The organism is Paenibacillus sp. 102, from assembly GCF_039549175.1.
Classification (GTDB): Bacteria; Bacillota; Bacilli; order Bacillales; family Bacillaceae_G; genus Bacillus_A.
In genome coordinates this window covers 1-53,234 of sequence record NZ_JBCGHT010000024.1, presented here as the reverse complement: position 1 = coordinate 53,234, position 53,234 = coordinate 1, and the positions used below count along the sequence as shown (strand labels likewise).

Annotated in this window: 80 protein-coding genes, 1 tRNA gene and 1 pseudogene (1 of these 82 running past the window's edge); 22 read left to right on the top strand and 60 right to left on the bottom strand. The window is 35.5% G+C overall.

What is annotated here, in order from left to right:
• Positions 1-296, bottom strand: the 5' portion of a protein-coding gene (locus tag AAIE21_RS26610) for a YkvA family protein (RefSeq protein WP_343269470.1). The gene continues 121 nt to the left of window position 1, outside the view; 296 of the gene's 417 nt are visible here — the first part of the coding sequence; its start codon is at positions 294-296; the stop codon falls past the left edge of the window.
• A 1,678-nt stretch (positions 297-1,974) separates the two neighbouring features.
• Here AAIE21_RS26610 and AAIE21_RS26605 point away from each other — a divergent pair.
• Genes AAIE21_RS26605 through AAIE21_RS26595 form a run of 3 tightly spaced genes read left to right on the top strand, consistent with a single transcriptional unit; the run spans position 1,975 to position 3,511 of the window.
• Positions 1,975-2,805, top strand: coding sequence for a ParA family protein (locus tag AAIE21_RS26605; protein WP_000198083.1), 831 nt, complete (start codon positions 1,975-1,977; stop codon positions 2,803-2,805).
• Between the two features lie 14 nt (positions 2,806-2,819).
• Positions 2,820-3,221, top strand: a complete 402-nt coding sequence (locus AAIE21_RS26600) for a hypothetical protein (RefSeq protein WP_000030442.1) — start codon at positions 2,820-2,822, stop codon at positions 3,219-3,221.
• 32 nt (positions 3,222-3,253) lie between these two features.
• The gene (locus AAIE21_RS26595) at positions 3,254-3,511 is read left to right on the top strand and encodes a hypothetical protein (protein ID WP_343269469.1); all 258 of its coding nucleotides are present in this window, start codon (positions 3,254-3,256) and stop codon (positions 3,509-3,511) included.
• Between the two features lie 153 nt (positions 3,512-3,664).
• Here AAIE21_RS26595 and AAIE21_RS26590 read toward each other — a convergent pair whose 3' ends face one another.
• Positions 3,665-4,045, bottom strand: coding sequence for a hypothetical protein (locus AAIE21_RS26590; RefSeq protein ID WP_343269468.1), 381 nt, complete (start codon positions 4,043-4,045; stop codon positions 3,665-3,667).
• A gap of 212 nt (positions 4,046-4,257) precedes the next feature.
• Between AAIE21_RS26590 and AAIE21_RS26585 the strand changes: the two genes are divergently transcribed.
• Complete coding sequence (locus AAIE21_RS26585; protein WP_002172469.1) at positions 4,258-4,407, top strand: hypothetical protein; 150 nt, start codon at positions 4,258-4,260, stop codon at positions 4,405-4,407.
• Between the two features lie 143 nt (positions 4,408-4,550).
• On the opposite strand, the gene AAIE21_RS26580 is transcribed toward AAIE21_RS26585, so the two are convergent.
• On the bottom strand, positions 4,551-5,141 hold the full coding sequence (locus tag AAIE21_RS26580; RefSeq protein WP_343269467.1) for a DUF3967 domain-containing protein: 591 nt from the start codon (positions 5,139-5,141) through the stop codon (positions 4,551-4,553).
• A gap of 221 nt (positions 5,142-5,362) precedes the next feature.
• Here AAIE21_RS26580 and AAIE21_RS26575 point away from each other — a divergent pair, with 221 nt between their 5' ends.
• Positions 5,363-6,265: a hypothetical protein gene (locus tag AAIE21_RS26575; protein WP_343269466.1), complete on the top strand. Its 903-nt coding sequence runs from the start codon at positions 5,363-5,365 to the stop codon at positions 6,263-6,265.
• A 42-nt stretch (positions 6,266-6,307) separates the two neighbouring features.
• Here AAIE21_RS26575 and AAIE21_RS26570 read toward each other — a convergent pair whose 3' ends face one another.
• The 3 genes from AAIE21_RS26570 to AAIE21_RS26560 are packed head-to-tail and all read right to left on the bottom strand — an operon-like array spanning position 6,308 to position 8,628.
• A complete protein-coding gene (locus tag AAIE21_RS26570) occupies positions 6,308-6,796 on the bottom strand; it encodes a hypothetical protein (protein ID WP_343269465.1) in 489 nt (162 codons plus the stop codon).
• A gap of 19 nt (positions 6,797-6,815) precedes the next feature.
• Entirely contained in the window at positions 6,816-7,361 is a 546-nt protein-coding gene (locus tag AAIE21_RS26565; RefSeq protein ID WP_343269464.1) for a replication-relaxation family protein, read from the bottom strand.
• Entirely contained in the window at positions 7,330-8,628 is a 1,299-nt protein-coding gene (locus AAIE21_RS26560) for an FtsK/SpoIIIE domain-containing protein (protein WP_343269463.1), read from the bottom strand. Before AAIE21_RS26560 ends, AAIE21_RS26565 begins: the two co-directional genes overlap by 32 nt.
• A gap of 280 nt (positions 8,629-8,908) precedes the next feature.
• Between AAIE21_RS26560 and AAIE21_RS26555 the strand changes: the two genes are divergently transcribed.
• Positions 8,909-9,148, top strand: a complete 240-nt coding sequence (locus AAIE21_RS26555) for a helix-turn-helix domain-containing protein (protein WP_343269462.1) — start codon at positions 8,909-8,911, stop codon at positions 9,146-9,148.
• 64 nt (positions 9,149-9,212) lie between these two features.
• Here the strand turns inward: AAIE21_RS26555 and AAIE21_RS26550 are convergent, their stop codons facing one another.
• Positions 9,213-9,635: a hypothetical protein gene (locus AAIE21_RS26550; protein ID WP_343269461.1), complete on the bottom strand. Its 423-nt coding sequence runs from the start codon at positions 9,633-9,635 to the stop codon at positions 9,213-9,215.
• A gap of 248 nt (positions 9,636-9,883) precedes the next feature.
• Here AAIE21_RS26550 and AAIE21_RS26545 point away from each other — a divergent pair, with 248 nt between their 5' ends.
• From AAIE21_RS26545 to AAIE21_RS26535, 3 genes are all read left to right on the top strand, one after another.
• Positions 9,884-10,216 carry a hypothetical protein gene (locus AAIE21_RS26545; protein ID WP_343269460.1) on the top strand — a complete coding sequence of 111 codons (333 nt, stop codon included), beginning with the start codon at positions 9,884-9,886 and terminating at the stop codon, positions 10,214-10,216.
• Positions 10,217-10,333: 117 nt separating this feature from the next.
• Positions 10,334-10,684, top strand: a complete 351-nt coding sequence (locus AAIE21_RS26540) for a YolD-like family protein (protein WP_343269459.1) — start codon at positions 10,334-10,336, stop codon at positions 10,682-10,684.
• Between the two features lie 120 nt (positions 10,685-10,804).
• Positions 10,805-11,239: a hypothetical protein gene (locus AAIE21_RS26535; protein ID WP_343269458.1), complete on the top strand. Its 435-nt coding sequence runs from the start codon at positions 10,805-10,807 to the stop codon at positions 11,237-11,239.
• A 38-nt stretch (positions 11,240-11,277) separates the two neighbouring features.
• Here AAIE21_RS26535 and AAIE21_RS26530 read toward each other — a convergent pair whose 3' ends face one another.
• The 21 genes from AAIE21_RS26530 to AAIE21_RS26430 are packed head-to-tail and all read right to left on the bottom strand — an operon-like array spanning position 11,278 to position 30,599.
• Positions 11,278-12,342 (bottom strand): N-acetylmuramoyl-L-alanine amidase, encoded by a 1,065-nt coding sequence (locus AAIE21_RS26530; RefSeq protein ID WP_343269457.1) that lies wholly within the window; start codon positions 12,340-12,342, stop codon positions 11,278-11,280.
• Positions 12,342-12,548 carry a hypothetical protein gene (locus AAIE21_RS26525; protein ID WP_343269456.1) on the bottom strand — a complete coding sequence of 69 codons (207 nt, stop codon included), beginning with the start codon at positions 12,546-12,548 and terminating at the stop codon, positions 12,342-12,344. Before AAIE21_RS26525 ends, AAIE21_RS26530 begins: the two co-directional genes overlap by 1 nt.
• Positions 12,549-12,551: 3 nt before the next feature.
• A complete protein-coding gene (locus tag AAIE21_RS26520; protein WP_343269455.1) occupies positions 12,552-12,806 on the bottom strand; it encodes a hemolysin XhlA family protein in 255 nt (84 codons plus the stop codon).
• A gap of 32 nt (positions 12,807-12,838) precedes the next feature.
• The gene (locus tag AAIE21_RS26515; RefSeq protein ID WP_481858718.1) at positions 12,839-13,282 is read right to left on the bottom strand and encodes a hypothetical protein; all 444 of its coding nucleotides are present in this window, start codon (positions 13,280-13,282) and stop codon (positions 12,839-12,841) included.
• A gap of 15 nt (positions 13,283-13,297) precedes the next feature.
• On the bottom strand, positions 13,298-16,318 hold the full coding sequence (locus tag AAIE21_RS26510) for a phage tail spike protein (protein WP_343269453.1): 3,021 nt from the start codon (positions 16,316-16,318) through the stop codon (positions 13,298-13,300).
• Positions 16,315-17,784 carry a distal tail protein Dit gene (locus AAIE21_RS26505; RefSeq protein WP_343269475.1) on the bottom strand — a complete coding sequence of 490 codons (1,470 nt, stop codon included), beginning with the start codon at positions 17,782-17,784 and terminating at the stop codon, positions 16,315-16,317. Before AAIE21_RS26505 ends, AAIE21_RS26510 begins: the two co-directional genes overlap by 4 nt.
• 28 nt (positions 17,785-17,812) lie before the next feature.
• On the bottom strand, positions 17,813-20,848 hold the full coding sequence (locus tag AAIE21_RS26500; protein WP_343269452.1) for a phage tail protein: 3,036 nt from the start codon (positions 20,846-20,848) through the stop codon (positions 17,813-17,815).
• Positions 20,849-20,853: 5 nt separating this feature from the next.
• Positions 20,854-21,501 (bottom strand): Gp15 family bacteriophage protein, encoded by a 648-nt coding sequence (locus tag AAIE21_RS26495; RefSeq protein WP_343269451.1) that lies wholly within the window; start codon positions 21,499-21,501, stop codon positions 20,854-20,856.
• Entirely contained in the window at positions 21,501-21,902 is a 402-nt protein-coding gene (locus tag AAIE21_RS26490; protein WP_343269450.1) for a hypothetical protein, read from the bottom strand. Before AAIE21_RS26490 ends, AAIE21_RS26495 begins: the two co-directional genes overlap by 1 nt.
• Positions 21,903-21,955: 53 nt before the next feature.
• Positions 21,956-22,399, bottom strand: a complete 444-nt coding sequence (locus AAIE21_RS26485) for a phage tail tube protein (RefSeq protein ID WP_343269449.1) — start codon at positions 22,397-22,399, stop codon at positions 21,956-21,958.
• 4 nt (positions 22,400-22,403) lie between these two features.
• A complete protein-coding gene (locus AAIE21_RS26480; RefSeq protein WP_343269448.1) occupies positions 22,404-22,823 on the bottom strand; it encodes a phage tail terminator protein in 420 nt (139 codons plus the stop codon).
• Positions 22,824-22,833: 10 nt separating this feature from the next.
• Positions 22,834-23,184, bottom strand: a complete 351-nt coding sequence (locus AAIE21_RS26475) for a minor capsid protein (RefSeq protein ID WP_343269447.1) — start codon at positions 23,182-23,184, stop codon at positions 22,834-22,836.
• Positions 23,181-23,516, bottom strand: a complete 336-nt coding sequence (locus AAIE21_RS26470) for a putative minor capsid protein (protein ID WP_343269446.1) — start codon at positions 23,514-23,516, stop codon at positions 23,181-23,183. The genes AAIE21_RS26475 and AAIE21_RS26470 overlap by 4 nt, the downstream gene beginning before the upstream one ends.
• Positions 23,509-23,910 carry a head-tail connector protein gene (locus tag AAIE21_RS26465; protein WP_343269445.1) on the bottom strand — a complete coding sequence of 134 codons (402 nt, stop codon included), beginning with the start codon at positions 23,908-23,910 and terminating at the stop codon, positions 23,509-23,511. The genes AAIE21_RS26470 and AAIE21_RS26465 overlap by 8 nt, the downstream gene beginning before the upstream one ends.
• Before the next feature lie 8 nt (positions 23,911-23,918).
• Positions 23,919-24,173, bottom strand: a complete 255-nt coding sequence (locus AAIE21_RS26460; RefSeq protein ID WP_343269444.1) for a hypothetical protein — start codon at positions 24,171-24,173, stop codon at positions 23,919-23,921.
• Positions 24,174-24,219: 46 nt separating this feature from the next.
• Positions 24,220-25,116: a capsid protein gene (locus AAIE21_RS26455; RefSeq protein ID WP_343269443.1), complete on the bottom strand. Its 897-nt coding sequence runs from the start codon at positions 25,114-25,116 to the stop codon at positions 24,220-24,222.
• Positions 25,117-25,150: 34 nt separating this feature from the next.
• Complete coding sequence (locus tag AAIE21_RS26450; RefSeq protein WP_343269442.1) at positions 25,151-25,777, bottom strand: hypothetical protein; 627 nt, start codon at positions 25,775-25,777, stop codon at positions 25,151-25,153.
• A gap of 11 nt (positions 25,778-25,788) precedes the next feature.
• The gene (locus AAIE21_RS26445) at positions 25,789-26,910 is read right to left on the bottom strand and encodes a phage minor capsid protein (RefSeq protein WP_343269441.1); all 1,122 of its coding nucleotides are present in this window, start codon (positions 26,908-26,910) and stop codon (positions 25,789-25,791) included.
• Positions 26,910-28,412, bottom strand: coding sequence for a phage portal protein (locus tag AAIE21_RS26440; RefSeq protein ID WP_343269440.1), 1,503 nt, complete (start codon positions 28,410-28,412; stop codon positions 26,910-26,912). Before AAIE21_RS26440 ends, AAIE21_RS26445 begins: the two co-directional genes overlap by 1 nt.
• Before the next feature lie 11 nt (positions 28,413-28,423).
• Positions 28,424-29,722, bottom strand: coding sequence for a PBSX family phage terminase large subunit (locus AAIE21_RS26435; protein ID WP_343269439.1), 1,299 nt, complete (start codon positions 29,720-29,722; stop codon positions 28,424-28,426).
• Complete coding sequence (locus AAIE21_RS26430; protein WP_343269438.1) at positions 29,706-30,599, bottom strand: terminase small subunit; 894 nt, start codon at positions 30,597-30,599, stop codon at positions 29,706-29,708. The genes AAIE21_RS26435 and AAIE21_RS26430 overlap by 17 nt, the downstream gene beginning before the upstream one ends.
• A 104-nt stretch (positions 30,600-30,703) precedes the next feature.
• Between AAIE21_RS26430 and AAIE21_RS26425 the strand changes: the two genes are divergently transcribed.
• Positions 30,704-30,910 carry a hypothetical protein gene (locus AAIE21_RS26425; RefSeq protein ID WP_343269437.1) on the top strand — a complete coding sequence of 69 codons (207 nt, stop codon included), beginning with the start codon at positions 30,704-30,706 and terminating at the stop codon, positions 30,908-30,910.
• Between the two features lie 389 nt (positions 30,911-31,299).
• Positions 31,300-31,437, top strand: a complete 138-nt coding sequence (locus AAIE21_RS26420) for a DUF3956 family protein (RefSeq protein WP_343269436.1) — start codon at positions 31,300-31,302, stop codon at positions 31,435-31,437.
• 255 nt (positions 31,438-31,692) lie between these two features.
• Here AAIE21_RS26420 and AAIE21_RS26415 read toward each other — a convergent pair whose 3' ends face one another.
• From AAIE21_RS26415 to AAIE21_RS26390, 6 genes are all read right to left on the bottom strand, one after another.
• On the bottom strand, positions 31,693-31,908 hold the full coding sequence (locus AAIE21_RS26415; RefSeq protein WP_343269435.1) for a hypothetical protein: 216 nt from the start codon (positions 31,906-31,908) through the stop codon (positions 31,693-31,695).
• Between the two features lie 439 nt (positions 31,909-32,347).
• On the bottom strand, positions 32,348-32,599 hold the full coding sequence (locus AAIE21_RS26410; protein ID WP_343269434.1) for a hypothetical protein: 252 nt from the start codon (positions 32,597-32,599) through the stop codon (positions 32,348-32,350).
• Positions 32,600-33,545: 946 nt separating this feature from the next.
• Positions 33,546-33,695: a hypothetical protein gene (locus AAIE21_RS26405; RefSeq protein WP_343269433.1), complete on the bottom strand. Its 150-nt coding sequence runs from the start codon at positions 33,693-33,695 to the stop codon at positions 33,546-33,548.
• 14 nt (positions 33,696-33,709) lie between these two features.
• Positions 33,710-34,093 carry an ArpU family phage packaging/lysis transcriptional regulator gene (locus tag AAIE21_RS26400; RefSeq protein WP_343269432.1) on the bottom strand — a complete coding sequence of 128 codons (384 nt, stop codon included), beginning with the start codon at positions 34,091-34,093 and terminating at the stop codon, positions 33,710-33,712.
• A gap of 139 nt (positions 34,094-34,232) precedes the next feature.
• Positions 34,233-34,865, bottom strand: a complete 633-nt coding sequence (recU, locus tag AAIE21_RS26395; protein ID WP_343269431.1) for a Holliday junction resolvase RecU — start codon at positions 34,863-34,865, stop codon at positions 34,233-34,235.
• 2 nt (positions 34,866-34,867) lie between these two features.
• Positions 34,868-35,032, bottom strand: coding sequence for a hypothetical protein (locus AAIE21_RS26390; RefSeq protein WP_343269430.1), 165 nt, complete (start codon positions 35,030-35,032; stop codon positions 34,868-34,870).
• Positions 35,033-35,169: 137 nt separating this feature from the next.
• Here AAIE21_RS26390 and AAIE21_RS26385 point away from each other — a divergent pair, with 137 nt between their 5' ends.
• Positions 35,170-35,343, top strand: a complete 174-nt coding sequence (locus AAIE21_RS26385; protein WP_343269429.1) for a hypothetical protein — start codon at positions 35,170-35,172, stop codon at positions 35,341-35,343.
• A 75-nt stretch (positions 35,344-35,418) separates the two neighbouring features.
• Here AAIE21_RS26385 and AAIE21_RS26380 read toward each other — a convergent pair whose 3' ends face one another.
• The 5 genes from AAIE21_RS26380 to AAIE21_RS26360 form a co-directional block, all read right to left on the bottom strand.
• Complete coding sequence (locus AAIE21_RS26380; protein ID WP_343269428.1) at positions 35,419-35,808, bottom strand: hypothetical protein; 390 nt, start codon at positions 35,806-35,808, stop codon at positions 35,419-35,421.
• A gap of 100 nt (positions 35,809-35,908) precedes the next feature.
• A complete protein-coding gene (locus AAIE21_RS26375; protein ID WP_343269427.1) occupies positions 35,909-36,187 on the bottom strand; it encodes a hypothetical protein in 279 nt (92 codons plus the stop codon).
• A 41-nt stretch (positions 36,188-36,228) separates the two neighbouring features.
• Positions 36,229-36,432: a hypothetical protein gene (locus AAIE21_RS26370; RefSeq protein ID WP_343269426.1), complete on the bottom strand. Its 204-nt coding sequence runs from the start codon at positions 36,430-36,432 to the stop codon at positions 36,229-36,231.
• Between the two features lie 191 nt (positions 36,433-36,623).
• The gene (locus tag AAIE21_RS26365) at positions 36,624-36,776 is read right to left on the bottom strand and encodes a hypothetical protein (RefSeq protein WP_176520128.1); all 153 of its coding nucleotides are present in this window, start codon (positions 36,774-36,776) and stop codon (positions 36,624-36,626) included.
• A 143-nt stretch (positions 36,777-36,919) separates the two neighbouring features.
• Positions 36,920-37,150, bottom strand: coding sequence for a hypothetical protein (locus AAIE21_RS26360; protein ID WP_343269425.1), 231 nt, complete (start codon positions 37,148-37,150; stop codon positions 36,920-36,922).
• 202 nt (positions 37,151-37,352) lie between these two features.
• Here AAIE21_RS26360 and AAIE21_RS26355 point away from each other — a divergent pair, with 202 nt between their 5' ends.
• Positions 37,353-37,952, top strand: a complete 600-nt coding sequence (locus AAIE21_RS26355) for an undecaprenyl-diphosphatase (RefSeq protein WP_343269424.1) — start codon at positions 37,353-37,355, stop codon at positions 37,950-37,952.
• A gap of 235 nt (positions 37,953-38,187) precedes the next feature.
• On the opposite strand, the gene AAIE21_RS26350 is transcribed toward AAIE21_RS26355, so the two are convergent.
• The 11 genes from AAIE21_RS26350 to AAIE21_RS26300 all read right to left on the bottom strand — a co-directional run bounded on the left by AAIE21_RS26350 (position 38,188) and on the right by AAIE21_RS26300 (position 43,454).
• Positions 38,188-38,349: a hypothetical protein gene (locus tag AAIE21_RS26350; protein ID WP_343269423.1), complete on the bottom strand. Its 162-nt coding sequence runs from the start codon at positions 38,347-38,349 to the stop codon at positions 38,188-38,190.
• 27 nt (positions 38,350-38,376) lie between these two features.
• A complete protein-coding gene (locus AAIE21_RS26345) occupies positions 38,377-38,550 on the bottom strand; it encodes a hypothetical protein (RefSeq protein ID WP_343269477.1) in 174 nt (57 codons plus the stop codon).
• The gene (locus AAIE21_RS26340) at positions 38,547-38,834 is read right to left on the bottom strand and encodes a helix-turn-helix domain-containing protein (RefSeq protein ID WP_343269422.1); all 288 of its coding nucleotides are present in this window, start codon (positions 38,832-38,834) and stop codon (positions 38,547-38,549) included. The genes AAIE21_RS26345 and AAIE21_RS26340 overlap by 4 nt, the downstream gene beginning before the upstream one ends.
• A complete protein-coding gene (locus tag AAIE21_RS26335) occupies positions 38,749-39,012 on the bottom strand; it encodes a hypothetical protein (protein WP_343269421.1) in 264 nt (87 codons plus the stop codon). The genes AAIE21_RS26340 and AAIE21_RS26335 overlap by 86 nt, the downstream gene beginning before the upstream one ends.
• A 34-nt stretch (positions 39,013-39,046) precedes the next feature.
• Entirely contained in the window at positions 39,047-39,430 is a 384-nt protein-coding gene (locus tag AAIE21_RS26330; protein ID WP_343269420.1) for a hypothetical protein, read from the bottom strand.
• Between the two features lie 12 nt (positions 39,431-39,442).
• Positions 39,443-40,201 carry an ATP-binding protein gene (locus tag AAIE21_RS26325; RefSeq protein ID WP_343269474.1) on the bottom strand — a complete coding sequence of 253 codons (759 nt, stop codon included), beginning with the start codon at positions 40,199-40,201 and terminating at the stop codon, positions 39,443-39,445.
• Positions 40,185-41,312 (bottom strand): phage replisome organizer N-terminal domain-containing protein, encoded by a 1,128-nt coding sequence (locus tag AAIE21_RS26320; RefSeq protein ID WP_343269419.1) that lies wholly within the window; start codon positions 41,310-41,312, stop codon positions 40,185-40,187. Before AAIE21_RS26320 ends, AAIE21_RS26325 begins: the two co-directional genes overlap by 17 nt.
• Positions 41,313-41,424: 112 nt before the next feature.
• Positions 41,425-41,625 carry a hypothetical protein gene (locus AAIE21_RS26315; RefSeq protein WP_343269418.1) on the bottom strand — a complete coding sequence of 67 codons (201 nt, stop codon included), beginning with the start codon at positions 41,623-41,625 and terminating at the stop codon, positions 41,425-41,427.
• Positions 41,626-42,155: 530 nt separating this feature from the next.
• On the bottom strand, positions 42,156-42,296 hold the full coding sequence (locus tag AAIE21_RS26310) for a hypothetical protein (RefSeq protein ID WP_343269417.1): 141 nt from the start codon (positions 42,294-42,296) through the stop codon (positions 42,156-42,158).
• A 109-nt stretch (positions 42,297-42,405) separates the two neighbouring features.
• Positions 42,406-43,170, bottom strand: coding sequence for a phage antirepressor KilAC domain-containing protein (locus AAIE21_RS26305; RefSeq protein WP_343269416.1), 765 nt, complete (start codon positions 43,168-43,170; stop codon positions 42,406-42,408).
• An 80-nt stretch (positions 43,171-43,250) separates the two neighbouring features.
• The gene (locus AAIE21_RS26300; RefSeq protein ID WP_343269415.1) at positions 43,251-43,454 is read right to left on the bottom strand and encodes a helix-turn-helix transcriptional regulator; all 204 of its coding nucleotides are present in this window, start codon (positions 43,452-43,454) and stop codon (positions 43,251-43,253) included.
• 249 nt (positions 43,455-43,703) lie between these two features.
• On the opposite strand from AAIE21_RS26300, the gene AAIE21_RS26295 reads away from it, so the two are divergent.
• Positions 43,704-44,054, top strand: a complete 351-nt coding sequence (locus tag AAIE21_RS26295) for a helix-turn-helix domain-containing protein (RefSeq protein ID WP_343269414.1) — start codon at positions 43,704-43,706, stop codon at positions 44,052-44,054.
• Positions 44,055-44,064: 10 nt separating this feature from the next.
• Here AAIE21_RS26295 and AAIE21_RS26290 read toward each other — a convergent pair whose 3' ends face one another.
• From AAIE21_RS26290 to AAIE21_RS26275, 4 genes are all read right to left on the bottom strand, one after another.
• On the bottom strand, positions 44,065-44,214 hold the full coding sequence (locus AAIE21_RS26290) for a hypothetical protein (protein WP_343269413.1): 150 nt from the start codon (positions 44,212-44,214) through the stop codon (positions 44,065-44,067).
• A 146-nt stretch (positions 44,215-44,360) separates the two neighbouring features.
• Positions 44,361-44,516 (bottom strand): hypothetical protein, encoded by a 156-nt coding sequence (locus AAIE21_RS26285; RefSeq protein WP_343269476.1) that lies wholly within the window; start codon positions 44,514-44,516, stop codon positions 44,361-44,363.
• 93 nt (positions 44,517-44,609) lie between these two features.
• On the bottom strand, positions 44,610-44,840 hold the full coding sequence (locus AAIE21_RS26280; protein ID WP_343269412.1) for a hypothetical protein: 231 nt from the start codon (positions 44,838-44,840) through the stop codon (positions 44,610-44,612).
• A gap of 80 nt (positions 44,841-44,920) precedes the next feature.
• Positions 44,921-45,562, bottom strand: a complete 642-nt coding sequence (locus tag AAIE21_RS26275) for a sigma-70 family RNA polymerase sigma factor (protein ID WP_343269411.1) — start codon at positions 45,560-45,562, stop codon at positions 44,921-44,923.
• A gap of 196 nt (positions 45,563-45,758) precedes the next feature.
• Between AAIE21_RS26275 and AAIE21_RS26270 the strand changes: the two genes are divergently transcribed.
• Together AAIE21_RS26270 and AAIE21_RS26265 are read left to right on the top strand one after the other, a co-directional pair.
• Positions 45,759-46,640, top strand: coding sequence for a S8 family peptidase (locus tag AAIE21_RS26270; RefSeq protein ID WP_343269410.1), 882 nt, complete (start codon positions 45,759-45,761; stop codon positions 46,638-46,640).
• Positions 46,641-46,654: 14 nt separating this feature from the next.
• Positions 46,655-46,807, top strand: a complete 153-nt coding sequence (locus AAIE21_RS26265) for a YvrJ family protein (RefSeq protein ID WP_343269409.1) — start codon at positions 46,655-46,657, stop codon at positions 46,805-46,807.
• Positions 46,808-46,844: 37 nt separating this feature from the next.
• Here the strand turns inward: AAIE21_RS26265 and AAIE21_RS26260 are convergent, their stop codons facing one another.
• The 5 genes from AAIE21_RS26260 to AAIE21_RS26240 form a co-directional block, all read right to left on the bottom strand.
• A complete protein-coding gene (locus tag AAIE21_RS26260) occupies positions 46,845-47,156 on the bottom strand; it encodes a hypothetical protein (protein WP_343269408.1) in 312 nt (103 codons plus the stop codon).
• 19 nt (positions 47,157-47,175) lie between these two features.
• Positions 47,176-47,583 (bottom strand): hypothetical protein, encoded by a 408-nt coding sequence (locus AAIE21_RS26255; RefSeq protein WP_343269407.1) that lies wholly within the window; start codon positions 47,581-47,583, stop codon positions 47,176-47,178.
• Complete coding sequence (locus AAIE21_RS26250) at positions 47,580-47,792, bottom strand: helix-turn-helix transcriptional regulator (RefSeq protein WP_343269406.1); 213 nt, start codon at positions 47,790-47,792, stop codon at positions 47,580-47,582. The genes AAIE21_RS26255 and AAIE21_RS26250 overlap by 4 nt, the downstream gene beginning before the upstream one ends.
• A gap of 160 nt (positions 47,793-47,952) precedes the next feature.
• Positions 47,953-48,609, bottom strand: coding sequence for a phospholipase A2 family protein (locus tag AAIE21_RS26245; RefSeq protein WP_343269405.1), 657 nt, complete (start codon positions 48,607-48,609; stop codon positions 47,953-47,955).
• A gap of 96 nt (positions 48,610-48,705) precedes the next feature.
• Positions 48,706-48,779 (bottom strand) — tRNA-Cys (locus AAIE21_RS26240).
• Positions 48,780-49,275: 496 nt separating this feature from the next.
• On the opposite strand from AAIE21_RS26240, the gene AAIE21_RS26235 reads away from it, so the two are divergent.
• From AAIE21_RS26235 to AAIE21_RS26210, 6 genes and pseudogenes are all read left to right on the top strand, one after another.
• On the top strand, positions 49,276-49,704 hold the full coding sequence (locus tag AAIE21_RS26235) for an Imm44 family immunity protein (protein ID WP_343269404.1): 429 nt from the start codon (positions 49,276-49,278) through the stop codon (positions 49,702-49,704).
• Positions 49,705-50,021: 317 nt separating this feature from the next.
• Positions 50,022-50,288, top strand: coding sequence for a glutaredoxin family protein (locus AAIE21_RS26230; RefSeq protein ID WP_343269403.1), 267 nt, complete (start codon positions 50,022-50,024; stop codon positions 50,286-50,288).
• A 14-nt stretch (positions 50,289-50,302) separates the two neighbouring features.
• Positions 50,303-50,518: a hypothetical protein gene (locus AAIE21_RS26225; protein ID WP_343269402.1), complete on the top strand. Its 216-nt coding sequence runs from the start codon at positions 50,303-50,305 to the stop codon at positions 50,516-50,518.
• A pseudogene (locus AAIE21_RS26220) lies at positions 50,512-50,714 on the top strand (XRE family transcriptional regulator); the annotation flags it as partial. The gene AAIE21_RS26225 and the pseudogene AAIE21_RS26220, both read left to right, overlap by 7 nt.
• A 250-nt stretch (positions 50,715-50,964) precedes the next feature.
• On the top strand, positions 50,965-51,666 hold the full coding sequence (locus tag AAIE21_RS26215) for a DUF4352 domain-containing protein (protein WP_343269401.1): 702 nt from the start codon (positions 50,965-50,967) through the stop codon (positions 51,664-51,666).
• Positions 51,667-51,718: 52 nt separating this feature from the next.
• Positions 51,719-52,198, top strand: coding sequence for a PH domain-containing protein (locus AAIE21_RS26210; protein ID WP_343269400.1), 480 nt, complete (start codon positions 51,719-51,721; stop codon positions 52,196-52,198).
• Positions 52,199-52,460: 262 nt separating this feature from the next.
• Here AAIE21_RS26210 and AAIE21_RS26205 read toward each other — a convergent pair whose 3' ends face one another.
• Positions 52,461-52,928, bottom strand: a complete 468-nt coding sequence (locus AAIE21_RS26205; RefSeq protein WP_343269399.1) for a hypothetical protein — start codon at positions 52,926-52,928, stop codon at positions 52,461-52,463.
• Between the last annotated feature and the right edge of the window lie 306 nt (positions 52,929-53,234).

The window sequence follows — 53,234 nt, the reverse complement described above, 5'->3', positions numbered from 1 at the left end:
TGCATAAGCGCAATTCCTAACGCACCTAAGTCATCTGTATAACCAACCACTGGAATAGCATCTAGAATCAAATCTAAAGGAAGAATAAAATAACCTAAAGCTCCAAGAATAATCCCTTTTGTCTTCATTGGAACAGTATCTTTTTGAAGGGTGTAATACAATAATAAAACTGCATAAACAACATTAGCTCCTGCTTTTTTACCATACTTCTTCACTTTATCCCAAAACTTAGAATCTGAATAATGTTTACTAGATCTCGTCAGTTCCTCTTCTAATTTATCCGTTGAATAATCCATGAACAAATCCCCCAGTCTATAATTAATTGTATCAAATCAAATTTTACTAAATACCACTAAATAAAGATAGTAGTCCAAGTAATAACAGGTTTAAGAAGATGAACCCTAGGATACTTAGTGTAATTGTTTCATCATTCCCCTTATCCTCTAACTAAGTAAGTTGTAATTTCCTTATTTATTCCTCTATCTTAGCTAGTAGTATTTCAGATTAGTATAAAACCGTGTATTTTCCAGCTTTTCTTCGTAATAAGCCTTGACTGAAGGTTTTAAGGGTTTTTATCATGTGGGAACGATTATGGAATACGGCTGGAAGGCAAATTTATCCCCTACTTTGAAAGACTACAAAAAGTAATCGATCAAAATAGATGGATAAGCGTCTTTGTTTTTGCCATGCGGTCACTTATAAGGTATCCGTATGTATAGACCCTGTTCACTTAGCGATTTTCACCGCATACATCCTTTTTCTATGGTTTGTCCTTGTAATATCGTCCCTACACGACTAACTGAATGTATTCCCTAGCACCGTGATGCTAACGATAACCACCCGAACCTTTTAGAGAATCGTCCCTAGGTAAGTTCTCACCTACCCTAACCAGATGAACAGGAAGCCAGTTAGGGGTGCTGTTTTTGTAGGCGCATACTCTGTACCCCCTGCACGACCAACAGCAAGCCACGCCGTAACACGTTCCCGCTATATAGCAGCACGGAATTACGGCTTATCAGTTTTTATTAACGTGGTTTCAGGCAATTCCACGTTGAATAGAAAACAAAAAAGGCATCTCCAATTCCTGAACGGCCTGTACATTCACAAGACTTCTAGGTTTAGAGATGCCCTATATATATCTTTTGACTACAAAAATTACAATTCTAGCATTTACTAGTTGAATTTTAGCCAAATCATAGATAAAATGGGTATATCAAAGAAGCCTCGTGAAAAGGCATAATTGTTTAAGGATAGTGGTGGTACACTTCTTAAACGGAAATCCCGTCTGGTTAAACAGGTTATGTCTAGCTAAGTGGTGGTACACTTGCTAGAACTGAGTCATTCCCGCTAAAGGTTGGTAGCCGATAGCGTATGGGAGTGGCTTTTTTATTTTCTATTCATATTCAATTGTTCTATCGATCTTCGTTTATTTTAAATATCAAATTATGTTTTGTTTTGTAGAATGATGCTTGTTGTGTACTACGTTACAACAAGCTTTTTTGTTTGTAAATACAGAAATGACAACTTAAAACTACGCGTAAGTAGAAAAGTAGAACTACGAAAAAGTGTAAAAGTATACTTTTCTACCTGACTTTCAAATTTAGTATACCCTTTCTAACTTACGCGTAAGTAGAAATGTATACTTCTAACCCCATATTTAAAAATTGTTTCTCCTTAAAAATTGCAATCAACCCTTAATTGCCGGTATATAGAGAAATACCTCATAAACTACGTGAAAGTAGAAATGTATACTTTTCTACTTAAAAAATTACCCATTCTATAACTTACGCGTAAGTAGAAAAGTAGAAAAGTATACTAAAAAATCTTACGCTTAAGTATACTTTTCTACTCTTTCGATAAATCTGTTTGAAAAACATAAACTTTTCTACGGTATACTGTTGCGAATATTGTACGTAGATGTTACATTTTACTCAAAGGTATACTTATTCGGAGTTTTATGGAGGAATGTCGAAAATGACTAGACAAGCAACTACATACGTAATCGGTAACTTTAAAGGTGGAGTTGGGAAAACAAAAACAGCTACAATGTTGGCTTATGAAGCTGCTACAGTATTTAATGAAAAATGTCTTTTAGTGGATATGGACCCTCAGGGGAATGCTACAAGAGTCCTCGCTAAAACAGGTGATATTGAACAAATAGACAAGTCTATTACGGATGCATTCTTAAATCAAAATTTAGAGAATGAGATTATCCCAGTAATTGAGAATTTGGACATTGTTCCATCTAATACTTCATTTAGAAAACTATCTAAAATCCTCTTTGATATGTTCCCAGAGGATGAACTTGCACAAATTACATATTTAAAGAAATTACTAGAACCATTAAAAGATAAATATGATCGTATTTACATTGATGTACCACCAACAATCAGTGACTACTCAGATAACGCTATGATAGCAGCTGATTATTGTATCATCGTTCTACAAACACAAGAGTTATCTTTAGAAGGTGCTCAAACATATATCGCTTATATGCAGTTTTTAGCAGAAACATATGATGCAGACCTACAAGTTTTAGGTATTATTCCAATGATGTTACATCAAGGAAAACGAGTGGATAATAAAGTATTACAACAAGCTCAAGAAATGTATGGTGGAAACGTTCTAGATACAATCGTGAGATATCAAGAACGCCTAAAAGTGTACGATATTGAAGGAATTCATAAAAATGTTAACGTTAGCGGCAATATTGATATGTGGGATGAAAAAGCTCATCAACTATTCATCGATGTTCTTAGCGAACTTAATGAACATGAAAATTATTTCGCTACTATTAATGCTTAAGGAGGAGGTTTTTAATGTCTAAAGCACCATTTCAGCCTATAGTCACAAAACCTGGAAACACTTTAAATGACAAAGGCGTACAGATAAAAGGAACTAACGATTTTGGCCGTAATAGTGAGCCTGTTAAGAAGCAAGTTATTAAACCTATCATCAATAAAGCAAAAGTAACTGCTCCTGAGAAGCCAGATCAACGTTTAGTTCCATCAAAAACTGCTAAAATTTCACCAGCTGTTTTATTAAAGCTAAATACTCTTAAACCATTTATAAAAGAACAAGAAAGCATGGATAAGGCATCGATTAACAGTATTATCGATATGCTTCTTGAAAGCTATGTAAATACTAAATTAACAACGCGACAATCTGAAGGTTACAAAGGGATGTATAAGCACCTTTATGAAATGTTGGAAAAGAAATAACAAGTAGAAAGTTTTAAATAGGAGTGGTTAATATGGATAAAAAGTACCTAGTGACCGTGACACCTGTTCAAGATAACCCTAAAACACAGAAAAAGAATTCATTGTCAGCAGCAGACAGGAAGAATATAAAAGTATCACCTGAATCACTTAGTAAAATAAAGGCCATTTGTACAATGAAAGACATGAAGAATTATGAGTTTATTGATGAAATATTAAACTTCTACATCACTAATAAATTGAATGAACGTGAAAAGCATACCTTGAATGACATAATTTATGAAAGAAAATAATTAAAAAACGCTAATATAAAAAGCCCTACATATTTAGGGCTTTTTATATACTTACTCTTAAGTAGAAAAGTATAAATGTATACTTTTCTACTTTTGCGTAGTTTATTAAAAACCCTCACCAGAACCACCACTATCTCATTTGCATAGTTATCATTAACGGAATTTTCTACGTACTAAATAAAAAGCTAAGGACCCCATAATAACAGGTGCAACGAAATAAAAGAAACTTGAAAAAGAAAAAGTAAAAATAAAAAGAAATGGTGTAAGTGTATAGATAACTGCTAGTCCTATAAATACAGGAATACCAAATTGCAATTCTCTACATCGTTTGATTTTCCTGTATAAGACTTCCCCAATTAGACAAGCTATAAGAGCTGGTATACCACCATAAGTGACGATAGTTTTAATGAATCCAAATAAAACGTTCGGGTGAATAAAGCTAGAATTAAAAATATATGAAATCAAGAACCATCCGAAAATAAAAGCAAACAGACTTGCAGCGTAACTAATTACAAATCTTATCAACGTAATCATCCTCACAATTTCCTAATATTATCTTCATTGTATGACAGTTATCATTATGTAAGATAGATATAAGTAGAAAAATATTGGGGATGTAGATTTTTTTAACAAGTAGTAAAAAAACTTTGCAACTAATAAAGTAATAAGGTTTACTTCAGTAAAATAAGGTATATTATATTTGTTGAATAGATTCTCTTTAAAAACAAGATAAGTAGGTGAACAAAGTGGGAAAATATCAATTGGATTACAAAGGTCAGGTAGCTGTGGCAAAGTTTCATGAAAAACAGACGCCTGCCAAATTTGATAAAAAGCAGCAACTTGAAAAATTGCGTGCGGAGTATTTGAAAAAGAAGCAAAAACAAACAGATAAATAATATGTTACGTTTCCCCTAATTTTTGGTGCGAACAAACACAAGAAAAAAGTGGATCCCTGCTCTCACAAAGAATCCACTTTTTCTTTTTCTACAACCCTATTTTTATATGTTCCTATCCTGGCCAGCGTTACCCCTTCTTGCTCTCACCAGAACCTCCACCACGGCTTTTTCTTCTCTTTTGCAGCAGCAACCTCATCACGAAATTCCTGCATCAACCTCTTAGTTTCCTGCATCTCACGTAGCGTTTTCATTAACGTCTCGTCTCGCGCTTCTAAGCGTTTTTCCACGCGTTCATTATGCGCTTCTACACTTGCTTTGATTTCCTCATTGCTTTGCTTCGCCTGCTCACTCAATCGCTTTTCCATGGCTAACATACTCTGATTCATTTCTTGCGCCATAACGCTATACTGTTGCTGGAGTTGTTGTTGAATGTGGAATGGGATTATATCAGTTTCTTGGGATTCCTCAGTCTTCGCATTTGTATCTGCGATTTCTAATTGTTGCGCAATCATCTTTGCAGCCTTCTCCAACGTCATACCGTCATGCTTACTTAATTCTATCAACTTCTCAAGCACCATAACGTCATACTCGGTGTATTCTCTTCGGCCACGTTTATCCTTTTTGACTGTATATCCTTCTCGTTGCAACACTTCCATGTACTTTCTAAGGGTGCTATCACTTATTCCTAGTCGTTTGTATACTTCACTAGCAGAATAAACAATTTCGTCCGTCATAACGTCACGACACCTCCTAGTGAGAGTATTCCATTATGGTTAGAATTTTCCTGCAAAGAAATGTTCGCCACATAAAGTAAAGTTAAATCATTTTGCAATCTCACAAACGGTGTTATCATTTAAGTGAAGATTTAAAGTAATAATTCAAAATAGTACAGATAAACGTTTAGAAATAGCAAGTTGACAATTCTATAGCTTTTTAAAAAGAGAGGAATACTATAATGGCGAAGAAGAAATCTGGTAAACAACCTATTATTGGAATTTGCGCTTTATGTAAAAAAGAATCAACTTTAGAGGAAAGTCATATTGTTCCAAAATTTGTTTTTAGATATTTAAATGCACATTCTTTTACCGGAAGAATTAGGACTGTAGCAGAACCTAATCGTCCATTACAAGACGGAAAGAAATTGCATCTGCTATGTTCTGACTGCGAAGACCTATTCAATAAAGATGAGACTCTTTTTTCAAATAAAGTATTTCACCCATTTAAAAAGAATGGATTCGATGGCCCTGTAATATACAATGGAGACTGGTTAAACCGTTTCATTACATCTGTGAATTGGAGAGTTTTACATCAAGATTTACAAAAAATCACCACTGAACAAGATAACGATAAACCACTAACTCCAGAAATATTAAACACATTATCAAACGCAGAAAATGTTATGCGTTCTTATCTTTTAAAGGAACGATTAAATTTAGATGTTTTAGAGAATCATATTATCCTCTTTAATGAGGAAATAATGCGGGAACTATTTAGCCATCCCCATGCAATAATCCAAGGATCTGCATTTGGTACTCCGGTAATTATGAACAAAGATGCAATGTATGTGATTTCTAATTTAGTTGGAATCCTTGTTATTACGATAATCAAAAAACATCCAGAAGAAATATGGTTAAACTCTTTTGTTAGTAATGAGTCTGGAGAAATTCCACAATCCCAACATTTCGATAGTCCTATTGTAACAGAGCTCAGGAAATTTGAAGATTTTAGGCAGGCCTACATTGAAGGCATTTCAAAAAATCAATTAGAAAAATTACAAGAGAAAATTCGTAAAGATCCCGATGGTTTTAAGAATAGCGAAACTTACAAACGCATTATGATGGATCGAAAACTAAAATAAACAAACCTCCTGCATTACTGTATGCGGGAGGTTTGTTTATTATTAAATAGCTTTAGCAATCTCAACAAGCAGCCTCATAAACAGCGGAATCATTTGGACTACAATATATCCAATCCCCGCGCGACTTATTAACGAGAATCCCCGTTCCTGGCTACCTACCATAATGAACAATCCACCGCATAACGCCACAACGGATGCTATGGGATACGATACTGCTTTGATTAAAAAGATAACAGGTTCAAACGCATTTACAATACGATTGTATAGTTGGCCATCTATATAATTTTTAAACTTCCCATCATTGGATTGAACATCTTTAAATACCTCGTTAACATCACTTCCGGGTTCAGCAGCGAAGGCATGAGTAATATCTATAAAGTTACTGAATATAATAGCACTACCGATTACTAATGATACACGCACTGCGACAGGTGCGTATTTTTTTGCCTTCTTTTTGAACAAGCCCCACTTTTTCTTCGCTCCATAGTTACCATCCATAAAATCTTTGATGCTCATTGTCTCAGTTGCCATATGGACCATCTCCCTATTTTTAGTGGAAATCAGTAACTGTAAATATGTTGCAATCCAACCCCTCGCACAACTTCTGTAGGTTCTTCCTGCGGTATTCAGTTGTTGTGTACCAAGTAAATTTAGGTGGTTTATCAAATACATTACAATCAATTAGCTTACGGTACTTCTGCATCTTCACACGATTTGCACTCATCTTCTGCTCATGATCTATCTCTACAATGTGATATCTTCCATCATCGTTAAACAATGCATCTGCAATTATGGAAACAACTCCCTTCACATTCATTTTCACTTCTTGTTTCCATGAAGCAGGACAATTATAAGCAATATAGATGTCATTTCTCATGATATAGTGCCGGAATTGGTTAGAACGCTTTAAAACCTTCTTACTTCCAATGCGCTCACGTCCCTCTTTATTGAGGTAGTAGATCTTTTCAGAATCCCTGAAGCTAGATACATATTCTTCAAGGTCCTTCATTACACGGGAAGCATTCCTGTCACCACCAAGGTCATGAAGTACTTGAATCTGTTTTCTACTTAAGAATCCCAACTTCTTCAAGCTCAAGAGTATACTCTCGGTTCTGGCTTCCTTCATGGCTAGTTTTTGCATCATCATGCTCCTTCCTTGCTCTGATATTAATGTGTGGCTTTATAATGTTATCAATCTGTTTGTTATCGATATAAACAGTTTGCAAGACCTTCTTTTCATTCGTTTGATATATAGCCCTCCCCTTTATATTGGGAAGACACTCTGCACCGCCCTCATCTAATACGGCACGGCTTCCTGCTTCTGTTTGTAATCTAAAGCAAACACGAGCACCGATATTTTGCCGGAGTTGCGATGGTAAGGCTTCATTTGTTGGATACTGAGTCGCATATACCAAGCGGAATCCTGCTGCCCGGCCGCGTCTTCCTATGTCTACAATGATGTCCTTGCATTCCTGATATGGCGCTATGTCGGCAGCTTCATCTACAATAATGAAATAGCGAACTGGATCCTTAGCTTCTTTTATATCTTCGTATCCGTTTTCTAGTAAGTATTCGTTTCTATCATTCAGTTTCGTTTGCAATTCCCTTAGAGTCTCAAGGGCTTCCTCAGGGTTCTTCGCAATTGATTCGACTTGATTTAGGAATCTGTATCGGTTAAAAGATAGACCCCCCTTCAAATCGATGAGGAATAGTTTTGTATTATCAGATTGATTGCGTACAAGGGATGTAATAATGAGCTTTAATACATTAGATTTACCCATATCCGTCATGCCGGCCGAGATCATATGTGAAATTGCATCGAAATCATGTTTTACTAATCCGTCCCTGGTAAATCCGATAGGAACTTCCCATCCTCTGCATTGTTTCATCATGTCCTCTTCAAACTTCACGAAATCAGGTATTCCCTTCTCATAAACTCGTATTTTCAATAAACCATCATAAGACAGCTCTATTTCCTTTCTGATGCACTTTTTCTTGTTTATAATGTTTTGTATTTGCTTTAAGATATCTTTTCTGAAACGAAGAGCTTTTAAGTCTGATAGCTTAAAATCATAAACTTTGCTCTTGTGATTCAATCCGTCTTCTAAATGCTGCATCTTTTGTTCAAAATCGGAGAAGCTAAGTCCAAGAGGGATTCTATACGCATACTCCATTCCCCACTCATTTCTCGTCTTACGAAGCAGCTGTATCGTTTTTGTATCTTTACCCTCTTTCACTTTCAAACCACAGTTAGCACAAATCCTCTGGATCTTAGAGGCATCATTTGTTGCTCCTTTTTGATGCATTTTTGAGAAAAGAATTGCACCACCGACTGCTGCGGAACTGACTAACTCAAATATCAAAGTGAACACCACCCTTCTTTATGTATTCTGTAAGAATAGTCCCTGCAGATTAGAAGAGTTGAAAATTACTATGAATCATTGAAAATAGTAATCTCACAATGTCCGAAGTATCATTCTGTGAAAGAATTCTATTCGGAATAGGTAAAACGAAGTTTTAAAAGGCTATCAGATTGGCACTGTGAATCGTAATTTGTTTGGTATGGTAAAAGGTATTGTGTACTGTTTGGTCTTTATGTCAGTTTTTTTCTCGTGTTTAAAAAAATGACGGAAAGGGCAAGCTATGTTTGAGGTGGTAAAGGTGTTTGGATTAGGGAAACATCGCAGTAAATTCGGAAAATGGTTAGATAAACAAGGGATCACACAAGGGGAATTAGAGAAAGCCGCAAAATTAAGTAGGGGTACAATTTCAAAGTTGTGCAACGACAAATCATATATACCGAAATTTTCAACGATAACTCAAATTACAAGAGGTTTGAAAAAATTAGGAAAAAACATACATGAAGATGATTTTTGGATGTAGCTTCGTAAAAACGGGGCTATTTTTATGCAAAAAAACCATCCCGAAGGATGGCAGGGGCTATTTTCTAATAACTACTTGCTGTATTTTCACCTCTGAAAAAGTAGTCACTCCATGAATCAGTGAAATATACATAATAAGTACCTCTCCTCATGTTGGTAAATGTTACCCATCCATCTACCCCGATGACCTTGGAAGATGTGTAATTTCCAGTACTAGTATTATATAGTTTTACAGAGAGCGCGGGGCCACATCGGAATACTGGCATTGCAGTTGCACGATAGTTATCCCAGTTCACATTAGCACACCAGTTAATTTTGACTTTTATAGTCTGCCCTGATGAAGCATAAATAATATTATCTTCGGTTCTAGCAGGTCCATCTGTTTCAAACGGATGACGAGAAACTGCCGCACTTGCTGATTCACTGAATCCAAACAATGCCACTAGTGATAACACCAACAATCCCATAACAGATAATAATTTCTTCATGAGATTCCCTCCTCTAGGTATTAACATACCTAGATATTCTATAAACCAATGAATGAAATTATAATTTTTTTCTATAATTCTAATAGACGGAATATTAAAGTGAACAATCTATTAAAATGTTACATTTCCCTTGATTTTTGGATGTAGCTTTGCTCAAATGAGTAAGTTTTTTTATTTTACTCAAATGAACCTAAGTTGATTTTTAAAATACATATAAATTGTATGGAATATTAAAAAGGAGGGATAAGATGTATCCTTATTATTGGCCTACATTTGCATGGGATGGAGTATTACCTAGAGATTTTATGAATTATGGTGGTCATTGTAGTGGAATAAGCGGATTTTTACCACCACAACAATTTTACACCGGGGGAATGTACTCTAGTGGATTCGTACCATATGGAGGATGGACTTCTGGAGGTTTTTTACCATACGGACCAGGGGGATCAGGAGGTTATCCAACATTTTATATAAATAATACAGATCCTTGGTTCTTTCCAAATCAAGGAATTACACCTTCTGGAGAATCGGCATCTGGCGACTATTTTCCCCTTGATAGCGAATTACCAATTAATGATTAATAATTTATTAAAAATCAGTTCATACTTATTGAGCTGATTTTTTTTGTAAAATACTCTTCATAAAAGAACATACGTTCGTATATAATAAGAACAAACAACACGAATCGAGGGGTAAATATGGAGAGTTGGGGATTTCCGCAAATAAAAGGGCGTGGCATGGTAAAGTGGCAACCGTTCGCTGCGATTCCAGAGCAATACGAAGGAATTGAACGTATATTGGAGGAACAATACAAGGTCCCGAAACCATTTTTGACCGAGGATACAAAAGAACGAATTGAAAGAGCACTCAACGATTCTCTACAGAACGATAGTGAAATACTTGTTTCGTACTACAGAGATGGATATATACATGATGAATACATAACGGTATTGGATATTGATATACATACGAAAACACTTGTATGTTCAGATGCATTTGGATTAAATACTAAATTTAAAATTGATGAATTTGTGGATGTAGCTGACTGATTATAGTCAGCCTTTTTTTTACATAATTTTTGTAAGGTTTTTGTAAGGTAAATGAAAGTTTAGAGACAGATTAGGGTTGTAAGATGAGTTTGTGTTAAAAAAAACGGAGGTGTTTTAAAAGTGAAAAAAGCATTAAAAAGTTTAACGGTTACATCACTAGTTTTAAGCGGCGGCTTCCTTTTTGGTTTTAGTGAACAAACAAGTGCCGCTAGTCCTCAATCAAATAAGGCTGAGGTTTCTAACGAAAATAGAGGTATAGCGTCATATGAATTTACGTTCTATGACTTAACAGACTGGAGAACGGAATTTTTCACTCTAACTCCAGGGAGCTCAAAGAACTTCTTAGGGAATTATGATATATCGTCTATAAAAATGCCTCCATCCTCTTATATTATTATTTATTCTGATTCAAATTACGAAGGATATGAGAAAAGAATTGAAAATCCTAGTGAATCAAATTACAAAAAAGTCAATTTAGACAAATACTATATGGGCGATACTGATAAAAAATGGAACAATAGAGTCGGATCGTTAAAAACAGGTGAGTTATACTAAGAATAAAAAAAGCCGACTCATAAGAGCCGGCTTTCTTATTACTTCACATATACATAGGCTTCGTTTGCTGTTACATAGTATGTTTTGCCCTTGCTATTGTGTACTTTGTATTGTGTTGATCCATTAACAGTTACTTTTGCATCAATTGTAAATCCTAATCCTGCATCTAAAGTACCAGCAACATCTTTATCCTGCCAAGATGGAGCATCATAGAAACGTAGGTTATTAACTTTAGAAACAACACGCTTCCCTACAATAGACGAATCCACTGTACTTTTCTTATCAAACTTCACATAAGATGGGTCATTCTTAATCCATTGCTCACCGCCAAGATTTAACCATCCATCTTTTTCAGCCCACACAACATACGATTCTGGTTTGTTAAGTTGACGAATTACAGAATAACTTGTATCTGGACCTTTACGTAAATTCACATTGGAACCTTGAATATAAGCAACACCATCAGTCACAGCAGTAGGTATTTCTTCAGGTTTAGATGGTTGCTCAGGAACAGAAACATCAACATTAGAATTATTGTATGCACGCTTCACATCAGCACGAAATTGTGCTTCCGATACGCCATGACTACGTAAATAATCAAGCGGATCTTCATGATCTGTACCGCCGAGATGATGCGTTACATCGCTATGTGTCCACAATCCTTTTTCAACACTGATACCACGATCACGTAGGATTTTAGCAAGTAACTTCACGTATTTATCATAGCTGCTTTTAAATTTCGCATAATCCTTTGTTTCGCATAATTCTACGTGTACAAATCGTTTATTAGCAGCAGGACCACCACCATAAGCAATGTACTTTGTATCAGCGATTTGGATTGTCTCGTTCCAATCTACTGCATAATGAACGAAAGCATTTCGCCATGTACGAGTTTCATATTTTTGGATGTTGATAGCTGGAGCTTCTGGAGTTGCTGTAGAATGTGCCACAACGCCCTCATAATCACCTACACCATAACGATAAGGAGTTTTAGGTAGTCCATCAATAATAAGAGCTCTATCTGCAAAAGCTTCTGTAGTAAGGCTAAATAGAAGCAGTAAGGTCATAAATACAGAGGAAACAAGTTTAAAAGATTTTTTCATTAGGCATCTTCTCCTTTTTCTTCGTAATCAGTCCAAATACCCAGAGCAATCCCAAATAAATAAACAGCCTTTTCGACCTTATCCAAGTTACCTTCGAATCCAGTCACTCCAAAGACCGATAAAATTAATCCAAAGCATGAAAAAAGCGCAACCCATGTTTTCCAGTTGCGCAAACGTTTTAAAATATTTTCTTTTGTAAGTGGCAATTCTTATACACCTCCTTTCAAGAGTAATCCAATAAGCGCTGTTACAATAGCGCCAATGATAATCCGGAGAATCCATGTAGTATTAGAACTGATTTTATCTAGTTGCTTATTGATGTTAACGATATCTTTTTCGTTACCTAAAGTGCGTGATTCCAAGTTCCGAATATCCTGCTGAATTGCTTTTTGTTCTGACTTGATATCTTTTTGATCTGATTTAATTTGTTGGATCTCTTGTTTTAAATCGATAATCTCTTGCATCGTTTCACTCCTTTGCAAAATAAAAAGACCAGCTATTGCTGCTCCGCTTCTGTTTGATTTTCAGTTGTTGGTGTTTCTGCTTGATTTCCCTTATCGATTAAGCTTTGAACTAAAGATTCTAAAGATGCTATTCGACTATTCATCGCTGCTAACTCTACATCTTTTGCTTCTAATTCCCTTTTTAAAACTGCTATATCTTGGTCGTGCTTTTCCTCAAGTTCTTGAACTGCTTTCATTGTTAATGATGTCATAGAATACAAGTGAGTACCTGTTTTATCTTTGTCAACAAAGGCTTCATCTGCTTCATCAACGATAAGACCATAATATTGTTTGATGTCTTTTGTTGTTAAAGGAGGATCATTCGGGGCTTTATTCTCCCTCATCTCATAAAGTAAATTTACATCGCCTTTATAATTAAACGCCCTAACCTTAGCATTTCTAACTTTCTCTAAAGCAGAAAACGGCACATCACGAATATTTGATTTGTATTCTCACAAACTCGGAGTTAATATATGAGCTTGTACTCCTCCCCAACCATCTCCAGCAGAATCACTTAAAACTTGAATGATATCTCTAAAACCAGATGCCCTGCTATTTCTCAACTTTGCTGTTGGTAGTCTCATTTCTGCATAAGAGTCATTCCCAAAGTCTATTAAAGCTAATGATGTATTATACAAACCCGTTTTTCCACGTCTAAAGTACCAACTTCCCACGCCTGAATAATTAATTTGAGCATCATTGGCATGGAATGTGCTTACTCCGTTTCTTTGCATTTCCCAAAAAACAGATTTATAAGTTACTCCATTTATAACTTCGTCAACAATTCCTATGTTTGCACTCGCTGTTGGCCATCCTGCGCCCATTTGTGTCATTTGTAGTGTGCCTAATATAGTATTAACGGTATTATCTCCACCAAGAATAAGGGTTGGTTGAACTGAACCATCTGTACGTCTGTGATAACCAACGTACATTCTTACAACATCACTTTCTATAAGACGCATGAATTGATCATCTAAACTCACATAATTGTGTGTGTTAGATGTTCTGAGTTGTACACCGCTCAGTAATTGACCAACAATCCATTCAGCTTTAACTTTACCTACTAAATCAATCAAATCTGCCTTAATTTTTATCGTCTCTGCTGTTTGGTTTATTTCCGAAATTACTTCACCTTTTTTTACTGTGTTGCTAATTTCGTTTTCAGTAACCTCAATGCGCCCTTCCATTTCTTTTACATATGCATCTTTAGCGAATGTTCCGTCTGATTCCGTCTTTGTGTAGACATCAGTTGCCTTAGCAGATATTTCGATTCCTTTTTCATTGGCTGTAATCCTGCGTTCTATATCTGTAACCTTCTGGTCATAATCCGCTGTTGCGACCTTATCAGCTAGATCTTCCATGATTTCATCTTTATCAACAATATCATTAGGATTTTCAATAAATGATGTAGCAGTTTCGCCAAATTGAAGCATAGGATGAGCAACCCACATTGTTCCGTTTTCAATAACACAAGATCTAAAAGCTACATGAGTAGCGCCTTCGGGAACTGTAGTTCTTAATTCTTGTCTTATCCAAACATCCTCGTTGAGAGTGAACTCTTTTATCTCTTCTTTGATTTGAGCGCCTTCTGCATTAAAAAATATAGCAGCAAGTTTCATTTTCCCGTCTTTATGCTCTGCTATATTCTCTGTTTGAAAATACGCTGAAATCGCTACCTTCTGACCAACAGTTGCTTTTACTTGTTCCGATGTTAAACAAGAATTACTAGCGCCAGTACCTTTTATTTTTACTGATGCATCACCTTCAAGAGTTTTACTTTCGTCTCTTGATATATTTAGAGCTTCGAATTTCCAGTATTTCAAATCTTTTTTGAAACGCGTGTTTCGGATTTCGTTTAAGTATTTAATGCCACCTACATATTCTTCAACTTTCGTTATATCAATTTTAAGCCCAATAGCTTGTGCATTTTGGTCAATCCTAGAGTTAGCATCAGTAATTTGTTTACCATACTCCGTTGTTGTTATAGATAATTGTGATACATCATTAGTTAGTCCCTTTACGGATGTATCTATATTCGATACACGTTCATTCAATTCGTCTACATCACCATAATCGGGTACAATCGGTTCCCATTCAGAACCATTCCATTTTTTCAAAATACCCGGCTTACCTTTTGAAATATCGAGCCACAATGTTTTGCCAGGTACAAGGTTATCTGTAGGTGGTTCAACACTTTCCTGAATAGCTGTTTGGTAGTTATCTAAGTTCTCTATTACTTTTTCAGCTAATGTCTTTGCAGCTTGCGATTCCTCTTTAGCTTGATTCGCTTTGTTTTCTGCTTCTTTGATAAGCTCGTCCAGTTTATCAGTAAGCTCTTTAGAGGCCTTATTATTTAATTGGGCAAGTATACGTTCGTACATAAGTCGTAACGCTTCTTGAGGGTCAGTAAGCTCAATAAAATCTCCAAACACGTATTTAATCTGACTTGAATCAGTTCTAGAATGGTCGCCAGCTAGAACACGCGCTTCCAAAATTAATGTTGGTGTAAAACCGTGGTCCTTAATGTAGATTGTGTCGCCTTCAGCAATTTTTTCATGATCCATTCCGAATACCATTTCAACTGATTGCGCTTCAACTTCATATTTTACAGATGCATTAATACGCTTTTTCATTTCGATTCTAGCTAAAGTCAATAATCGTTGAGCGTCCATGTCTTGATCTGATACTTCCGGTTCATAAAATCCAAATTTATGTTTACCACGTACACCCCATCGTTGAAATGCAGCAGCATCTGCAATGTAAGGGGAACCGTAATTCACTTCTTCAATTGTCAGTAATGTTCCATCTTCTTTTCGAGCATAAGGAACAAGTGCTGTACAGATATTTTGTGAGTTTTCCATACGATGAACACCAATTAAATCTTTCCCTAGAACGACTTCTTTACCAGTGAATCGTCCTCTTCTTTTTATCATATCTACACTACGTACAATTTGACCACCACGACCAATTCTAGCTTGGTACTCGACTTCTAACTCATACAGCTTGCACATTTCTTTAATCATTTCCAACGGACTCATGAACTTTTCGATTTTGAGACCATGAAGTCCATTAAACTCTGCGTTTCCGGCTAACCAATCTGTTTCCTGCAAACATATTTGAAGCATTTCATACGTACTCATCTGTGGTAAAATTTGCGGTTTTATAATTGCGTCTTTTCCAAGTCGAATCCACTCTGCCGCTGTATATACTGTAAGTTCTTTCTTAAACGAATCAACATCAGTATCAATTATCACATAAGGAATGAAACGACCTTCTGATACCTCTTTGAGAATGATATTTTGTTGCTGCATCAATGGCATATACTCTGATAAAGTAGAAATTTTAAATTCAAATGTGTCTATATTATTCTTTAATTCCCAATGTCGAAGGTCATCCCAATAATGTTCTGTGTTAATAACACCGACGACTTTCTCGGATTGGAAATCAACAATATGAAGTTGGTCCGTAATCATCTGTATCTCTCCCTGTACTTAATACGCTTTTTACCAACCCATTTCGGATGAATGTCTATACGATTGTTCCCACGAGTAAGCTTTAAAAATTCACTAAATACATCTTTTTGGTCAATGCAGCTTTTGCCATTTATCGATACAAGATTACGAGATGAATCAATAAGGATTTTATCTCCCACATCAAAAATATTAGATTCAGATGGATCTATTTCTCTATTAATCTTATAAAACCGCAATAAATCGATTGCCATAACTTTGACTGGTGGGGCAGTACTCCACATTTGCATTCCAATTTGGATTTGCGAAACAGGATTCATATGCCATCCTTCTGTGTCGTACCACTCGAAATATCGTGCAGCCCCATCTTGCGCATAGGCCGCTCCTTCACGATCATCAAATTTTGCAATATAAGCCATCCACATGTTGTTTACTCGTGCTACATATAAACGACCATAAAAATCATTCCATGTATCACGATAATCACCAGTTTCGTGTATTAAATCTTTCCAATGTGGATGTGTATAATGTCCAAGTGATACCTTCCCCCAATTCGCACGCTCATAGTAACTTTTTTCTTCAATCGATGTTCTACAAACAACTTTCGAATTATTATCCAATAACTGAATTTCAACTCTTCCTATCTCTTCTACTGTAGACGCACCAAACGAGACATATGTTTCAAGAACAAAGTCCTGAATAGGTCCTTCGGGAATAGATCGTCTAATAGATGGGCCGTGATATCGTTCTGTTATAGTACCAAAACTTTCTGGAACTAAATATTCATGATCTATCTTCAGACTCCCACTAACATCGGAATTATCAGAGCTAACAGCTGGTTGCCAACCTAGCATATCTGCAAAATCAGTACCATATATCTTTGTCTGACGTTCTTTAGGCGTAGTTGTGACTGGCAAAGGGTTGCCGATGCGGAAATATTCTTTATCGTTCTTCCAAATATCGAGGAAAGTAGATGGTCGATCAACTTCGATTTCAACAAGCATATCCGTATCGACTGTTCCAGCATTATTAATATCTGCGCCCCAGTTAAGTTCATCAATCTCAATTGTTTGTTCCGCACCTAATTTGTATGGCATAGGACAAATGAAAGTTAATGTACCTTTTCCTTTATACACAAATTCAGCAAGATCTAATGTGCCATCAAGAATAGCTAAATAAGTTCTATCGGGCTCATCATCGAAGATTAGTTCACATGGTTGATCTGTTATTAACCAATCCGCTAAATCCTCTTTGATTTTTTGTAAGTCACTTTGATTTTTAGCTTTAATAACAAAAGGAACATCAATTCGACGTTCCTCAGTTGTTGTATTTAATAAATATCCACCTGGTCTATGCGGAACTTTTAATAATTCTCTTTTTATAGGAGCCCAAGTTGGACGGTTAAAACCTAACAATGTAAAAATATAGTCTTTTCTAATGTTATTAAATGTAAAACTAGACTTGGTAATAAAATCACATCCAATCTAAAAAAACGCTTTAAAATTGCGATAATCTCATAGCGTTGCGTTCATTTATGTCTTTGATGTCCCCAGCCAATAATTCACCTACAATTTTTTTATCCATAACTAGATATGTCGGACTATTATTAACTGATGTTGTATCAGCAACGAAACCTCTACCAGTACCATTAGTTTTTTCTTGTGTTGACTTCCCACTTCCATTTATATTTCCAGCATTTGTAATCATCTGGATTTCAGGAAGTGTTAATAAATTTCCCAATAATCCTTTTACTTGCGGGAAAGCTAGTTTAAGACTGTCACTGATAGGTCCACCGAAATCTAAATGGTCAAGATCGCTTAAAGGCCCTGTTTTCGCTGGAGAGAATGGTAAGAAATCACGAGCTTTTTGCGCAAGGTCACTAACCGCATCAGTAACCCAACTTGCTGCACTTTTAATCCCATTTGCCATCATTTCAATTAATCCACGTCCTGCATTGAAGAAAGTTTGTCCTAATCCAGTTATAAAGCTGACCACTTTATTAAGTGTCATTTGCACACCCGTTACAATGCCGTCTAGCTTAGAGGACACCCCACTAACGATACTTTGCCATAATTCACTGAAGAAATTTTTTATCATTCCACCCCAACTGCTCGCATAGGCACTTACTTTTTCTAGTTTTGAGCCGAAAAATACATAAATTTCAGCTAGTGCATCATTCCATACTCGTTTTATATCACCCCAAAATTTGACGAATGGTTTAACAATGTCACCTGCGAATTTACCTAACCATCCTAAAATTCTCCCCGCTCCCCAAAGTTGAAGCCATCCCCATAGCAACTCAAGCGCACCATTCCAAATTTGCTTCACACTTTCCCACACTTTCGACCAGTTCCCAGTAAATAGAGCTGCGAAAAAATTAACAATTCCAAGGATGATGTTAAGCGCTCCCTGAATTACCGATTTAATAGCTTCCCATGTTCCTATAACAATTTCTTTTATGATTGGCCATAAAACTTGCATAATTGAAACTATAATCGGCATAACTGTTTGTATTACGGAAAGCACAAAATTCCACACATTTTGTGCTGCTTGCATAATCATCGTTCCGTTTTCAGTCCACCACGTTTGGATTTGTAATAAAATTTGCTGAAAATACGTAGTCATAGCTGTCCAAATAGGAACCAAGACACTGTACAAAATGAAATTCCAAACCGTGATTGCAGTTGTTTGGATCATTTGCCATCCTAATATAACAGCGTTTCTGAAACCTTCACTCGTATTCCATAGATAAATCAGTCCGGCTACTAATCCAACAATTGCAGCTGATACTAGCCATACAGTACCACTCATTGCCATTAATCCTGTCACCAGCGGCGAAATTAACATCCAAATAGAAGACCATGCAGCGAGCATTCCGTTCCATAGTCCTATTCCTATTGCTAATGGTGATAAGATTAGTGTTAATGCGGGAACTAGCATGATAATTGCTTGTATTATTAAAGCGATTGTCGGATGCGCTTGATTGAATAACGTCACAAGTTCAAAGAATTTAGCTGCAAAATTTACTATTGGAGTCATGAGCATTCCGAAGGCATCAACCATCGGCTGAATTGCTGTAACGAAAGCACCTTTCATTCTTTCCCAAGCTAATCCTAAAGGGGTTAGTGAATCTTGAAGTTCTTTAATCTTCTTATCTGTTTCTTCTTTCAATGCCGCTAATTCTGTATTTGCTTGTTCTTTCGCTAACCTCATTTTCTCTTTCCATAGACCAACGTATTTAGTTAATTCCTCATCGGTCATTTGAGAAATTGCTTTTACCTCTTCAGCTGATTGCGGCCCCATTTGAGCGAGGTAATTAGAAAACTCCGTCCCTGCTCTTTGTGCTATACTAGCTAAATTATCTTTCCATCTACCTAATATCCCTACTTGCTCCTCAAGATTCTTCGTTAATTTCTGTCCGCTGGTCTTTTTCATTTGTACTTCTTCAAAAAGATTCCATGCTTCCATAATTTCCGAGGTTCTTTGTTTAACAGCATCTCGATAAGCCGTTAAAGCTTCTTCTTGTTGTTTGTAGACTTCGGATGGATCGGGTCCTTTCGCTGCTTTGAACAAACTGGCATATAAAAGAGCACTTGTAGCCGCAGCGGCCAGTGCTACCATTTGAAATCGCATAATACCTTGTGTAATCATGTTTATCATATCTTGAAGTTGCTTCATATTTGCAGTAGGTCCTAGCATTTTAAGAGCAAGAACAGAAGCGTCACCAGCATTAGCTAACTTATTCAAAGCATCAGCAGCAGCTAGGCCGCCTTTATTAATCATGAGTAGAGGATTACCCATACGATCATAGTTAGTTGATATTTTACTAGCTTGGGTTGACATATTCATCATGGCTCCTGCAGTTTGCATGATACTCAATTTCGCCATTTCATTAGCTTCTAACATTTGTTCGTTAAGTTTCTTTTGTTCTGCTCCAAGCCGTTTTACCTCTTCCATGAAGTCAGCGGTAGAACCTCGATAATCCTTTGCCGATTGTGCTAATCTAAAGTAACCGTGTTCAACCTCCATCATCTTGCCCTGGTACTTTAACATTTCTTGAGCTTGTTCTTTGTAAGCTTCTTTCATTTCGTCAGCCATCATCCGCTGTTGTTCACTCATACTGTTGTATAAATTTTGATAAGACCTGCGTTGCCTATCATACGCTCTACTAGATCTACCAGAACTCGTTTCTGTTACCTCAGCCATTCGTCTTGTTGCTTCTGCTTCTGCATACCTTTCAGCAGCTGCCTCACGTGAACTTCGAGATATTTCTCTATTTGCTTCCGTTGCCCTATTAGCAGCTTCTGTCATATTCTGACTTGCTTCGTTTGCATTGCGTCCCATGGAATCATATGATTGTCTAGCATGGTTACTCATTTCTTCTAGTTGTCTTGTTGTTTCTCTAGTCGCTTCTCTTCCAGCTTGACCCATATTTTCGCCAACACGTTCCAATTCTCTATTTACCTCTTCAATATCACGACGAATGTTACTACGGTCCAACCTGGTTTCTATTTCAACTCTTCCGTCAGCCAATTACTTCACCTACCTTCCATTTGCGCCTTTTGTGCTTCCATTCTCTTTTGGAACGCTTCGAGTTCTTGTTGTTCCCTTATTTCTTTAGCTTTTGGAAGTTCGTACATGGCTTTCATTTTCTTGATACGTTTCCGTTCATCAGAATTATGTTTATCTTTAGGTGGTATTTCACAAGTGCGGTAATATAGCGCTTGTCCTATTGGCGATTTACTTGAAAGATTACGAAAAAGAGCGATAAATTTGTTCCATTGCATCTTTCCTTGTTGTTCAATTAAATCGATATTATAGTCAAACAAAAAAGAGGAAAAAATCCGTTCTGCATCTACTACAAAGTCGATAGTAGGAATTGTCGGCTTTTTTTCCTCTTCTTGCTTTTCTTCTTTCTGTTTCATTAAAGTCTTCAAATCAATATCTAACCTATCTTTTAAAACATCGATAAGTAACTGCGCCTTATGCTCGCCATTCAATTGATTTAAAGCTACTTTATCAACAATCAACATATTTAATGCAATATCAGATTTTATTTGTTCATTGATACTTTCATCGTCAAATAGTTCAAATAATAAAAGCACATTATCAAAAGCAAGGTTTAATTCCAAACGAACGCCATTCCACATATAAAAGTCATATTCACGTTCGGTTAACTTCAACATTATTTCTTCACATTGCTTAAGTATTTATTACGCGCTTCATCAGCTTTCTTTTGATTTTCCTCAAGATAAATGCTATTTAAGTAATGAACAAGTCCCATAAGATTTGTAGATGATTTGCCTGCTTTTTCGTAAAGATCATCAAAAGTACCTTCACCTAAGAAAGTCTCAACAATATCCCTTGTAACTTCTTTTTGCTTTTGAGCTGTCTCTTCGAAATCTTCATCTGTAGCAGTTTCGTAGTCCTTTATAATTCCGGTCGCTTCTTTAATTTTCTTATCAAATCGACTAAAGGCCTTGTGGTACTTAGTTAACGATTCATCATCGAAATTAACTCGATAGACTTGACCAGCTATGTCTACCTCTTTATAAGTCTTTTCAAATTCAAATTTAAATTGTGTCATATTCATTCTCCTTTTTTAGATAAATAGAATAAGAGCCGTATTAACGACTCTTATTAAGGTGTAACAGGTGCTTTTGTGAATGTCGGCATTCCATCAAATGAAATCGTGAATTCAATCTCACCTTTAGAATTCGCATCGCCACCTGGAGCTTTAATTTCCGAAACTGTAGCAGGACCTTCCCACTTGTCTCCGTTAGGTTCCGTCACTGTGAATGTTGTTTTGCGCGCTGGACCAGTTTTGTTCATTAAGCTAAAGATGTAGTCCTGCGCTTTATCACCGTAAAAACGATGCCCTTCAAAAGAGTAAGATAGCATGAATCCAGTGATATCACGTTCAGCAGCTCCACCGCCATCATAATAGTACGTTTCTTCTGACTCTTCGTTATTATCAGGATCAACAGATGTAATCCCTTTTGCGATTCTAGCTTTTGTTATGGTTTCTGTTTCTGTTTTAATCTCAATCTCAAATTTATAACCGTGGTTCAGTAAAAATGACATATTCTTAACCTCCTATTTCTAATTCCGTAGTAAAAAGCGCGGTGTATATATACTCGTTCGCTGCTGTCTTTTCAACGAAATTAGGCTCCACATATACGTTGAACCTTCTTAGTGTGTATGAATCGTCAATAGCGTTAAAAGCTCGTCTATGGACGTTATTTAGTTCTCTTGTAATAAATTCAACTGTGTTGTTTACTTCCAGTTGGTTACTGCTTTTTACGAGAATTTGAATTTGTTTGTTGATGATTTCACCTTCGTAATATTGCTCTCCTGGTGCTGACGGAATCATTCTAATAGCAATACTTTTTTGTGATGTATCATTTACTCCTATATCCAATAAATCGGCTTTTATAGGAGCAAATAAGATACTCGGCTGCAAAGTAGTGGTTAAATGCTTCTTGACCGATTCAATTAGCCATATCATGTTTGTCCTCCTATAAATTCCGTTTAATCTCGTTTTCTACGATTCTTGCCCAATCCGTTACATGTCTAGCTTTTGCTTCTTCAAACCATAAGCCTCTAGCGTTTGGATTGACATCCTGTGAGAAATTGTACTGGGGATTCCAATACAACCTACGCGCATATGGAGTATTCCATTCAATGTGACCTTCTCCTGGTCTACTGAAACGAAGTGACGAACGTTCTAACTCACCAGTATCTTTTGGTATATAAAAGTTACTGTCTTTTAAAACCTGTTGATCTAATGTAAATTGCGCTTTCTCTGTCGCTTCTAATACCTTACCTTCAATTGCTTGTGTATCCAATTGAATATTTACTCTTATCAAACTAAAAGCACCTCCACATGGTGAAGACTACTTCTATCATAAAAGTCATTAACTTTACTAACGGTCATTTCTTTTCCGTTAAATATGACTTTGGACTTCTCCTTGAAGGAAACAGGTGTTGAATGTACTGCGTCATGAAATAACAGTGTTTGCATAATAACACTGGCTCCATTGCCATTCATAACAACTGTTTTTTTAGGTTCAATTCGAACCCTTTCAATTGTTATTGCAGGTTTGTAGTTATCACTACCACCCCAAGTGTCATCCTCACCTTTATACTCCAAGTACTCAACTGTATGGATTAATAATGAACGTCTGATTGGTTTAGCCATGCACACACAAACCCGCATACAGTAATCCAGTAGGTCTGAGGAATTTTGGGACGGTGATTGCATATTGATCGTAGAAACTAGGTGCATCATCTGCACCTGCACTCATTCCGTTTTCAGAATAAGAGCCAACGTCAAAACCTCCGCTACCTTCACTTACAGTTGCGGAAGTCTCGCCATTAATTGCTAAAAATTCAACTTGAGCAGCAGTTGCTTTCTTTACTTGTTTTTGAATAAAAGGCGATAGCTTATCAAAATCAACGCCTTCTAACTTGTAGTTAACGATATGGTCAATTTGATCGCTAGCACGTGCAATAAGGCGCCCTAATAGCAACCCATCTGCTACGGGAGTTCCTTTATATTCGTTGGTATAGTAATTAGCATCTATATATGCCATTCGATCACCTACTTACCAGCAGCTTCCTTCTTCAACTTAGAAACTTCGGACTTCAGTTTTTTATTTTCTTCTTTCAGTTGATCGTTTTCGTCTAATACTTTATTAAACTCAGCTAACGAAACGTCACGACCACCAGTTGCGCGAGTGACAATATTACCTTGTTCATCGATTTGATCGTATCCGTCACGAAGGTAACTATCTAAACGACCTTCATCGATATTTAGTGTCTTATTTAATCGTTTTACTTTTACAACGTTGCTCATTTACATTCTCCTTTCATAAGAAAAGAGAGAACAATTAAGTCCTCTCTTAAGCTCCTGCCGTGATATTAAATTTAATTCCTTCTACTTTCTTTTGGATAACGAATAAATCCCAGTATTTACGCTCGTAGTAAAGGAATTTACCACCTGTTGCTGCGCTTGGTGTGTCTAAGTCAACGAATTCATATTGTTGTGGTGTAATAACAGATGCAGGGTGTACTAAAATCATGTTAATTTGTTTAGCAGTTGCATCAGGAACAGCACCGTTTGTGAAGTTGTAAGCTGTTTTCATGCGAGAAGATGAAACAACTTTGATAGCTACGTCTTCTAAAGAGTAAATGCTACGATTCACGTTACCATTGCTTGTTCCTACATCTAAGCTATGTTGGATTTCTTTCGCTTGTTTTAATAGCTTATTAACTTGTGGTGTTACATAAAGGATACGTCCGTCTTGCGGAACTTCCGCATCGTCCATTTCCATCATGAAATCATCGTAAGTGCTTAATACATTATCTACAGTTAATGCAGTTGTATTGGCAGTCTTTCCATTCGTAGTAAACTCAGAATACAGTTTTGAAGCTGCGTACTTGTCCATTTCAGGGATTTTTTGCTCATCATTGAATACACGAGTAATGTTAGCGATAGATAAAGCCATATTTGTTTCATCGATATCTTTTGGATCTACTAACGTACGGAACTCACGGTCATGGGCAATTGTTTTCGTTTCCCAATCATTATCAGCACGTCGAGTGTAGCTACCTACAACATCGCGGTCCACATCAACGAATCCACCTACTGTAATACGAGGGATTTGGATTGTCTTCGCATTAACCCATTTGATATTTTGGTTATTTGCTGTATTGTACAGATCAAAGAAGCTTAATCCTTGTGAAAACTTCTGTTGTAAAGCTTGTTGGTAATTTTGTGCGTAATTCGGTTTTGCCATTAATAAATCACTCCTAATTTTAATTTAATTGAATCTATTTAAATGCTGCAGCCCATTTCTCTGCTTCTGTCAGTACTTGTTTCTGATGCTGACCAGTTGTAAATGTCGGCTTTGGAGCACCTTGTGGTTCTTCCACTACACCTTTAAAATGTGGAAACTCCTCCACTACCATTTCAATAGCCTTTGTAATGTCTACATCATCACTAACCTTTGTTTTTGCTAGAGTAATAACTGCATTTAAGTTCTTTTCTTCTGTAATACCTGACTTAATTGCAGCGTTTTCTGCTTGCAAATTAAAAAGAGACTCATCTTTTTCTTTTAATTGAGTCTCAAAGGTTGTTAACTTTTCATTTGTTTTTTCTTGCTCAGTTTTTAATGATTCTTGATGAGTATTCCAATCGTTAACCGTTTGTTTCAGTTGATCTAAATTCTCTACACCAAGTTTCTTCAAGAATGTCGCTTCCTGCTTTTGTTTCGCTTCGTCCATCTGCTCTTGCGTAAAAGTGACAGGCGGTTGTACAGGTTGCTCCTGATTTACAGGCAGTGTATTTTCTGGTGTCGCCACATTTGGTTCACCTCCTTCCGGTGCAACTGGTGGATTATCTCCTCCTTCAGAGAAGAACTGCATTCCGTTTACTCGTAATCTAAATGCTTTTAGCATCGTAATTCCTCCTATACAATGTTTTCTCGGTTATATTGACGTTTGCGCTTCGTTTGATTTATGAATTCCCTCATAGCAGCTTGGCGTTGCGAAACCTTGTTCTTCGCTTCCTTCACGCCTTCTGGATCGCCTAACGCTTCCATAACCTTTACTTCTTTCTTCGCTTTTCTAATCTGCCGTTCCAGGTGTCTTTGCTTTTGGCTTTCCTTATATACTCTAGAGTTCTCCGCGGTGTCATACGGCACATAACGCTTCGTTGATTTACCTTGTATATAAGGATAGATGACATGACGACAATTCACGCCTAATAACCCTGCCGCTTCACCATATGATGTGCTAGAAAACGGAGGGTATCGTTTACTTTTACCACTCTTTGAAAAGATTTTCCCTTGAAACGGAGCACAACGCGGTCTCGCACCAAGGTGTGAACTAACTTCTATAAGGTCCACTTCATACTCATCCATACGAGTAATTTGCATCTCATTCGCTACATTTTGACTAACAGAACGAGTTATCATATTAACGTAACCTTCTGTACTCCACCGCTTCCCAGCTTTATCAATCAAAGCAGGGATTCCACGCTGCGACCACTCAGAAACCGTCTGTCTTAGTGCCTGTTGTGCTGTTATGACACCACCAAGAACTTTACCTACTGTTTTATTTAAGATGTCTAGATAAACCTGTTGAGACTGTTTGAGTATAGTGGTATTTACAAGATTAAATGTTTCTAAAGCTTGTCGCTCATAAGTATTAAGGATTCCTATTAGCGCAGCACTTGTATACATCGCTGGCGCGGCAGCTATGATTCCTGCTTGCGCCGCTTCTTGGTATAACAGTTCATGTTGTTCCACTGCTGTAAATCCAGCTGCTTCTAGCATCTTTCGTACTTCCTCAGATGTTTTACCGCTATAACGCGCAATTGTATTCATTTGTTGCTGATTTAACTTTCCTAGTTTATTCAATTGAACAATGCGCCAATGTTGATAATCGGTAAAATCCTCTGCGGTTAACAACAGTTCCCTGTCATACTTCAGCATTCTGGCCATATTTAAAAGCAACTCTTCTTCGATTGCATTGTAGATATCCACTACAAACATAGAGAGTTGCTGTAACTTATCAGGAGGGAGAGCCATTATCCTTCATCTCCTGGACTATTATTCTGTTGTTTATTGTTCATACCAAAGAAATCAACCTCTTCCGGCATAACCATCTTGTTCTCGTCTTGGATTTCCTCTAAGATCTTCGCTGCTTCTTGTTCAGAAACACCATGTATTTTCATGATAGCTTTTTTCTTACTTGTTAGGCCGTTTAGAACTAATGTAACCTGCTTATTAATCTCTGCTGTTTGGTCTTCTGCAATAGAATCATCAAACGTAACGGTAACTTCGTATTTATCAGTACTTTCGAACTCGTCATATAAAGCAGCGATTTCAATGATGATATCAACTAAATCACGAATACCATCTTCAACGACCGTTTCATGAGACTGCTTTGTTCTGAATGTCTTGGAGTTTTCACTAACAACTTCTGTTGCTGTTTTAACACCTTGTCCATCAAAACTAAATGCTCCAGCAGAAAAGCCGACTTGCATCGCTACATAGTTTAAAAGCGCATTGATAGCAGCCGTATGCTCATCAACACGTAATTCCACTGATATGTCTTGAATTTGCTTAGTGCCATCTTCAAAATTCATGGCTTCATATACTTCGTCAGTAGCATCAAAATATCTCAAGGGTATACCTGTTTGCGAATCAACAATGGTTCTAATTGCTGAAGTTGGAACCATAATACGTTTCTTACCAAAAACAAACTCTCGCTGAAAGCTATCGAAAGCAATATCGAGTGATTTTAATGTCCCTAAAGCATTAGCATAGATAGAGATACCAATCGGGGAGCTCATATCTAAGTTATTTGCTATATTCGGTTTGAAATAAACAAACGTTTGTTTAGATAGATTCTTGATACCAACTCTATCTTCCAAATTAGGATATAAAGTATTTAAAGGAACTTTTACACCTAATTCCCCTTGATTCTTGCTTTCATACAACTCGTTTTTAATTACATATTCTTCGCCCTCTACTAAGTGCCATTCAAGCAACGTATACTTCTTATCACCTTTAGAGATTTCATTTACAAACACACCTTCAGTGATATGCTTGTTATCCCATACAATGGGAATGAAGCAGTCTGCTGTGACAAAAGAAAGCTTAATCCCGTTGTCCCAGTAAACCTTTATAACCATTCCGCCTAAAGCGAAGTTATATTCTAGATACCTTTGGAACTCTTTAATGAAGTTGTTCTCGTCCAGAACATTCTTAATATTATCTGACAGTGTTTTATCAGAAATATTGATTGAGCACTTCTCATTGAATATAAGAGCAGCCATTTCCTGCGAGATGACTTTTGCCATGTTTAGCGATGCCATCTTTCTGCTCTTCTGCCCTTCAATCGTGTGGTACTTAACGTCATGCCACTCACCATAATACCCACTATATAAGGCTTTCCACATATCAATATGCTTGTAGGATTCCTCATTAACAGGTATCTCTTTTTTATCGGATATCTTCTTAATTCCTTTGATTAACCCCATTTTATATAGCCACCCCCTTACTTTTGCAACGATGTTTCCAAACACGTTCTCACCGCCTAATATTTTAATCCGAGTTTTTGTAAATTATCGTTAACATAGTATTGGAATGCATCGCATGTATGATCATCTATCTTTATAACTTTAGGATTATCACTTTGGAGAGTATCAGCATCCCATTGATACTTCTTATGTTCTTCAATAAAAATTTGATTAGCAGGTGTATTCAACACAAAAAAACGTCCCTGAGCTAATAAATCCTGGACGTTATCAATCATGTCTATTTTCTTTTTCTTTGCAACTGGGTGTAGCTTAATCCCATAATCTTTAAAGAATTGGTTACGGAGCGCCCCTTCTGCAGAATCGATTGTCTGTATATCAAAATATCTATTGTACATCTTGACTACACTATCCATCCATTCTTTCAAGTCCTTAGATAGTTCACTTGGAGCCTTTTTAACTACTTTATTAGCAGGACTGTAGTAATAAGCATCAAGCAAAATAACATTTCTTTTCTTAGTAAATCCAAGTGCTAGATGAGTAGTAGCTGATACTTGGTGACCAGTGTCAGTCGCTGTATCAATAAGAATAATATCATCATCTTTTGGAAGTTCATCGATCTCTTTAATATGATTCATGTTATAAATCATATCCCCTAAACCAATGACTTCACCTCCATACATCCAACGCCAATAATCTAAATCATGTTCCTTGTACTTCTCAATCTTCCTAATCATTTGCTGAGATAAGAATCCCTTTTTATCATCCATGTATGTTGAATGATGAATGAAATAATCATCATCTCCAGCTTTACTATCTAACCACTCATTAATCCAGCTGTAAGGATTTCTCGGTGGGTTATATGAGAAGTACACTTTTACTTCCTTACCTTCAATTTCTTGACGAATGAAAGTATCCTCAACAATATCTATGTCCTCAACACCAGCAAACTCAGCCGCTTCCTCGAACCATAGCGCCATGACGTATCCTTTTGCAATCTTAGCAGACTTAAGTTTCAACGGATCATCGCAGCCATAGAAGTAAAATGCAGTATTGGTTTTCTTATGCCTGATAATTAAAGGCGATTTACCAAAGTAAAACTCACTCTCTACACCAAGCATATAAATAGCCCACTTAATTTGCTCATATATAGAAGTAGATAGGTACTTACCAACCTTCCTTAAGCAGACTACATTACCTTGGTCATCCTCTAAAAAATCTGTTACAAGCTTCATAGAAATAACCGAAGACTTCATGGAAGAACGGCCGCCTTTTGCAACGATATGAGATTGTTCAGCAAGCCATAACGAATAGAAATTGACGTTCATTAAGTCCATGATATTAACTGTTTTGATCATTTTCCATCGCCTTTCTCATGGCTTCTTTATCGTTTACAATGATTACACGGCTGTTACTATTAGAGTCATCTGTAAGTTCTTTAATTTCAGCTTTCGTCTTCTCAACATTAACCTTCTGAATCTCCATCTGCATATGATGTCTTTCTTCTTCAATTTGTCGCTTGAAGTTATCAGGTACTAAATCGAAGTACTGAGCCAATTTGTCCAAAGCCTTCATTTTGTCAGCTAGTTTAACAGAAATCCCGTCGCGGCCTTGCTTTACTTCAGTAATAATAGAGCCATCTACCATATCATGATCTTGTAGGTCAACGAAATTCATCATTCTTGTAACAGTAGTTCCATCTTCACTTTCAAACTCTACTTCCCTTTGACCAAAGGTCACATAGTTAGTAATATCTGCAAAAGCAATCTTAATGTACTCTTTCAGCACATCCATTGCTTCCACAAATACATTTTCAACTAACTCGCCTTTCAGTTCTTTTATATAGGAAGAAACTCGTTCACGTCGTAATAATCGACTACTTTGCACATGAGCACTCTCTTTGGTATATCCAGCCTTGATTGCAGCTTGTGTACCATTGAAATATTTCACGTAATACAAACAAAAGAGCCGTTCCTTTTCAGTCAGCTCTTCATCTTCTAAAATCTCTTTTAGTTTCTCTTTTGTTTTGGGATTTTTAACATTGGTAACGCTCCTTTTCGCAATAGTAACGTTACCATTCATTTGTTCATCCCATTTATCTTGTGATTTCCACTTTCTGATTTGCGAAGGCTTGAGGTTTAACTCAGCTGCAATATCAATTAATGGCTTCTCACCTTTACTTGCTTTATACATTTCTAATGCTTTATCACGATCTGGGCTTCTTTGCCTAGCCATATTCACCACCTCGCGGTAATTCCTTTTGGGTTTTATTTTAAATCCAATTATTTTAATGTATAATTATATAAAAAGTCATAACTTTTAGAATTGGGGTGTCAATCATGAAAAGTTTCGGTGCATTAATAACATCTACTATCTTTTCAGTGCTTTTGGTATATTATAATGTCAATTCCTTTTATAATAAATTTACATCGGGTAATACATATTACTGGGTAAATGCTATCCTAGCTGTGTTATTCCTTATATCCTTAATTATTAACATAAAAGATATCATCAAGAAAAACTACACAACTTCTGAATCGAATTAAGGAGCCTATTATGGTTCCTTTTTCTATGCAAAATAAAAAAGCAGCGGATTCGCTACTTCGAATAATCCACTTTAAATTAACATCGATATCATAATAAATTATTAAAAATATCAGTATAGGTAAATAGAGAAGAATGTAAGCTTCTTACCTAACAACATATATTTATATTTAACTTTAATTTATTACAAAACAATCAATATGCATTTATACTCACATGTCACTATTGAACATTAGGTCTTTGTTAACTATCTCTATTTTTGTTCGTTGAGTTTGTTTGTTTTGTTAAATCGATATACAACTATTAACTCTATTTAATCAATAAATCTAATTATAACATTTTAAAGATTAATACATATAATAAAGTAGATTACTAGAAAGGAGGCGTAAACATGGAAAGTTGTGTTTTATTCGTAAATGGCCAACCATTTTTAGTTGTCAAAGTTGCTGGAATCGAAATTGCTAGAGTAGAGATTTCTCTTGATGTAGCATTATCTTTAATAGTATTAGGAATTCCGATTTGTGCTTAATGAATTGAACTTGTTTTTAAAAGAGGGCTTCGGCTCTCTTTTTTATGTTATCTCCTCACCCCCTTATCATCCATTATCAATCCAATTCCTTAACTTCCTTCGCCTTAATAAACTGAATCATGAGCGCTAAACAATATGTAAATCCTGTTCCGTATCCAATGAAGAAACTTAACAAACTCATTAATTCACTTCCTTCGCAAAATAAAATAAGACGCTATACCGATCACGGTAGCGCCTACGATAATTGCTATTGTTTTAATCATTATGTTTAATATTCTTTCCTTCTTCAAGGCATGCTAACTTTTCTAAAAGATCATAATAACTACCATAAGTATCTATAACTCCTTTGCATGGTCCCACTGTCAAAGCACCTTTAGAGTCTTGCTCTTTCCACTTCCTGCTAGCTTCTTCCATAATATATCCAAGTTGATGTATATTGTTAGCAATAAATCGTTGTATTTCGTCCATCATTCATCTTCCCTCCAGTTAAAACTATCCGCTTTTTATAATAAAAAGAGCACCCGTTTCCGCGAGCGCCCTTTGAAGGATTACGAGAGTCCTCATTAACAAAATTTAAAGTAGCTAAAGTTAATGAATTACAAGCAGTATATGCTTGTCCTATTCAAATAGTGCATAAAAAGAGAGCATCCATGGCAGTAGATGCTCTGTGTGATAAGGAGTTTACATTGAGTACTGAATAGGACCTAAGAGAGTTTGTCCTATACTTCAATATATGCTTGTCCCTCTTAAAATGTGAAAGAGGGCACTTCCCCAAGTAAGCGCCCTCCCTAGACATGGGGTAACATGTCGGAAACCTTTCTATACATTGTATAGTTATATACTTGTTCACATTCCTCATTATTATGTAATTTCTATATAACAAAGAAAAAAGCACCCGTTATGGATGCGATTAAATCTTTTCTATAACGTAAACCATCGTCTTTCTTGATGGTATATGATAAGAATAATCTTCGTTTTTATGACTGTATGTTTCGTATTTACCTATTACTTGAAACCTCTCAGCCTCAGATTCACCAAATTTTGATACATCATCGCATAAAATCATTAATTGTGTTCTATCAGTGTGCAACAAATTGGAAATTTGTCTATCGGTATATACTCCTCCTACCGCTAATTCTTCCAACGTTTCTACATATATCATAATCTCTTCACCTCTCCCGACCTATTTATTCTACAAAAACCATAAATATCCTTTTATTAGAATGAAATAAAAGCCGCCACCGAAGTGACAGCTCTATAAGGGGATGGGAGAAATTCACATTCACAAAAGGGGTATATATTAAGCGAATTTTAAGCCCACTGGCATTCTAGATGCTCTCAGGCTTTTCTCGATCACCGCACTTTATACTTTAAGCTACGCGCTTTGCGTCAGTGACCGAGAAAAGAGTGAAAGCTCTTTATATCCTTTAATTTGTACCAAGACGTATCATTTCTTCCGACGCCTTGCGTGAACCGACACAGTTTCAGGGGACAGAGGGGATGGTCTCTGCTGTATCGGCTCAAACAAAGAGCGGAAGCTCTCTGCCCTCGTTTTGGTCATTAGTAAGGATTGTGAGTAATTACTAATGTGAGGCGAACCGCTTGATTAAATTCAAAAATTGTTCTTATTACTTGTACCGGAAGCGTGCGATTCATTCAATCATATGAACCACCCACCTTCCATCTCCAACTCGGCATGTTGGAGGGTTTGTAAATCATAAACATGGCATCTAGTATTATATTTACTTTCAACTCAGAGAACGCATTCTGAGCTGAATGGTAAATACAATAGAAACAGTATGACGAATGCGAGCTATCTCACACCCGCCACACTGGAATATGTTTAGTTTGTTTTAATCATTTAATTGGTCTTTTCGTCTATTTGCGGATTCTTACCGCCCCTGCCCGCCCTTTTATGCGGTATACGTTACCGTGACATTCTCGCATAAGAACGTTTCACTTATAGGTGTACTAATCCTTTTCAATATGCGATTGTCAAAGGGCTGTCCAAAGCTCATTAAAGAGCTTGTAAGATAATGATACGGTGATTTGAACATCTAGATATCCGCTCCTTTATCGTTAATTTATCCGCATTTTATCCGTGTTTTCTACTCAACCTTTTCAACTCTAAAATCAACTTCATTTCTTCCGTACATATTACAATTGACAAGATAATCACTAATCAATTCATTGATATACTCTATTGTTCCACATCCATAAAAACTACCGTTTAAATATAGTCTATAGCGAAGTTCCATTTCTCAAATCCTCCTTATATAATCCGCAATGCTGTAGCAATAGCCATAATTGCGCTCTTCTTCTGATAGTAATACCAATTGTTTTCTAACGTCATTTGCGCCTTAATAGCCTTATCACTCATTAATCCATGATTTAGATACTTACGTTCAATAATCTCTTTCTGCTCTGAATCTAAAGAATGTTCTAGCGCTCTTTTGATTTGTAAGTACTTGTAATCGTTTATTTTCCTTGTATCACGCAGCTCCGGGAATAACTGAATACTTTCCCTTTCACATTCGCTTTGGTTCATCATACGGACAGATAGAGCCTTGTAATCTCGCAATACCTTCACTACTGCCTTTTGTATTAACTTATATTCCTCGTTGCTTATTTCTGGAAAGAATGATAATTGCTCCATCTGTAATCCCCCTATTTCTAATTTTACTATTTTCAAATTACATAAGGTATGTGAAATTTTAATACCTATCTTCTGAATAAGGGAACATTGCGCATTAACATAGCCCCCACCACACTATTGCGCATTGTTCCGCTATTCATTAGGCCTTTAAGATTTTACGTTTCTTGCTCTTCATTTTTTCTGCAGCTACTTTGATATTATCCGAAACTCTCTTGTAATCCTGGTCTGTCTGAATCATCCCATCTAACATAACTGGAATTAATCCTGTCTCATCGATGTATTGTAAGTAATCAACTGGTGCTCGTTCTGTTTGTTCTACCAAGTATCCATAAATATCAAAATCCGCTCTTGGTATAGACTTCTTACCATTCGGTTGATGAGACATCCTTACATAAGATTGAATTACTGATACCGGCACCAAGAATACTGTCTTATCCTTACTAAACTCAATAAGGAAGAAACACACTGCTCCCATCTTCTCCGCTTTCTCCAAGTAATCTAATTGATGTTGCGCAATGTTACTTAAATCAAACCGTGTTGTACACTCTGTAGATTTCGCTTCAAACGCAATAGCTCGTCCTTTATAAACACCGTCATAGTCCACCGTACTTTTAGCTTCATAGAATCCGTTTGTTACTTGACTACCTTTACTTTTAATTACCTTCACAGGAGTCGGACGCTTGTTTATAAGCGCCACCCCCTCTCTTTGATACATTTCATTTGATAGATTGATAAGCTTCTCAAAATGCATTCCTCGGTTTCCTAAGCCCATTGTTATTTCCTCGCTTTCTTTTTTTCTAATTTCCTTAGTTCTTCTTTTGATTCTTTGTATAGGTATTCCCACACTTCGTCCTCTGACATGTTTTTTTCTTTTGCGTAATTGTGAACTAGAGACTGTAGTGCCCATGTAATTGTCTTTGAATCTTTTTTCTCTTTCATTCTCCTAACCTCACTTTCTATCAAAGGATGATTTTGTTTAAATTTTACTTAAACTTTGCTTAACTTATATTAAAGATTCTCATCAATTTAAAAATCGTTATATAATGATTACAATAGAATATTAGGAGTGTTAAAAAATGCAAAGTATAATACTACTTATTGTTTTTGTATTTATAGCAATTTGTTCAGTTTTTTCCTTAGTAAATGAGTTTAAAAAGCCAAAGAAAGATGGGATTTTAATTTCAATTGAATTCCTGTTTTTTATAGGGATGATATTATTAGTAAAAGATATTTTAATTTACATGTTATAAATCCCCATCCCCTGAATAAAACTCAATATTCCGTCAATACTGTAGATACCCATTTCTTACCCATGACCTGAGCAGTTAGCTTTTGCTAGCTGCTCTTTTGTTTTCTGGACTCAATAAAGATAAGTCATAATTTGATTTCACGAATTCCACACACAACGCTTTATTTGTTCCGTTCCCTAAATACGTGTAGATCAATCTCATTTCTTCTTTGGTAAAGCTTGTCCCTAATAGCCAATTAAAACTTTTTAAGACTTTTCTAGACCAATATGGACTCAATCCTTTACTAATAAGTCTTGATAACCATGCGAATAACTTACATTTAAAATCCAGTTCGCTTTCTACACCCTCTAACCGAAAGTACAGGTTGTTTTTAGGTTCAAATATTAACTCATTACCACTGTTTACAAATGACTTAGGAAAGTACATTAACGCCTTATCCACTAATTCTTTTACCTCTTTATTCATTTCAATCCCCCCTTGAATAAACTCAACATCTTGGCATATAATGTCTATGCATCGAATCATCATTTTTGGAGAGAGCAGTTAGACTGGGCTAGCTGCTCTTTTAAATTAATGAACTGTCAATCAATATAGGATCATCTTTATATCCATTAAACTCCTCTTCCCATTTGTACTTTCTTTCTGTTGAGCATATTGCATTTAGTGTATTTGTAAATATCTCTAATGCTTGTTCTCTTGTTACTTCTGAAGGAGCTCCTTCTTCTTTTACCTGCTCTACACTATCACCAGCAACATTTTCTACATATATCCCAATCGCCTTTTCTGCATCCTCTGCTGCAATCAACGCATAGTATTCGTGATTATTAAACTCAAAGTATTTCATATCCATTCCCCTTTTCTACAAAATGAAATTTTTGTTTAGTTTTATAGCAATTCTTTCAAATTAATAGGCTCAACCATCAATTCTCTTTGTTCTTTTGCTGTACTTGTTCCTCCCCAAAACATTTCGCCGCTCCCGACAATAAAAGCTTCAATCGCCCCGCCTGTTCTGTATTCCGACTTGAAACCAACAGTATCCCCAAATCTAAATAACTTACCAGGTTCTAAATTTGCTAATCTAACTTTCACAGTGTCTCCTCTTTTCTATTCAAATAGCGTTTTTGTATTAATTTCTTGCACACTTTCCACAAACATTCGTAGAGTGTATGGAGAGAGAAATGATTCTAAAGGCACCGAATCTCCTCTTAAAGGAGCGTGAACTGTTGCACGCTCTTTCTTACATAAACACTTTCTTATTCAAATAACTATTTTGTTTAAAATTACTTATCCTTCAATCCGCATTGTTTCATAGCTTCTTTTCTAATTTTTGTAGCTAATTTTCTATCTTCATCGCTTAAATGAGCAAAGTTAGTGGATCGGATGTAGTAAAACCATTCGTATATTTGAAGCAACTCATTTTTATTTAATTTCATTTCCCTCTACCTCCCTGAATAAAACTCAATATTCCGTCAATACTGTGGATAGGCGATAGCCAGAACTCATTTAAAGTCCCTAACATTTCTCCTCGTTCCCCCTTGGAGAACCAGCCGAGCAGTTAGCTTTTGCTAGCTGCTCTTTATTGTTTGGGCACTTCTACCCAGACTCCGTATTTCATTTCCCACCCTTGGTTGTACAATTGGAATATTTGTTTTTCTATTTGAGACATTTTTCTTTCCTTTTGCTTTTCAAGATCTTGCAATTCCTTTTGTAAAGTTCTTATACGACTTTCGCATCCTTTAAGCACTTCCATATCTGTCTTTACATAATGCTTATAAGCTTCAATTCTTTTCTCTGACCACTTTTCCATATCCATTCCCCTTTTCTAATAAAATAGCGTTTTTATTAAAATCCCTTCCAATACTCGCTTCAAGTTGTTTATTTTTTGGCCAATTTCTTTGTTAAGAAACTGTTAAAAAATAAATAAAAATTAATTAAGAAACTGTTAAGCTCCATTTAAAAATTCTTTTACATAATAAAGTTATAAACACAAAATAAGGAGAGGTTTTTTAATGTCTTTTTCTCAATTAAATATTGATGCTTTTCGAGCTATCAATGATTTAGGGAAGCAATATTCATCCCTAAACTCAACTATGATATTTTTAGCGGAATATATGGTATATATTTTAGGTTTAATTATTATCGCTTATTGGTTTACTCGATCTAGAAAAAACAAAATGATGATTATTCAAGCAATGGTTGCTTTCGTAACTGCTGAAATAATTGGAAAGTTAGCAGGAAAATTGCATTTGAATTATCAACCATTTGCAGTATTACCTAATGCTAATAAGCTTGTTGATCATGCAGTAGATAATTCATTTCCTAGCGACCATACGATTCTATTTTTCTCAATTTGTTTTTCATTTTGGCTTGTTCGTAAAAAGGCTGGATGGTTATGGCTTGTACTTGCATTTTGTGTAGCTATTTCTCGTATCTGGGTAGGGGTTCATTATCCTTTCGATGTCATAACTGGAGCTATAATAGGAATTATTTCAGCACTATTTTCGTATTGGTTAACACCGAAAATTACATTTTTCAAACAATTACTTAATCTTTACGAAAAAATAGAACAAAATGTAATACCATCCAAAAACAAGTCGAAAAACTTTTGATTAATCACAAAGCTAAAAAGATTACATATATTACCGATTATTTTTTCAATATTGTCTTGAGCAAAGAGCACTCCCTTGGGTGCTCTTTAATTTTAAAATAACGATTTTGTTCACTTTTTTGTAACAAACTCAAAACTTTAATATGTTAATATTAAGTTTGACCTAAAAACTCATATTAACTATGCAAAAGTCCTAGCCCCTTCTAGGACTTTTTGCATTCAAATAACGCTTTTGTTTAGTTTTCAATGATTAGATTAATAGCTCCAGCTTGATCTAAATTTATTAATAATTTTTCTGCTACTTTCTTTGTAATTGTATTAGTAGCAAATGCAATTTCCTTATCATCTACAGTAATTCTAGCTTTATCTTCAATGTATTCGATTTTCACATCTTTCATATTTCACAGCTCCCTTTTCTACAAAATTCAAATTTGATTAATATCCGCTAGCCAATCGATTCGCTGTTTTTCTTCCTTGTCATAGAAATGAACCTCGTATGTCGTTATGACGCTTGTATCACGCTTCAAGAACTTATCAGCCGTGCTCTTTGCTGTGTAATCGAAACTCCCAACAACATCATCAATTGTTAACTGTTTCATGCTCCTAGCCCTATTGGTCTTTTTCTAATTACATTTTTTCTTGCTAGGTCCATAATTAGTAAAGCAACTTCATCGGGATCTCTTTGCAACTTCTCGCCGATTGTAAAAACACTCTCATTGTTCTTCCATGCTTCACGTACTAACAAAATGTCATCTTCATCCCAAAGCATGTCTAACTCTTCTAAAGCCACATACAGGTTACGACGCGAGTTCTTCATGTATTTCCGTTGCTGCGCCGCTATCGTGTAATCCTCCATTTGTAAATCCGTTTCTAATCTCGCCATCCCAATTCCCCTCCATCTGCATTTGTAAAGCCATTTCCAAACGTGCCATGACGTCATGACGTCTTCTATCCACTTCTTCCGGGCTCCGTTCCCCTGCCGCGCAAATACATGATGCAAATTGATAACAGCCATTCCCTATATCGTTTCTGATAACTCCCGTTCCATCACATGCACACATCTTAATTCCCCCTCTTATTTAAATAGATATTTCATTAAGATTTTAAGTACCCGATTTCCCTTGCATAATCACGCATCTTTTTCATTCCTTCTTCTGACCAACCCCAATGAGTACAGTACAATCCACTGTAACCATTTTTACCGTTCGAATTATCATTACCAAATATAAAGTCTGTAAAATCTCTGATTAACCCCCACATTGTTCCGCCACCAGAGAAATAATGTTCCTGTTTCTTATTCATGTAAGAACTTCTTGTCATACGCATCGGAACATTCGTACCATGGTCAATGAACCATAGATTTCTACCATCATGCTTAAAATGAGCCGTTTTATCTTTGTAACGAAAGAACTCTCTCTCGTGATCTGCTAAGTAATTGATAAGTTTATTCGCAATTTCAATCCGTTTTTGCTTATCCACCTTAATTCCCCCTTAGAATGGTAATGCTTTTCTTCTGAAATCCTTTGTATCTTTGAAAACAATCGCTCTAAAGTTATTGAATATCCGTGACACAATCCGCTCATCATATGCGCCTTCTAAACGCTCTCCTGTAAGGTTTGTAGTGAAGATTGTAGATTTACCTTGTCTACCATCGAAAACATCGAACAACACCCTATTGATGAAGTTTGTTGCCTTTGTATTTGCATCTAATGCTCCTAACTCCGCTCCTAAATCATCAACTACCAATACATCCGCTCTAACTAAAGTTCTAATGATTGCATTCTCAGTTAAGGAGGAATCTTTGTTAAATGTGCTTTTGATTTTCCGTAGCAATTCACCAACTGTAACGAAGACAACTGATTTCCCTGCCCCTGCAAGCTGATCTGCAATGGAGTAAGCAAGATGCGTTTTTCCTGCTCCACAATTCCCGGCCATAATCGTATTGAATACCTTCTCATTGAGATAATCCGTTGCGATGACCTTTGCAAGTTCAAGGTTCTTCGCTCCTTCCTCGCTTGTAGGTTGGTAGTTATCAAAGTTAGCCTTTTTAATATTTGAATCTGCAATCATGCTTTGCTGATGGAACAAGAATTTCTTTTCATTCGCTTTATCTGCATCATATTTCGCTTGTTCATGTTCCTGGAGCTTCTTACTTTCGTTTTCAAGGAAGCATCGAGGGCATACAACTTGTCCACCGAACTTCATCTTATTCATGCCATGCGTATCACAAACATCAGAATCCATAGTCATATTCACCTTTTTGGCTATATCGGTTGGTATTGCCAGTGCCGCTCTCTGCATTGCTCTTCGCTCCTTTTTTAGAATTCATTTGGATAGTTAACTGATCGAACTTTTCACGTAGCTTTTTAGGAGATAAGATATTTCCTTGCCAAAATGGATCTGCTTGGCACCAATCAATAACATCTTTAATCTCTTGTAATTCACGGTTATCCTTTTCACGCATTAATCTAAAGTCATTAGCCCAAGAATCGAAGTTAGGCTCTTTTTGTTTAGGATTATTACCCTTAATTTTTTCAAACAAATACTTAGCTGCATTGGTGTCGCAAGTTTCAAACTTGTGACGGGAAGGTTTTTCTTTCTTCTTTTTATCTTTTTCTTTATCTATATCTAATTCTTTATCTTCTTCTATATCTGTTGCGTGACTACCGTGACGTGTCACGTGACCTGTCACAGGACGTAAAAATTTCCCGTCTTGATAGTCAACTAAACTCATGATTTTCTTGTTATTTAAAACCGACTTCAAATCCAACACCGGGGTTCCTAACAGTAAACATTCATTAAGGAAGACTTCTAAAGGACGATTTATTTTCATTTCATTACATCGTTTGCAACACGCTACGCAATTTTCTTGAGTATCCAATCCCCCATGCGATTTAGGAATCAGATGATCTAATGTGTTTGCTGATTCTCCACAATAAGTACATGTCCCAACATCATTCCCTAATAGAAACTGTTTTTCTTTTTCTCTTTGTTTTTGCTTACGTAACCGGTTTTGCTCGCGTATTTTCTCTAATCCATCAACGTTTTGATGTTTCTCCCAATTCGAGATGCATATGTACTGATCGTCTGTGATGTCTATCATTCCGAACTGTTTGAATGTTTGTAACGCAAGTCTTACTGTTGCTATCGGTCTATTAAAAAGTGTTGAAAGCATTTCTTCTGTAAAAGGAATGTTTTCACTCAAGAAAATGTAACCATTGGCATTTGTCCTTCCCGCTTGAGACAATAATTTAATCCAAATAATCAGTAATGTATCTGCATCTGGTAAACTTTCAATCAATCGAATCTTTTCGTCCTCAAACATGTTAGTAGAAAGTTTTATCCATTTAACATCTGCCATTTAATTCACCTTCTTCATTTCCGCTTTAGTGTTGCCACGAACGTATTTGTTCTTTTTCTCTTTACTTGGAATGATGAAACTATATCGTTTTAATCTATATACTGTTTCCATCTCACTCACCTGCAACTTTCTTTGTAGAATGAGACTCTACATATTGTTTGATGCATTCTGTTTCAGCATGTAAATAATCACCGTCAAAGTCTAAGCAAATTTCACCGTAATAGATTTCTCCAGAGCATCCAGCACATTCTTCCATGAAATCTCTTGCTGATGAGTCTTGATGATTACTATTTAATAGTGGATTTTCTATCATTTCCCTTTCCTCCCTTTACTAGGAAAAGTCGATGTGGTATAATGGATGTATTGATTTCGTGATCGACTTTTCTAAAACGACCTATCTCCCAATGGGTCGTTTTTTCATGTTTTCATAGTAACTAACCTGCAAATCTGTTAAGATTTAGTTACCGATATGTGTTTCAACTGGCCTGTGTTTCTGTACGGGCTTTTTTGTTGCTATTCTTTAGCTAGCGGATACATTGTTCTCGCTTCTGGTCATAATGACAAGCACAGGCTTGTCCTATTTGTTCAATATTTCGTAAAATTTTTTTATTAATCTATTAAAAAGCACATGCTAAACTATTTATGAGTAGATAGTCATGCGACAATCTAACACCCTATGCTCTAGTCTTTTGCACCTGGCTAGAGCTTTTTATCTTGGACATATTTACCACTTTTATTTTTAGAAAATTATGATAGTATATCTTTACCGAGTCTTTTCGATCGCTCGGCAATACTCTTATAGAAGGGCCCTGATTCCCTCAAATCCTATTGCACAGGGCTCTTCTATTTCCTATCTAAGACGATGTACTCATGATGTTTTACAATAGCTTCTACGCTGTTATGTACTCCTCTAGCTTTTAAATCCCGTATCATTGCGATAATTTTCTTTCTTTTGTATTTATCTCGTTGTTTTTTATCTTTCATCTTGTGACCACCCTGTCTTTTTGTCCCAAACATCTATCCTATAAATCAGGTAACTACCGACTGAAATTATCGAACCTAAGATTGCTAGTGACAGTGGGTTGTCTAGCATTTACATCGCATCCTTTCCAAGAAACTTATTGATGAAGTAAAGCTGCCCTTTCCCTGTAATCTTTGGTGTGTATGTTGTGACAAACTCACCATTCCCTGATGTATGTACATGTGTTTTCAATTCAAACAACTTCATGTCCATTGCTTTTTGTGTTGGTTTGTTCACCATGCCTGTTTTGCTACAAAGATAACCATTCTTTCTTAACCAATCGAACAAACGATTCTGACCGATATTCACGCCTTTTTGTTTCAATATCGTTGCCAAATCTTTTACTAAAATTGTATTCGTTGATACTTCAACAGCTTGAGCGAATGTTAATAATGGTTGTTGCTGCAATACTTTCCGTTCAGCTTCAACTCGTTTTTGTTTTTCTTCTTTTAAGTTAGTAAGAAGGCCAATCATGAAGTCTGGATCAGTTACCGCTTTTTCTAGGGCTTGGTCGGTCATATATACTCCTTGTTTGCGGATTGTTGGAAGAACTTCTATCGCTAACCAGTCCTGGAAAGCCTCTGCGATTTCGTTATTTGCTTTAAAAGTTAGCTTGTAGACTAAGGATTCAGGTATTAAATCGCCTTTCCCCACAAGTGGGGAATTTTTAGGAAGATAAGAATTCACCCTATCCCATCTGATATACGTTTTTCCATTTTTCTTTTGCGTGAATCCTAAGCTTTTGGAAACCTGTTCTACATCGAAGAATACTTCGCTATTTTCGAATTTTGCAGACACCTCAAAAATTTTATTCTTAAAAGTTTTTAATGCATTCATCTCTATCACTCCTCTTTAATTTGTTCGAAAAAATCGAACTTATTATTCAAAAAAATTTTATTAATACTATTAAATTCGATTTATTTAACTTTTTTAAACAGTTCTTCAACTGGTATAGAAAATACTCTTGAAATTGCAAATGCAGCTTCTTTACCAGGTGATTTTGTACCTTTAACATATTCGCAAACTGTGCTCTTAGAGCGTTTTATCTCCTTAGCAAGTTGTACTTGCCTCATTTCATTTTTATCAAGCAAAGCCGACAATTTTTTGTTGTCAAAAATCATTTTCCTGTTCACCTCGCTTACAAGTAATACTATAACAAAAAGTTCGAAAAAAGGGAACTATTTTTCGGACTTTTTTATTTATTTTTCATTTATAAATTTATCTATAACAACTTACAACACTGAAAAAGTTTGCTCAAGGCGAACTTTTATACTAAAATTAACTTGATTACTGTTACAGTATATTAGTAACCAACTTAATAATAAATTATTGCACATTATTTTAATTTCTATAAAAGGGAGGAATTACTTGTGCGTGGGGATAGGGTAAAACAATTACGAAAAGAAATGAAATGGACCCAAGAAGAGTTGGGGAATCGTGTTAATCTAAAGAAATCTACTATATCTGAAATTGAAAACAATAAAAAAGATGCTGGAAGAAAAGCAGTTACAAGAATTGCTACTGTATTAAACTGCACTACAGATTATTTACTAGGGTTATCTGACGATCCAGAATTGAACGAAGAAGAAAACAAGATTGTTACTGAAGAAGGAAAGAACATAATGGCTTTAATTGAAAGTCTTCCAGAAGATGAGAGAAAGAAAGCATGGGAGCAATTAGAGATGTATGTTACTTATATGCAAAGTAAAAAGAATGGCTAATCAAAGAAGACTACCTAACGTGGAAGTCTTCTTTTTTATGTATGTTGTTTTCCTTATAAGATTCGTCTAGGCATAATTTTAAAATATCTTCTGCTTTAATCGAAGCACCAAATTTCAAACCCAATTTTACAGCTTCTCTAACTAATTGCTTTTTTTTCAAATGTACTTCCCCCTATATCCTCTGTAATATATGTGGACTTTCTTAAAATGGAAAGCTTTTGTTATTCGGGTCAAAATGTTTCTATTTCTTTTAGAGCAGAAATGACACTATCAATTAGATAGTGTCATTTTTCATATTTATATTAATCAACGGTCCCCTAGCCCTGAATCAATCATGTATAGAATTATTTTTTGTTCTTTTGCGCTGTGAACTTTCTCTTTTCCTGTCACTTGAAAAGCCGTGGTAGAAAAACAAACTACAATAGCAATCGTCAAAATGGCTTTAATAACCTTACCTTTCAAGTGTTTCACCACCATTTATGTATAATTCATCTATAACGTTTCAAGGCTGTTTTTTGTAGAATGATATAGAAAAAATAAATTGTTTGTACTTTATTATAAAACTACTTCCTTTTTTAAAATTTCTCGTTCAATGAACTCGAAGAATCCTGGCGGCTCTTCATCTAACATTTTATACGCTTTTTCAACTATTACCATCTTCAATTCTTGCATTAAATCTTCTCGTTCTTTAAAAACAGTTTGTTGAACGTGTTTCAATATTTTTAACTCTAATTGATCAATAATAGCTTGTACCTCTGCTTGCTTTCGAATATTTTCTACTGCCATAAACATTTCTCCTTTAGATTCAATTATCCTTTAGAAGCGTGTAACTCATCATATAACTGCTTTATTATAATGATGTTTCATTACAGCGAATTTCTTAACTGTTTTAATGTTTTTTTGACCCAGTAACCTACGTTTTGTTCTGTTTCTCCCAAGATTTCAGCTATCTGTCTATTTGTAAGCATCTTTTCATAACGGTAGTAGAGAATCTTGCGTTGCTTATCGGTCAATGCACGCATCGCTTTATCTAATCTCTCGTTTTCTACAGGAATAATGCTTCCTTCCCCTACTTCTTCAATAACAACTGCTTCAGGGCTTTCTCCTTCACTATCTTGTAAACTCCCAATCGTTTCAATCGTAGGGAAATTTCCTTCTAAAGCGTTCTTATCAAAAATTAGCATTTGCTTTTTATTTCTGTTTCTCTGTCTCTTATCAAAGTCAATAGCACGGCCACGGATTAAGACAGAGCAATACCTTAGTACTCGATTGATTCTATAAAAATCTTTTGATGTTTGATTAAGTAAATTGATGTTTTTTTGAGAAGGATTTTTAAAAGCTTCGTTCATTATTTCTTCGTGCTTTTTATCTTTTAAAAACTCTTGAATAACGGGGTTTTCTAATATTAAAGGTAGTCTCTTTTGCATTTGCTGTATGTACTCTAATTGTTTTTTTTCTTCGGTGTGATCACAATTATTATTGGAATTAGAGTGAGTATGTTCTTCCATAAAAAAGCCTCCTTTTTTGCCAGGAATGTTGTATATAAAAGAAAAAAACCAAACGTTACAAGAACAAGTGTTCTCATTATCTCCCAAATTAGTGCGAAAATCTAGTACTTTTTACAAAATAAAACAATGTTTTTTTTATAAATTCTTTTTAGTTTTTTAACACTTCTTTCTCTAATAAAAGTGAGGAGGTGTCTGTATGAAAAGTACACAAGCTGGTACCAAAATAAACGCCGGAATAGACTTCATAAACGCTAAAAATTTTTGGAAAAACGGCCATTATGGACAAGATACAGTTATTGCTGTAATTGACACAGGTTGTGATATTAACCACGAAGAGTTAAAAGACAACATTATCGATACATTCAATTTTACAGATGATGATAACGGTGAGGTTAACGTAGCAACGGACTATACGGGACACGGGACACACGTATCCGGAATTATAGCCGCAACTAACAAGAAACATTCTATTGGTATAGCTCCAAAGGCAAAACTTTTAGTTATTAAAGCCATTGGACATACAAATATTTCAACTCATGAACACTTGATTAAATCTATTCGCTTTGCAACTGCTTGGAGGGGTAAAAATGGTGAAAAAGTAGATGCAATGAATCTCTCCTTAGGCACAAAAGAAGATGCTCCAGAGTTAAGAAAGGCAATTGACGAAGCGTTACAAGAGAATATCTTTGTAGTAGTGGCCGCAGGGAACTACGGGGATGGATCGGAACTAACCAATGAAATTCTTTACCCTGGATACTATGAGGAAGTTATTCAAGTTGGTTCTGTTGGAAAAAAACTTATTCCCACCCATATGAGCAATACAAACAAGAACATCGACTTTTTAAGTCTCGGAGAGTCTGTTTACTCGACCTACCTTCAAAACAACTATATAAAGCTCACAGGTACATCAATGGCAACACCACAAATTACAGGAGCAATTTCTTTAATCCTGTCCTATTTCAAAGCAAAGAAATTACCAATTTCCCAAAACATTATTTATCAATATCTTGTTTCACACTCCTTTTTATTAAAAGGATACACAAATAAAACCCAAGGAAATGGAGTTCTGAAACTATAAGGAGGTGCTAAGCTATGACCCCATTTGAAATGTTTAGCGCATCAATAGGCAATTTTGGATTTCCTATTGTAATTTCTATTTATCTTTTAATTAGGTTCGAGAAGAGGATTGAGGTTTTAACGATTGCAATTAACGAATTAAAGCAAGTCGCAGAAAAAGAAAAATAAAAAAGCATCGGTCATTTTAACCGATGCTTTTAGATAATTAAACCCCAAAGAGTAAAGTTGCAACTATGTTATAAACAATAGGTACTAAGAACATTACAATGTTAAGAATAATTCCCCATAAAGACAATTTATCTTTGTTCATTCGATAACCTATAAACCCGATTATTGCACCAATTGGAGCAATAGGAAAAGGCATAATCATAGGCAATCCTTGTATTTTTTCTAAAGGTACTAATCCAGTTAAGAAATTGATTACAAGTGCTGCTAAAATTACTGCAATAGTTATTGAAATTCCACCTAGAATACTGTTCTTGCCTTGTTTTTTTACTTCTACGCTGCTATTTGCCATTTTAAATTCCTCCACTTCATTATTCAAAGAACAGAAAATATAATTTCATACTGTAATAAATTACAATATTTAAGAAGACAACCAATGCTAACGCATATACTGGATTAAACATCTCGAACCCAAACGTACCATAAAAGAAGAACAATAATGCCAAGAAGCCCATATTCGACCAACAAGTGATATAGCCTACCTTATACTTAATCATTTGATCCCGTTCGTCTTCTTCCTCTTCCTTTAACCATTTTTTATCCTTTTTAATCTGGATTGCATTAACTATTGTTAATACAATCCAAAAAATTGTGATTAAGGGTAAAACCCACGATAATATTCCTGGTTCTCCGGCTTCCATTTTCCATATGTGAAAAGTGGCTTCCATCAATAAAATACTAATTACTATTTTAATTAAAAAATTGTAAAGGTAATTCAATCCTTCTTCACCTCTGTAAATATGTCCTCAACCGCACAATTAAAGGTTCTAGCTATTCTCATAGCTAAACCAACACTAGGCTCATACTTTTCTCTTTCAAGAGAAGCTATCGTTATTCTTTTTGTACCTACCCTTTCAGCTAACTCTGTTTGAGTCAAACCAGCAATTTCCCTATGTTCTTTTACCTTATTTGTGGTATAAATTTTCATTTCATTCAGTACCCCTCATTCCAATTAGAATAGCTGAATGTATAGTATTCTATACTTTCTATGTATAGAATACTATACATTAGTTAGATATGTAAAGGGAATAATTAAAATTTTTCATAAAAAAAGGAAAATCCTTGATGGATTTTCCTTTTTATTTTTCTTATTTGAATGGATTACACCATTGTAGATCAAACCAAGCAGATACCGCAATAGCCCACTCACTACCATTTTGTGTATGTGGCCATAAGCAATCCTGTAATTTTCGGTCACAAGAACAAGCAAAGTAACCAACAGATCCATAACACTTATCGTGCGTTTTGCAACAACTATCTACTGGAGAAATCGGAGCACTTGGACCTGAACATCCTGGTCCACACCAGTTACCATAAATACAAGGAACGCTCTCTCTTACCTCTTCACGGGTTTCAGGAAGCTCTAAATTTTCCTCCGTTGAAGGAGTTAAAAACTCTTCTGTTACTTCCATTTCACGCGTTTTCACTACTTCATTTTCAATTACTTCATATCCTTTAAGAACAAACTTTCCGTTTGTTTCGACTACTACACTTCCAGTAACCTTCTCTTCTTCATCAGCATTTGTATAAGTAACTTGTACCTTGTTATCTGTACTAGATAAAATAACAAATTCAACCGTAACACCGTCACGTTCAAATTTGTAACCACGGCGATTATCCAGGTCATATGATCCAAGAAAAGATGTTAATTTTTTAACTAATTTCTTTGCAAGAACATTATCTTCTTGAAACTTTTCAAGTAGAAGTTCTCGTTTTTCTTCTGATAATACTTGTAACTGTGTCATTAACAAACACCCCTAAATATTATTTTGGCGGCAATACCTGGATTCGAACCAGTAAAGAGAAAAAACGGTCTTTTAAAAGACATACTGCCTTAATATTGGAGATGGCAGTCGGATTCGAACCGACGATAAAGGTTTTGCAGACCTTTGCCTTACCTCTTGGCTATGCCATCATTTCAGTATTTTGTTGCCTTACACTTGTAATAGAGAAGCAACCTCCTAAAAACTAAAAAGAATTTTAAAAAACTTTCATTTTTTGGACGGCAGCAGTTGAGTTCGAACCTATGCTAAAGGTTTTGCAGACTCTTCCTTATCTCTTTGCTATGCCATCATTTCAACATTCCATTTCCTTACGTTTGTAGTAGAGAAACAAGTCCCTAAAAATTAAAAGATCGTGAAAAAACAAAAAAACCACGCTAAGATCATGCAAGATTTTATACAGTTTTTCGGCTAATCCAGTAACAAACGGGAACCCTAAAACCCACGCCAGGATAGGAATGTATAAAAAATGAATAGAGTCATAGAAAAAGGAAAAGGCGGATTCCTTGTGAGATTAGGGATCCGCCTTTTTCTTGCTACCGATAATAGGACGTTATGTTAACCAAACATGTATACTATATACATAGAATTAAAAAGATAAAAAGAGAGTTTAACTTTGGAGGACATACAATGGATTTTTTCATGACTTGTGAAGTTTGGAAGACGGTTAAACATAGTGATGTAAAACTAATATTAGAAGTAGAAAATACCTTAAAAAAACTTGAAAATAATCACTATGGTAATGAGATTGAAAGCATAAGTATTATTCCAATTATTATTGAGATAATACCAGAACTTGAGGACGCAGGTTTTTTCAAAGAAAGAAAACTCTTCAAAAGAAAAAACAAAGAAGCGGATATGAGATTAAGAATTAATATTGAAACGTTTTTAAATGCCGATCGTGATAGAAAGAAATTGCTAATCATTAAAAATGTGATTGAGTGTATAAGAATATTAGGAACAAAGGCCAAGAAAGATTTTGATGCTGAAAGATTAGAGAACGACATTCTAAATTTGTTTGAAGTTGAAAAAGGCGTAATTGATAATATTGATATGTAAGTGAATTACAAATTACTTCCAATAACGATAATTATGTAAATGAGCTGTCTATAGGGGCAGCTTATTGTATTTTTTGCTTAGCGTGGTTTTTTTCCAAAATGTTGGCGGTACCCCTATTAGATTTTGTGTAGTTGTAAGACTCCTGCATCTAAAACAACTTTTTTATACTGTCACCCACTCTATCTTTATGCCTTCACCGTTTAATTGAGCAATAAGTTGTAAGAAATCTCAAAAACTAAAAAATTTATATTTCTTTTTAGTTTTTGAGATTTGCTTTCTCTACTACTTACGAGAAGAAAAAAGCGGAGGTATTGATTATGAAGAAAAATTATGAAATTACTATCTTTACTATGCCCCACTGTCCGGCTTGTACTAACTTAAAAAAATGGCTCACTAAAGGGAATTTTACCTTTATAGAAAAAGATATTATCAATGATTTAAAAGCTCAAAAAGAATTTAAAGACCTAAGCTTAAAATATACCCCAACCATTTTTATTGAGGATGGAGAAGAAACCCATAAGTTTATTGGAGCACCAATTAAAAAACTCGAAAAAATCTTACTATCAGAATCCATTTCACAATAAATGAGGTTAAAACTATGGATATTATCGAAGAAAAAGTTAAGAAATATAATCAAGTTAAAGCTGATTTAATGAAAATTGCTCAATGTATCGATTATTGCAGTGAAGATGAAAGGAAAATTTATCAAGACATCGCTCTAAACTACTCAAAACAACTTAAATACATAAAGGAATCAATTGAAAAAATTTACGGCGTAGAGCTTTGCAACTGTTGTACCTTTTCAGACAAATAAAGGATTGGGAAATAGATCGACATCAATCAGATGTAGAAAGTATCAAGTCTCTTTTCTCTATTTTCAACATCTCAACAGACACGCTTCTTGGCTTCGAGAACGAGCAAGACGATGCATTGCATTTTTAATACTTAGCGACGTCAAAAAATCTCATGAGGAGCTATATGGACGTCAAAAAGGACGTTTGGCAAACTGAGTCTTATTGTACGTAAAAATGCTACAAAACAACAAAGATATATTGTGGTTTGATTTCATTTTAGAAGAAAGGTTTTCCATTTCATAGTGGTAAATTTTTTTAAAATACTACCAATTTATCCATTGAGGGCTTCGGCTCTCTTTTTTTATTTTCTTCGACAAAATATAACAAAATAGTTGTAACTGGATTTGTTATGATAGTCTCGAAAATCTTACATTTTAATCAATTATTTTAAAAAGGTGGCAAAGACATGCAAACATTAGCAGGGTTGTTTTTACTTGTATCAATCGTATTTCTCGCTTTATTTATCATTGCTATTTTTCGAAGAAAACCTAAAGCAAAGTTATTCATAGGAGCAATCGTATGTTTTATCTTGGCGTTAGTTATCGTTCCTACTTCAAATAAGGAAGAACAATCCCAAACTAAAGAAAAGAGTCAAACAGCCTCTTCTGAAGTGAAAAATGAAACTAAGAAGGAAGAACCGAAGAAAGAGGACGCAAAACCAGCACCTAAAAAAGAGGAACCAAAGAAAGAAGAGCAAAAAAAAGAACTTTCTAAGGAAGGTGAATCATCTAAAGTTAAAATCGCTGTGGGAGCTGTTGAAACTTTAGAATCAGTTGGAAATGAAATTACAAACGAAAAGGCACAAGGTGTTTTTAAAGTTGTAGAAATATCTATTACAAATAATCAAAAAGACGCGGTTACTATTGATGCTAACAGTTTTAAATTAGTAGACAGCCAAGATCGTGAGTTTAAATATTCTACTCAAGCGCAAATGGCTTATGATATATCTAATGGTGGAAAGTTAGACTTTTTCTTAAAACAACTTAACCCTGGTCTAACACAAACAGGGAAAATTATCTACGATGTGCCAAAAGACGCTCAAGGATTAGTTCTAAAAGCTCGTGGCGGTATGACAGGTAAAGAGATTAAATTGAAAGTAGAATCGTAATAAGGCACTCGCAAGAGTGCTTTTATTTGTACATTTCGAAAGGAGAAACAAAATGGCAAAAAAATATACTAAACTTGATGAACGATTCGGAGTTATAGATTTTCCAGTAACACTTGCAGAAATGGTGGATATATCAAAAGAACTTCCTAAGACAGAACGGAAATTCTACGAGTATGCTTTTGATGCATTAAAAAAGGTTATGAAAAAAGAGGAAAAGATGTATGCTTTTGAAGTTGCTGATCCGAAGCTAACGAAAACTGGTTTTATTGTTGTTGGTGAACATAATCTATACTTTGTAATGATGAAAGGTGGATTATTCGGAGGCGCTGAAGCAGAAACAGTTAAATACAAAGATATTAAGAGTGTAGACTTTGATATCATTCAAGGGCCGTTCGGTGTATCTCTTATGAATACAGGTATCCTTTACTTAGAAATGAAAAAGATGTTTGGAAGTAAAAAACGTACTGTTCGAAATATACCGGATTATAATATTGATGCGCTTTTAAAGGCAGTTCGTGACAGATTGAAATAAAATACTGATTTTCTCAATATAAAAATTTAAGTTGATGTAGTAAAATGGTAGTCGGATGGGAATTCAATATATATTATTAAAAGTAGAGTGGTTCAAGTCGGAGAAAGGCACCTTAGGGTGTCTTTTCTTTATGGAGAAAATCCCCACACATTGTGCAGGGATAAGTACCATCTTTTTGTGAAAATCAAAGTTGTTATTAAATCAAACTAAAGATAACTTCGTTTATAATTACACTTATCCCCCTTTCTGGTCTTTTACCTAGTCACCTTATATCTGTACCATCTGGGAGATAAAAAGTAGCACGAGGCATTTCTTTTATTTTTTTCCAATCAAAATGCCAACGATTAAAGGCATTAGGACTTACAATCCGTCGCTTTACTTGTGTACGACCATTTTCCCAATCACGCAAATATACAGTAGGACTATCTTTATATTTAAATAGAAAAGTTCCTTCGCGAAGAGGTGGTCCTTTAGGATAATTTTGTAAACCAACAGGAATTAACCCTTCCCAATCTCTGAAAATCCCATGATAAACAGCCGTACTAACAATTAAACGAATTCTTCCATGATCTACAAGATAAACTTCGGGCCTTATAGGATCTTTTACTCGTGATCCATTAGATACTGGTGGTCGAAAAAAATCTTCTTGTGGAGCCTCAAATTCATTAGACTGTTGTCCAATTGAATATTGATAAGGTACATAATTATAATAACCATCATAATAATACATTAACATTACCTCCTTTAAGTCAATACAAGATATGGCATGTGACCACTAATTGACTTAAAGGACAAAATAAAAAGGGCAGCCTAAAAACATGCTGCTCTTTTTATTTATTAAAAAAATCCCCACACATTGTGCAGGGACCAAGTGTAAAACAATATCTTAGATGAACACCATCAAAATAATACATTTATTATCCAATAGCAAAAGACCACCTATTTCCGTAGATGGTCCCTGCCTCTTCAGCTTTATTGTACACATTTAAATTATACTGCTAATCACATGCTACTTTGTTATGCAATTTTGCATTAA

Coding starts and splice junctions, on each gene's coding strand:
- AAIE21_RS26550 (WP_343269461.1), bottom strand. CDS start 9,635: ATGAAGAAATTATTATCTGTTATGGGATTGTTGGTGTTATCACTAGTG.
- AAIE21_RS26335 (WP_343269421.1), bottom strand. CDS start 39,012: ATGTGTGCATGTGATGGAACGGGAGTTATCAGAAACGATATAGGGAAT.
- AAIE21_RS26325 (WP_343269474.1), bottom strand. CDS start 40,201: ATGACTATGGATTCTGATGTTTGTGATACGCATGGCATGAATAAGATG.
- AAIE21_RS26430 (WP_343269438.1), bottom strand. CDS start 30,599: ATGGCTAGGCAAAGAAGCCCAGATCGTGATAAAGCATTAGAAATGTAT.
- AAIE21_RS26350 (WP_343269423.1), bottom strand. CDS start 38,349: ATGAAAGATGTGAAAATCGAATACATTGAAGATAAAGCTAGAATTACT.
- AAIE21_RS26355 (WP_343269424.1), top strand. CDS start 37,353: ATGTCTTTTTCTCAATTAAATATTGATGCTTTTCGAGCTATCAATGAT.
- AAIE21_RS26300 (WP_343269415.1), bottom strand. CDS start 43,454: ATGATTTTTGACAACAAAAAATTGTCGGCTTTGCTTGATAAAAATGAA.
- AAIE21_RS26600 (WP_000030442.1), top strand. CDS start 2,820: ATGTCTAAAGCACCATTTCAGCCTATAGTCACAAAACCTGGAAACACT.
- AAIE21_RS26245 (WP_343269405.1), bottom strand. CDS start 48,609: ATGACACAGTTACAAGTATTATCAGAAGAAAAACGAGAACTTCTACTT.
- AAIE21_RS26570 (WP_343269465.1), bottom strand. CDS start 6,796: ATGGCAACTGAGACAATGAGCATCAAAGATTTTATGGATGGTAACTAT.
- AAIE21_RS26405 (WP_343269433.1), bottom strand. CDS start 33,695: ATGGAACTTCGCTATAGACTATATTTAAACGGTAGTTTTTATGGATGT.
- AAIE21_RS26460 (WP_343269444.1), bottom strand. CDS start 24,173: ATGAGCAACGTTGTAAAAGTAAAACGATTAAATAAGACACTAAATATC.
- AAIE21_RS26490 (WP_343269450.1), bottom strand. CDS start 21,902: ATGACACAATTTAAATTTGAATTTGAAAAGACTTATAAAGAGGTAGAC.
- AAIE21_RS26455 (WP_343269443.1), bottom strand. CDS start 25,116: ATGGCAAAACCGAATTACGCACAAAATTACCAACAAGCTTTACAACAG.
- AAIE21_RS26360 (WP_343269425.1), bottom strand. CDS start 37,150: ATGGAAAAGTGGTCAGAGAAAAGAATTGAAGCTTATAAGCATTATGTA.
- AAIE21_RS26510 (WP_343269453.1), bottom strand. CDS start 16,318: ATGATTACGGACCAACTTCATATTGTTGATTTCCAATCCGAGAAAGTC.
- AAIE21_RS26425 (WP_343269437.1), top strand. CDS start 30,704: ATGAAAAGTTTCGGTGCATTAATAACATCTACTATCTTTTCAGTGCTT.
- AAIE21_RS26445 (WP_343269441.1), bottom strand. CDS start 26,910: ATGGCTCTCCCTCCTGATAAGTTACAGCAACTCTCTATGTTTGTAGTG.
- AAIE21_RS26320 (WP_343269419.1), bottom strand. CDS start 41,312: ATGGCAGATGTTAAATGGATAAAACTTTCTACTAACATGTTTGAGGAC.
- AAIE21_RS26580 (WP_343269467.1), bottom strand. CDS start 5,141: ATGACGGACGAAATTGTTTATTCTGCTAGTGAAGTATACAAACGACTA.
- AAIE21_RS26590 (WP_343269468.1), bottom strand. CDS start 4,045: ATGATTACGTTGATAAGATTTGTAATTAGTTACGCTGCAAGTCTGTTT.
- AAIE21_RS26410 (WP_343269434.1), bottom strand. CDS start 32,599: ATGATATATGTAGAAACGTTGGAAGAATTAGCGGTAGGAGGAGTATAT.
- AAIE21_RS26275 (WP_343269411.1), bottom strand. CDS start 45,562: ATGGAAGAACATACTCACTCTAATTCCAATAATAATTGTGATCACACC.
- AAIE21_RS26465 (WP_343269445.1), bottom strand. CDS start 23,910: ATGGCATATATAGATGCTAATTACTATACCAACGAATATAAAGGAACT.
- AAIE21_RS26380 (WP_343269428.1), bottom strand. CDS start 35,808: ATGAATAAAGAGGTAAAAGAATTAGTGGATAAGGCGTTAATGTACTTT.
- AAIE21_RS26340 (WP_343269422.1), bottom strand. CDS start 38,834: ATGGCGAGATTAGAAACGGATTTACAAATGGAGGATTACACGATAGCG.
- AAIE21_RS26365 (WP_176520128.1), bottom strand. CDS start 36,776: ATGAAATTAAATAAAAATGAGTTGCTTCAAATATACGAATGGTTTTAC.
- AAIE21_RS26605 (WP_000198083.1), top strand. CDS start 1,975: ATGACTAGACAAGCAACTACATACGTAATCGGTAACTTTAAAGGTGGA.
- AAIE21_RS26555 (WP_343269462.1), top strand. CDS start 8,909: ATGTTTGAGGTGGTAAAGGTGTTTGGATTAGGGAAACATCGCAGTAAA.
- AAIE21_RS26540 (WP_343269459.1), top strand. CDS start 10,334: ATGGAGAGTTGGGGATTTCCGCAAATAAAAGGGCGTGGCATGGTAAAG.
- AAIE21_RS26595 (WP_343269469.1), top strand. CDS start 3,254: ATGGATAAAAAGTACCTAGTGACCGTGACACCTGTTCAAGATAACCCT.
- AAIE21_RS26485 (WP_343269449.1), bottom strand. CDS start 22,399: ATGTCATTTTTACTGAACCACGGTTATAAATTTGAGATTGAGATTAAA.
- AAIE21_RS26345 (WP_343269477.1), bottom strand. CDS start 38,550: ATGAAACAGTTAACAATTGATGATGTTGTTGGGAGTTTCGATTACACA.
- AAIE21_RS26270 (WP_343269410.1), top strand. CDS start 45,759: ATGAAAAGTACACAAGCTGGTACCAAAATAAACGCCGGAATAGACTTC.
- AAIE21_RS26210 (WP_343269400.1), top strand. CDS start 51,719: ATGGCAAAAAAATATACTAAACTTGATGAACGATTCGGAGTTATAGAT.
- AAIE21_RS26545 (WP_343269460.1), top strand. CDS start 9,884: ATGTATCCTTATTATTGGCCTACATTTGCATGGGATGGAGTATTACCT.
- recU (WP_343269431.1), bottom strand. CDS start 34,865: ATGGGCTTAGGAAACCGAGGAATGCATTTTGAGAAGCTTATCAATCTA.
- AAIE21_RS26375 (WP_343269427.1), bottom strand. CDS start 36,187: ATGAAATACTTTGAGTTTAATAATCACGAATACTATGCGTTGATTGCA.
- AAIE21_RS26305 (WP_343269416.1), bottom strand. CDS start 43,170: ATGAATGCATTAAAAACTTTTAAGAATAAAATTTTTGAGGTGTCTGCA.
- AAIE21_RS26205 (WP_343269399.1), bottom strand. CDS start 52,928: ATGTATTATTATGATGGTTATTATAATTATGTACCTTATCAATATTCA.
- AAIE21_RS26435 (WP_343269439.1), bottom strand. CDS start 29,722: ATGATCAAAACAGTTAATATCATGGACTTAATGAACGTCAATTTCTAT.
- AAIE21_RS26250 (WP_343269406.1), bottom strand. CDS start 47,792: ATGAAAATTTATACCACAAATAAGGTAAAAGAACATAGGGAAATTGCT.
- AAIE21_RS26400 (WP_343269432.1), bottom strand. CDS start 34,093: ATGGAGCAATTATCATTCTTTCCAGAAATAAGCAACGAGGAATATAAG.
- AAIE21_RS26260 (WP_343269408.1), bottom strand. CDS start 47,156: ATGGCAAATAGCAGCGTAGAAGTAAAAAAACAAGGCAAGAACAGTATT.
- AAIE21_RS26310 (WP_343269417.1), bottom strand. CDS start 42,296: ATGAAAGATAAAAAACAACGAGATAAATACAAAAGAAAGAAAATTATC.
- AAIE21_RS26420 (WP_343269436.1), top strand. CDS start 31,300: ATGGAAAGTTGTGTTTTATTCGTAAATGGCCAACCATTTTTAGTTGTC.
- AAIE21_RS26265 (WP_343269409.1), top strand. CDS start 46,655: ATGACCCCATTTGAAATGTTTAGCGCATCAATAGGCAATTTTGGATTT.
- AAIE21_RS26225 (WP_343269402.1), top strand. CDS start 50,303: ATGGATATTATCGAAGAAAAAGTTAAGAAATATAATCAAGTTAAAGCT.
- AAIE21_RS26520 (WP_343269455.1), bottom strand. CDS start 12,806: ATGCAAGAGATTATCGATTTAAAACAAGAGATCCAACAAATTAAATCA.
- AAIE21_RS26480 (WP_343269448.1), bottom strand. CDS start 22,823: ATGATATGGCTAATTGAATCGGTCAAGAAGCATTTAACCACTACTTTG.
- AAIE21_RS26470 (WP_343269446.1), bottom strand. CDS start 23,516: ATGGCTAAACCAATCAGACGTTCATTATTAATCCATACAGTTGAGTAC.
- AAIE21_RS26495 (WP_343269451.1), bottom strand. CDS start 21,501: ATGTTGAAGTTAACCGAACGTGAATATGACTTTTATATGTGGAATGGC.
- AAIE21_RS26530 (WP_343269457.1), bottom strand. CDS start 12,342: ATGAAAAAATCTTTTAAACTTGTTTCCTCTGTATTTATGACCTTACTG.
- AAIE21_RS26385 (WP_343269429.1), top strand. CDS start 35,170: ATGCAAAGTATAATACTACTTATTGTTTTTGTATTTATAGCAATTTGT.
- AAIE21_RS26235 (WP_343269404.1), top strand. CDS start 49,276: ATGGATTTTTTCATGACTTGTGAAGTTTGGAAGACGGTTAAACATAGT.
- AAIE21_RS26575 (WP_343269466.1), top strand. CDS start 5,363: ATGGCGAAGAAGAAATCTGGTAAACAACCTATTATTGGAATTTGCGCT.
- AAIE21_RS26280 (WP_343269412.1), bottom strand. CDS start 44,840: ATGGCAGTAGAAAATATTCGAAAGCAAGCAGAGGTACAAGCTATTATT.
- AAIE21_RS26215 (WP_343269401.1), top strand. CDS start 50,965: ATGCAAACATTAGCAGGGTTGTTTTTACTTGTATCAATCGTATTTCTC.
- AAIE21_RS26390 (WP_343269430.1), bottom strand. CDS start 35,032: ATGAAAGAGAAAAAAGATTCAAAGACAATTACATGGGCACTACAGTCT.
- AAIE21_RS26230 (WP_343269403.1), top strand. CDS start 50,022: ATGAAGAAAAATTATGAAATTACTATCTTTACTATGCCCCACTGTCCG.
- AAIE21_RS26315 (WP_343269418.1), bottom strand. CDS start 41,625: ATGATAGAAAATCCACTATTAAATAGTAATCATCAAGACTCATCAGCA.
- AAIE21_RS26450 (WP_343269442.1), bottom strand. CDS start 25,777: ATGCTAAAAGCATTTAGATTACGAGTAAACGGAATGCAGTTCTTCTCT.
- AAIE21_RS26415 (WP_343269435.1), bottom strand. CDS start 31,908: ATGATGGACGAAATACAACGATTTATTGCTAACAATATACATCAACTT.